Source organism: Enterobacter sp. SCRI0065 (assembly GCF_059766475.1).
The window spans coordinates 1-45,782 of the sequence record NZ_JCBAJB010000014.1; the positions used below are offsets into that span (position 1 = coordinate 1).

General features: G+C 45.5%; 60 protein-coding genes and 2 pseudogenes. 36 read left to right on the forward strand and 26 right to left on the reverse strand.

Annotation, left to right across the window (positions count from 1 at the left end):
- Positions 1–89 precede the first annotated feature (89 nt).
- From AC6EMZ_RS21795 to AC6EMZ_RS21890, 20 genes are all read right to left on the reverse strand, one after another.
- On the reverse strand, positions 90–971 hold the full coding sequence (locus AC6EMZ_RS21795; RefSeq protein WP_498404925.1) for a conjugal transfer protein TraH: 882 nt from the start codon (positions 969–971) through the stop codon (positions 90–92).
- A gap of 15 nt (positions 972–986) precedes the next feature.
- A complete protein-coding gene (gene traF / locus AC6EMZ_RS21800) occupies positions 987–1,466 on the reverse strand; it encodes a conjugal transfer protein TraF (protein ID WP_498404926.1) in 480 nt (159 codons plus the stop codon).
- Positions 1,463–2,290: a conjugal transfer protein TraF gene (locus AC6EMZ_RS21805; protein WP_498404927.1), complete on the reverse strand. Its 828-nt coding sequence runs from the start codon at positions 2,288–2,290 to the stop codon at positions 1,463–1,465. Before AC6EMZ_RS21805 ends, traF begins: the two co-directional genes overlap by 4 nt.
- Positions 2,291–2,332: 42 nt before the next feature.
- A complete protein-coding gene (locus AC6EMZ_RS21810; protein ID WP_498404928.1) occupies positions 2,333–2,830 on the reverse strand; it encodes a S26 family signal peptidase in 498 nt (165 codons plus the stop codon).
- Complete coding sequence (locus AC6EMZ_RS21815; RefSeq protein ID WP_498404929.1) at positions 2,830–3,579, reverse strand: type-F conjugative transfer system pilin assembly protein TrbC; 750 nt, start codon at positions 3,577–3,579, stop codon at positions 2,830–2,832. The genes AC6EMZ_RS21810 and AC6EMZ_RS21815 overlap by 1 nt, the downstream gene beginning before the upstream one ends.
- On the reverse strand, positions 3,579–3,968 hold the full coding sequence (locus tag AC6EMZ_RS21820; protein WP_498404930.1) for a hypothetical protein: 390 nt from the start codon (positions 3,966–3,968) through the stop codon (positions 3,579–3,581). The genes AC6EMZ_RS21815 and AC6EMZ_RS21820 overlap by 1 nt, the downstream gene beginning before the upstream one ends.
- 36 nt (positions 3,969–4,004) lie before the next feature.
- A complete protein-coding gene (locus AC6EMZ_RS21825) occupies positions 4,005–5,603 on the reverse strand; it encodes a TraU family protein (protein ID WP_498404931.1) in 1,599 nt (532 codons plus the stop codon).
- A gap of 157 nt (positions 5,604–5,760) precedes the next feature.
- Positions 5,761–7,656, reverse strand: coding sequence for a conjugal transfer protein TraN (gene traN, locus AC6EMZ_RS21830; RefSeq protein WP_498404933.1), 1,896 nt, complete (start codon positions 7,654–7,656; stop codon positions 5,761–5,763).
- 9 nt (positions 7,657–7,665) lie between these two features.
- Entirely contained in the window at positions 7,666–9,660 is a 1,995-nt protein-coding gene (locus AC6EMZ_RS21835; RefSeq protein ID WP_498404934.1) for a conjugal transfer protein TraN, read from the reverse strand.
- Between the two features lie 29 nt (positions 9,661–9,689).
- Positions 9,690–12,236, reverse strand: a complete 2,547-nt coding sequence (locus tag AC6EMZ_RS21840; protein WP_498404935.1) for a TraC family protein — start codon at positions 12,234–12,236, stop codon at positions 9,690–9,692.
- Positions 12,237–12,755, reverse strand: a complete 519-nt coding sequence (locus AC6EMZ_RS21845; protein ID WP_498404936.1) for a TraV family lipoprotein — start codon at positions 12,753–12,755, stop codon at positions 12,237–12,239.
- Positions 12,755–14,002: a TraB/VirB10 family protein gene (locus AC6EMZ_RS21850; RefSeq protein ID WP_498404937.1), complete on the reverse strand. Its 1,248-nt coding sequence runs from the start codon at positions 14,000–14,002 to the stop codon at positions 12,755–12,757. The genes AC6EMZ_RS21845 and AC6EMZ_RS21850 overlap by 1 nt, the downstream gene beginning before the upstream one ends.
- Positions 14,002–14,793 carry a TraK domain-containing protein gene (locus AC6EMZ_RS21855; protein ID WP_498404938.1) on the reverse strand — a complete coding sequence of 264 codons (792 nt, stop codon included), beginning with the start codon at positions 14,791–14,793 and terminating at the stop codon, positions 14,002–14,004. The genes AC6EMZ_RS21850 and AC6EMZ_RS21855 overlap by 1 nt, the downstream gene beginning before the upstream one ends.
- Before the next feature lie 3 nt (positions 14,794–14,796).
- Positions 14,797–15,432, reverse strand: coding sequence for a TraE/TraK family type IV conjugative transfer system protein (locus AC6EMZ_RS21860; RefSeq protein ID WP_498404939.1), 636 nt, complete (start codon positions 15,430–15,432; stop codon positions 14,797–14,799).
- Between the two features lie 3 nt (positions 15,433–15,435).
- Positions 15,436–15,717: a type IV conjugative transfer system protein TraL gene (locus AC6EMZ_RS21865; protein ID WP_498404940.1), complete on the reverse strand. Its 282-nt coding sequence runs from the start codon at positions 15,715–15,717 to the stop codon at positions 15,436–15,438.
- An 11-nt stretch (positions 15,718–15,728) separates the two neighbouring features.
- Entirely contained in the window at positions 15,729–16,133 is a 405-nt protein-coding gene (locus AC6EMZ_RS21870) for a conjugative transfer protein TraE (RefSeq protein WP_498404941.1), read from the reverse strand.
- Between the two features lie 13 nt (positions 16,134–16,146).
- Entirely contained in the window at positions 16,147–17,013 is an 867-nt protein-coding gene (locus AC6EMZ_RS21875; protein ID WP_498404942.1) for a DsbC family protein, read from the reverse strand.
- Positions 17,013–17,378, reverse strand: coding sequence for a hypothetical protein (locus AC6EMZ_RS21880; protein WP_498404943.1), 366 nt, complete (start codon positions 17,376–17,378; stop codon positions 17,013–17,015). The genes AC6EMZ_RS21875 and AC6EMZ_RS21880 overlap by 1 nt, the downstream gene beginning before the upstream one ends.
- 345 nt (positions 17,379–17,723) lie before the next feature.
- Positions 17,724–18,047, reverse strand: coding sequence for a hypothetical protein (locus AC6EMZ_RS21885; RefSeq protein WP_498404944.1), 324 nt, complete (start codon positions 18,045–18,047; stop codon positions 17,724–17,726).
- A 76-nt stretch (positions 18,048–18,123) separates the two neighbouring features.
- Positions 18,124–18,471 carry a hypothetical protein gene (locus AC6EMZ_RS21890; RefSeq protein WP_498404945.1) on the reverse strand — a complete coding sequence of 116 codons (348 nt, stop codon included), beginning with the start codon at positions 18,469–18,471 and terminating at the stop codon, positions 18,124–18,126.
- A gap of 116 nt (positions 18,472–18,587) precedes the next feature.
- Between AC6EMZ_RS21890 and AC6EMZ_RS21895 the strand changes: the two genes are divergently transcribed.
- From AC6EMZ_RS21895 to AC6EMZ_RS21910, 4 genes and pseudogenes are all read left to right on the forward strand, one after another.
- Positions 18,588–18,869 carry a hypothetical protein gene (locus AC6EMZ_RS21895; RefSeq protein ID WP_498404946.1) on the forward strand — a complete coding sequence of 94 codons (282 nt, stop codon included), beginning with the start codon at positions 18,588–18,590 and terminating at the stop codon, positions 18,867–18,869.
- A gap of 209 nt (positions 18,870–19,078) precedes the next feature.
- Positions 19,079–20,137: a hypothetical protein gene (locus AC6EMZ_RS21900; RefSeq protein WP_498404947.1), complete on the forward strand. Its 1,059-nt coding sequence runs from the start codon at positions 19,079–19,081 to the stop codon at positions 20,135–20,137.
- A gap of 760 nt (positions 20,138–20,897) precedes the next feature.
- Positions 20,898–20,999: pseudogene (locus AC6EMZ_RS21905) on the forward strand (type II toxin-antitoxin system RelE family toxin); the annotation flags it as partial.
- 44 nt (positions 21,000–21,043) lie between these two features.
- Entirely contained in the window at positions 21,044–21,274 is a 231-nt protein-coding gene (locus tag AC6EMZ_RS21910; RefSeq protein WP_498404948.1) for an antirestriction protein ArdR, read from the forward strand.
- 121 nt (positions 21,275–21,395) lie between these two features.
- Here the strand turns inward: AC6EMZ_RS21910 and AC6EMZ_RS21915 are convergent, their stop codons facing one another.
- Positions 21,396–21,698, reverse strand: a complete 303-nt coding sequence (locus AC6EMZ_RS21915) for a hypothetical protein (protein WP_498404949.1) — start codon at positions 21,696–21,698, stop codon at positions 21,396–21,398.
- 393 nt (positions 21,699–22,091) lie between these two features.
- Here AC6EMZ_RS21915 and AC6EMZ_RS21920 point away from each other — a divergent pair, with 393 nt between their 5' ends.
- Genes AC6EMZ_RS21920 through AC6EMZ_RS21930 form a run of 3 tightly spaced genes read left to right on the forward strand, consistent with a single transcriptional unit; the run spans position 22,092 to position 25,041 of the window.
- Complete coding sequence (locus AC6EMZ_RS21920) at positions 22,092–22,949, forward strand: ParA family protein (RefSeq protein WP_498404950.1); 858 nt, start codon at positions 22,092–22,094, stop codon at positions 22,947–22,949.
- The gene (locus tag AC6EMZ_RS21925) at positions 22,946–24,334 is read left to right on the forward strand and encodes a KorB domain-containing protein (RefSeq protein ID WP_498404951.1); all 1,389 of its coding nucleotides are present in this window, start codon (positions 22,946–22,948) and stop codon (positions 24,332–24,334) included. The genes AC6EMZ_RS21920 and AC6EMZ_RS21925 overlap by 4 nt, the downstream gene beginning before the upstream one ends.
- A gap of 2 nt (positions 24,335–24,336) precedes the next feature.
- Positions 24,337–25,041, forward strand: a complete 705-nt coding sequence (locus tag AC6EMZ_RS21930; protein WP_498404952.1) for a hypothetical protein — start codon at positions 24,337–24,339, stop codon at positions 25,039–25,041.
- A gap of 12 nt (positions 25,042–25,053) precedes the next feature.
- Here AC6EMZ_RS21930 and AC6EMZ_RS21935 read toward each other — a convergent pair whose 3' ends face one another.
- A complete protein-coding gene (locus AC6EMZ_RS21935) occupies positions 25,054–25,344 on the reverse strand; it encodes a hypothetical protein (protein ID WP_498404953.1) in 291 nt (96 codons plus the stop codon).
- Positions 25,345–25,392: 48 nt separating this feature from the next.
- Here AC6EMZ_RS21935 and AC6EMZ_RS21940 point away from each other — a divergent pair, with 48 nt between their 5' ends.
- Positions 25,393–25,908: a hypothetical protein gene (locus AC6EMZ_RS21940; protein WP_498404954.1), complete on the forward strand. Its 516-nt coding sequence runs from the start codon at positions 25,393–25,395 to the stop codon at positions 25,906–25,908.
- Between the two features lie 686 nt (positions 25,909–26,594).
- On the forward strand, positions 26,595–26,873 hold the full coding sequence (locus AC6EMZ_RS21945) for a hypothetical protein (protein WP_498404955.1): 279 nt from the start codon (positions 26,595–26,597) through the stop codon (positions 26,871–26,873).
- Positions 26,874–27,168: 295 nt separating this feature from the next.
- Here AC6EMZ_RS21945 and AC6EMZ_RS21950 read toward each other — a convergent pair whose 3' ends face one another.
- Positions 27,169–27,585: a helix-turn-helix domain-containing protein gene (locus tag AC6EMZ_RS21950; RefSeq protein ID WP_498404956.1), complete on the reverse strand. Its 417-nt coding sequence runs from the start codon at positions 27,583–27,585 to the stop codon at positions 27,169–27,171.
- Positions 27,578–27,877, reverse strand: a complete 300-nt coding sequence (locus AC6EMZ_RS21955) for a hypothetical protein (RefSeq protein WP_498404957.1) — start codon at positions 27,875–27,877, stop codon at positions 27,578–27,580. The genes AC6EMZ_RS21950 and AC6EMZ_RS21955 overlap by 8 nt, the downstream gene beginning before the upstream one ends.
- 272 nt (positions 27,878–28,149) lie before the next feature.
- On the opposite strand from AC6EMZ_RS21955, the gene AC6EMZ_RS21960 reads away from it, so the two are divergent.
- The 27 genes from AC6EMZ_RS21960 to AC6EMZ_RS22090 all read left to right on the forward strand — a co-directional run bounded on the left by AC6EMZ_RS21960 (position 28,150) and on the right by AC6EMZ_RS22090 (position 44,924).
- Positions 28,150–28,359: a hypothetical protein gene (locus AC6EMZ_RS21960; RefSeq protein WP_498404958.1), complete on the forward strand. Its 210-nt coding sequence runs from the start codon at positions 28,150–28,152 to the stop codon at positions 28,357–28,359.
- Positions 28,360–28,500: 141 nt separating this feature from the next.
- Positions 28,501–29,598: a DNA sulfur modification protein DndB gene (locus tag AC6EMZ_RS21965; protein WP_498404959.1), complete on the forward strand. Its 1,098-nt coding sequence runs from the start codon at positions 28,501–28,503 to the stop codon at positions 29,596–29,598.
- A gap of 44 nt (positions 29,599–29,642) precedes the next feature.
- A complete protein-coding gene (locus tag AC6EMZ_RS21970) occupies positions 29,643–29,948 on the forward strand; it encodes a hypothetical protein (protein ID WP_498404960.1) in 306 nt (101 codons plus the stop codon).
- Positions 29,949–30,607: 659 nt separating this feature from the next.
- Positions 30,608–30,955 carry a hypothetical protein gene (locus AC6EMZ_RS21975; RefSeq protein ID WP_498404963.1) on the forward strand — a complete coding sequence of 116 codons (348 nt, stop codon included), beginning with the start codon at positions 30,608–30,610 and terminating at the stop codon, positions 30,953–30,955.
- Positions 30,956–31,073: 118 nt separating this feature from the next.
- Positions 31,074–31,565, forward strand: coding sequence for a JAB domain-containing protein (locus tag AC6EMZ_RS21980; protein ID WP_498404989.1), 492 nt, complete (start codon positions 31,074–31,076; stop codon positions 31,563–31,565).
- Positions 31,566–31,613: 48 nt separating this feature from the next.
- Positions 31,614–31,886 carry a hypothetical protein gene (locus tag AC6EMZ_RS21985; RefSeq protein ID WP_498404965.1) on the forward strand — a complete coding sequence of 91 codons (273 nt, stop codon included), beginning with the start codon at positions 31,614–31,616 and terminating at the stop codon, positions 31,884–31,886.
- A gap of 48 nt (positions 31,887–31,934) precedes the next feature.
- Entirely contained in the window at positions 31,935–32,378 is a 444-nt protein-coding gene (locus AC6EMZ_RS21990) for a hypothetical protein (RefSeq protein ID WP_498404966.1), read from the forward strand.
- A 97-nt stretch (positions 32,379–32,475) separates the two neighbouring features.
- Positions 32,476–33,177, forward strand: a complete 702-nt coding sequence (locus AC6EMZ_RS21995) for an N-6 DNA methylase (protein ID WP_498404967.1) — start codon at positions 32,476–32,478, stop codon at positions 33,175–33,177.
- 332 nt (positions 33,178–33,509) lie between these two features.
- A complete protein-coding gene (locus AC6EMZ_RS22000) occupies positions 33,510–34,004 on the forward strand; it encodes a hypothetical protein (protein WP_498404968.1) in 495 nt (164 codons plus the stop codon).
- 554 nt (positions 34,005–34,558) lie between these two features.
- The gene (locus AC6EMZ_RS22005) at positions 34,559–34,990 is read left to right on the forward strand and encodes an antirestriction protein (RefSeq protein ID WP_498404969.1); all 432 of its coding nucleotides are present in this window, start codon (positions 34,559–34,561) and stop codon (positions 34,988–34,990) included.
- 95 nt (positions 34,991–35,085) lie between these two features.
- Positions 35,086–35,355: a hypothetical protein gene (locus AC6EMZ_RS22010; RefSeq protein ID WP_498404970.1), complete on the forward strand. Its 270-nt coding sequence runs from the start codon at positions 35,086–35,088 to the stop codon at positions 35,353–35,355.
- Positions 35,356–35,368: 13 nt separating this feature from the next.
- On the forward strand, positions 35,369–35,698 hold the full coding sequence (locus AC6EMZ_RS22015) for a hypothetical protein (protein ID WP_498404971.1): 330 nt from the start codon (positions 35,369–35,371) through the stop codon (positions 35,696–35,698).
- A 9-nt stretch (positions 35,699–35,707) separates the two neighbouring features.
- Positions 35,708–36,082, forward strand: coding sequence for a hypothetical protein (locus AC6EMZ_RS22020; RefSeq protein WP_498404972.1), 375 nt, complete (start codon positions 35,708–35,710; stop codon positions 36,080–36,082).
- Positions 36,072–36,590 (forward strand): hypothetical protein, encoded by a 519-nt coding sequence (locus tag AC6EMZ_RS22025; RefSeq protein ID WP_498404973.1) that lies wholly within the window; start codon positions 36,072–36,074, stop codon positions 36,588–36,590. The genes AC6EMZ_RS22020 and AC6EMZ_RS22025 overlap by 11 nt, the downstream gene beginning before the upstream one ends.
- Before the next feature lie 617 nt (positions 36,591–37,207).
- Complete coding sequence (locus tag AC6EMZ_RS22030; RefSeq protein ID WP_498404974.1) at positions 37,208–37,489, forward strand: hypothetical protein; 282 nt, start codon at positions 37,208–37,210, stop codon at positions 37,487–37,489.
- 106 nt (positions 37,490–37,595) lie between these two features.
- Entirely contained in the window at positions 37,596–37,856 is a 261-nt protein-coding gene (locus AC6EMZ_RS22035; RefSeq protein WP_498404975.1) for a hypothetical protein, read from the forward strand.
- Complete coding sequence (locus AC6EMZ_RS22040) at positions 37,850–38,077, forward strand: hypothetical protein (RefSeq protein WP_498404976.1); 228 nt, start codon at positions 37,850–37,852, stop codon at positions 38,075–38,077. Before AC6EMZ_RS22035 ends, AC6EMZ_RS22040 begins: the two co-directional genes overlap by 7 nt.
- A 250-nt stretch (positions 38,078–38,327) precedes the next feature.
- A complete protein-coding gene (locus tag AC6EMZ_RS22045; RefSeq protein WP_498404977.1) occupies positions 38,328–38,606 on the forward strand; it encodes a type II toxin-antitoxin system RelE/ParE family toxin in 279 nt (92 codons plus the stop codon).
- Entirely contained in the window at positions 38,606–38,917 is a 312-nt protein-coding gene (locus tag AC6EMZ_RS22050) for a HigA family addiction module antitoxin (protein ID WP_498404978.1), read from the forward strand. Before AC6EMZ_RS22045 ends, AC6EMZ_RS22050 begins: the two co-directional genes overlap by 1 nt.
- A 46-nt stretch (positions 38,918–38,963) precedes the next feature.
- The gene (gene vapB, locus AC6EMZ_RS22055; protein WP_498404979.1) at positions 38,964–39,182 is read left to right on the forward strand and encodes a type II toxin-antitoxin system VapB family antitoxin; all 219 of its coding nucleotides are present in this window, start codon (positions 38,964–38,966) and stop codon (positions 39,180–39,182) included.
- A gap of 542 nt (positions 39,183–39,724) precedes the next feature.
- The gene (locus AC6EMZ_RS22060) at positions 39,725–40,573 is read left to right on the forward strand and encodes a DUF4942 domain-containing protein (protein ID WP_498404981.1); all 849 of its coding nucleotides are present in this window, start codon (positions 39,725–39,727) and stop codon (positions 40,571–40,573) included.
- A gap of 162 nt (positions 40,574–40,735) precedes the next feature.
- On the forward strand, positions 40,736–41,494 hold the full coding sequence (locus AC6EMZ_RS22065; protein ID WP_498404982.1) for a hypothetical protein: 759 nt from the start codon (positions 40,736–40,738) through the stop codon (positions 41,492–41,494).
- A 15-nt stretch (positions 41,495–41,509) separates the two neighbouring features.
- Entirely contained in the window at positions 41,510–41,650 is a 141-nt protein-coding gene (locus AC6EMZ_RS22070) for a hypothetical protein (protein ID WP_498404983.1), read from the forward strand.
- An 823-nt stretch (positions 41,651–42,473) separates the two neighbouring features.
- A complete protein-coding gene (locus AC6EMZ_RS22075) occupies positions 42,474–43,340 on the forward strand; it encodes an LPD29 domain-containing protein (protein ID WP_498404984.1) in 867 nt (288 codons plus the stop codon).
- A gap of 519 nt (positions 43,341–43,859) precedes the next feature.
- Positions 43,860–44,063 carry a hypothetical protein gene (locus AC6EMZ_RS22080; RefSeq protein ID WP_498404985.1) on the forward strand — a complete coding sequence of 68 codons (204 nt, stop codon included), beginning with the start codon at positions 43,860–43,862 and terminating at the stop codon, positions 44,061–44,063.
- 124 nt (positions 44,064–44,187) lie between these two features.
- Positions 44,188–44,646 (forward strand): hypothetical protein, encoded by a 459-nt coding sequence (locus AC6EMZ_RS22085; protein WP_498404986.1) that lies wholly within the window; start codon positions 44,188–44,190, stop codon positions 44,644–44,646.
- An 80-nt stretch (positions 44,647–44,726) separates the two neighbouring features.
- Positions 44,727–44,924 (forward strand): hypothetical protein, encoded by a 198-nt coding sequence (locus AC6EMZ_RS22090; RefSeq protein ID WP_498404987.1) that lies wholly within the window; start codon positions 44,727–44,729, stop codon positions 44,922–44,924.
- A gap of 28 nt (positions 44,925–44,952) precedes the next feature.
- Here AC6EMZ_RS22090 and AC6EMZ_RS22095 read toward each other — a convergent pair whose 3' ends face one another.
- Together AC6EMZ_RS22095 and AC6EMZ_RS22100 are read right to left on the reverse strand one after the other, a co-directional pair.
- A complete protein-coding gene (locus tag AC6EMZ_RS22095) occupies positions 44,953–45,204 on the reverse strand; it encodes a hypothetical protein (RefSeq protein WP_498404988.1) in 252 nt (83 codons plus the stop codon).
- Positions 45,205–45,424: 220 nt separating this feature from the next.
- Positions 45,425–45,782: pseudogene (locus AC6EMZ_RS22100) on the reverse strand (hypothetical protein); the annotation flags it as partial.

Sequence of the window (45,782 nt, forward strand, 5' to 3'; positions counted from 1 at the left end):
AGAACCATTGAGCCGCTTAAGCAAAAAGGAGTCCCTGTTAATGAACTGCTGGTCTCTCATCCTTCTCCACTGCTGTACAAAATATATTCTTAGCGTGGGATAATTTCCGTTTTCCAAGCGGACCCCTTAACGTAAGAACGACCGTTCAACATGTCATCCAGGGAAAACTTCTTATTCTGAGGGCAACTTGTCCAGGATTTAGCCACTGGAATTTTGTCATTGGTTTTCGCTTCAATCCAGACATCACCCATGTATCCGCGAATAGTATCTGCATAGTCACCCATTCCTACTTTTGCTGCTGCACGTTGCACAATTGAGCCGTGCTGCATCAGATCACGAAAGTCTTTTGGGCATCCAGCAATCATTGATTTCAGGTCAGCAATGGGTTTGTCGTCTGCTGCTTTAATTTTTGACGTAGTATCACTCCACATACGATCCGTTGCTTCTTCCAGATTTTTTGTACCCGTAATTTCAGTCCAAAGACCACTTAGTGCAGCTGGGTCCCGCTCAACCATTGCAGTCGCTATAGGCTTCGCCATAGCACATTCATTGAGCTGGATACCATTCAGAAAGTTAGTGATTTGCTCAATCTTACCGAGCGTGTCAGCGCATTCCTTACACATGGTTTTGAGAGCCATATCAAAGGCCACATACGGAGCTGCCTGCATAGCACGTTGAGCTTTTTCTACTAAAAAATCAGGATCGAGGAAGGAGAAGCCCCCAAGGAAACCATCTATGCCCCCGCAGCCAACAGAGAGCCGTGGAGGTGAAATTGTGATGGGGTAGTCCGTACTGGTAGTGGTTCGCGCAGTGAATCCCCCCATTGTGTAATAGCCTCTTTTTTGACTATCGAAACTACTGGGTGAGTCATAAACCGCATTATCGAACCATTTATCGGCCCAGTTTCCGGCGAACGCGTTCAGAGGAGACAGCGCACTGGCTGCAAGAAGTATAAAATGTCTGAGTTTCATTAAGATGCTTCCCTGTTAACGAATTGGGGTGGATTCATTTCGTTGAGTACGAACTGAATATTTGCTTTGTGGTTCCTGACCGTTAAACAGGCGAACCAGCTTAAATACATCCGCGCGTAAGGTATTAAGAGGGGAGTACCCTATAGATACCGATTGCCAATTATTTGCTCCTGCATTTTTCTTAATAATAACTATTACGGGTGTGCCATTGATATTGAATTTAGACCGTACCTCCGGGTTCTGAATAATATCTATGGTTTTTACGTACCAGTTTGTTTCTTTCTGAAATTCTTCCATGACAGGGAGTTGATGCTGGCAATATACACAGCCAGGCTGGACGAAATAGAGCAGGGCAAAGTTCTTTCTGTTCTTGAATAACAGATCAGTAACCTGGACATTTTCAGCTTGCGCCTGGTCTTGCAACGGCTGTATTTCAGCCTGAACACTGCCAAAAAAACACAAATAAAGTAATGGCATATACAGAAATAGTTTCATTTATCAGCTCCTTTTAATGGGTCGAAGAATCCACCCTGCTGTTTCTCATTAGTAAAGAACTGGCGCGGATCAAGTTCGCCATTCAGGACGCGAGTCATGTTGTAAATACTAGTTCTTAGGTTGTCGAGAGAATCGACACCTACTGAAACAGGCATCCATTTATCGGTTTCTGAGTTTCGCTTAATCAGAATGGTGACGGGCGCGCGATCTACGTTAAATTTCTTTCTGGCAGCAGGCTCACGCTTAATATCAATTTCTTTGATATACCAACTAGTCTCACGCTGGAAATTTTCCAGGATACGAGATTGTTGTACACAAAATCCACAATTAGGCTCACTAAAAAACAGGAGTGCATATTCGTTACGGTTCTTTATCAGGCTTTTTCTTTTAAGCTCCTGACGCTCTCGCTGTTTCTCAGCATTTCCAGGGTTAGTGATTGGATAATCCGAAGCTGCATTGAGTTCAGGATTTTCAAGCATTACGTAACCCGTCAGGCTGGTAAAAGCAGCAGATTTTCGACGTGCGGCATCCTGAACTTTATAATAATCAAGAACAACGTCAGGAGATAATTTGAACAAAGCAAAATCTCTTGTCTTATCCAGTAAAACCTGTACATCCTTTGGATGCATTTTAAATAATTCTTCAGCTGAGGGGATCACCGGTCGTGGGTAATTGTTTTCAGCTTTCCTATCTTCCTCTTTTTTAGGAGTTTCATACCAGAACAACCCGTGCCTTGGATTTTTTGCAGGTGCAGCTGCATCACTGGTAGCCAATACAGAAAATGAAAGTAATGTTGCTATGACAAGTATCATTTCTTTGAACATACAAGCCTCAATAAAAGATAGCATTTGCGCATGCGCAAATTTTTAGATAAGGGGGGTTAGCTTTTCTGTCGTTGCGATATTAATAAAACCCCAATATCGGCTGTCGTAGCTGTTAATGGTGTCACCTACAGCAAAAGCTTTGCCTTCTGGAATAACGCCGGTGAAGCGAAATACTGGAAGGATATTTCCCTTTTGATCACGGGTCATTGCTTGCGCAATTTCGATGCCGTCACAATAAAACTGGTTGCCCTGCCGCTGAAGGTATTGCCCTGAAATACAACCCAAACGCTTAACCAGGTTCGCTTCGCCGTTCGGCAAATAACTGTCTTTCAGATAGAAACGAACATACTGGTCCTGTTCAGCAGCTACCTGGCCGGTTCGAAAAAGAACAACAGGATAAACGCTGTGAGTTGCCGGGATTAATATGCGTGTGAACATGCTGTATGCGATCATCAGCGAAAGGGCTATGGTGACTGTATTAAGATAAACGCGCGAATCATGAGATAACGGCATGCGCAATGATATTCGTTTCAGTAGCATTATGCTTTCTCCAGTGCAGTAATAAGGTTTTTGACCTTTTCGTCCGGGGAAATTATGTTCATACGTTCCAATAGAGCGCGTACTGAAGCATCACCATAAACAACCGCTGATGCCTTATTCACTTTTTCCAGGCCATCACAGTAGCTCTGGATATTCATATCAGGTTGGTAAATGAGAGCCGGTACTTTGTTGATACCATAAATGCGAAAAAGCATAGGATCGATGAGCATTTCAGTACCCCACATCTTACATTTAGCACCCTCGCAGGAGGGGTCAGCGTTAAGCACATTACGCGTCAATGTGATGGTATCGACCATTTTGCTGATCCCGCCGACTGTGCCGCGCATCACCATGACACCGCCGACTTTTGAAAGGTCATGTGCATACTTTCGTAGAGTTATAAGCGGCATACTGCTAGACACAAACATGACGAGCTGATTCCCGGCCAGCTTTGGCCCATCCTCATTCTTCTCATCAGCTTGCATCCCTGAAGTGGCAAAGACCTGTGACTTAACGGCGTCCTGCTTTTTCTTGAAGGCATCGCTTTTTGAAAATTCAGCAATAGATGTTGCAAATTGCTTCGCAACATTTTGTTCATCATCGGTAAGCGACAGCACCGCCTGTGTGCTGGCACTTTGAGCAGCGGCCATCATTTCAGGCGAGATTTTTACTGATAGTGGTTCGCTGCCGGTTGCACAAACGCCAAAAGTCGCAAGAGAAGCGAGAAGGAATAGAGTGCTGTTCTTCATTAGCTTTTCTCCTGTTCATCGTTGTTCTCTGAAGGCGTATACGCTTCAGCCTGTTCACGACTTTCTGGTGAGCTAACAGCTGGCTTTTCGCTTTTAGTGACGCGAGATGACTCGGGCGCGGTAGTTAATCCATCGTATATTTCGAAAACCATCTCGACGATCAGGAAAATCCAATAGCTCACCGCATACATTCCCGCCATAACTGCAATAGCAGGAAGCATCGAAAAATCGGCTCCACTGAATGTGTTTCCCAATTTGTTGGCTTCCAGCCACACGCTAAGATTAGTCTTGTCCATAATCCAGGCGGCTAGTTCGCCGCCTTTCACACACAATAAAAAAAAGAAGATTGCTGGTACTGATAAGTTCTTACTTAAAATTAGGTTTCTCATTGGTTTTCCTTAAAATTTGCGCATGCGCAAATGTGCTTACATCACTGAACCCTTATAACGGACGCAGCAATCTTTCTTTTCAAACATCATCCACATGAAATTGTCTTTACGCGGGTCGTGCTTTCCTCCCGTCCAAAGCAATCCTTCACGACCAATCGGAAGGCAAGTAGTACTGCGAGCAGGGCGCATCATCTGCAATTTGAAGCGGTCTTTACGCCATATAGGGGCGAGTTCGCGATAACAACCATCAGCTGAGGTATTCCAGAGAAGGCCGAGGCGACCCATCATGTAGATGGTTCTGGCAGCAATACCCGCATTTGCCTCTACATAGTCAGTTGAAGTAATCGAGCCGGAGAGCGGATAAGCATTACCCCAAGACCCCATACACCAGAACAGCGCATTAAGTGGCATGCCAAAGGAAGCAGCAGCAGCGTCTGCTGAGCAGGTGATTGTGGAAATCGGATTAGCGAATAACAGGGCTTCCGGGTTTATGATCAGACTCAAAATGTCGTTGTTCCACTGAGGAAGAATCTCCGTCATCATTGCTACGTCATATCCTTCGTCATCAAGACAAGGGATGTCGTAAAACATGTTGAGAATTTTCCACGCAGGGAAGATGTAATAGTGGGTTTGCTGGAAGGCTCTTTTAGACGTGGTATTTTCGTTGAGGCCTCCAGACAGAGTGCCTGGTTTTGGCGTACTCAATGTAGTACCGAGAGGCATCATGCAATACGGATCGGAGACTGTATCAATAATGCGTTTTGGTTCCCAAAAAGAAGTCTTAAGGCCGATAGTTGGTATAGCCCCACCTTTGCACACGCAAACGGGGCTATCGCTATGGCTTGCATTTTCTTCTCCACCCACGATTTGCACACCGGCAATGCGCATCGGGAAGATGCAGTTCCAGCCGATATCTGTGACGGGATTAAGGAACGAGGTTTTGCACTCTGCGCGAGCAGCTGGTATTACCGCGTTAAAAGCGGTCGTAAGGACATCAGAGGTAGCGCTGAGCATGTCATTAGACATGGATCTAAGCAGGGCTGTGGAGGTTTTCTTTTCGGGATTCCATGCAAATTCGTTAATCACCAGGTGCGCACCTTCCTGATTTACGATGCTGGGTGTGACTTTTACGTCAAGACGCTGTTGCAGGTTCGAATCAAGAATGAACGCAGGGCGACCAATAGACTCTCCCTTTGTTATTACATCGCCGTGTGTGTACAGCACCATGTCCGTGTCATTGACATGTGATTTGAGCCATTCCTCCTGACCCGGCGAGATCACAACAATACGTTGGGGCAGATGTACGTGTTGCAGTGGATTAAACGTATAACCTTTCGGGTAAAGGATGCGGCCATTTTTATCTGGTACATCGATCAGGGATGTATAAAAGGGTACAAAGGTACGAGTACGTGTTTCTTTTGCGACCGGTAATGGAACGCCGCGAAACGCATGCCATGATTCGCGGTTCTTATTCATTTCCTTCGACCAGTCAACAGCCCGGACGCGGCTCTCAATTTCACTGAGCGCATCTGGTTCTGCGATGTCATAGATCTGACCAATAGTATTCCCGACAGTGGCAGCACTGGCGGCACAGGACAGGGTGGCACTAATTAGCAGGGTCATTAATTTTTGCATAGCAAATCTTCGCTCATGATACGTGTTTGTATCATAAACCATAATTAATTAATTGGCATGCCCAATTTTTAATTAGTTAGATTTGATTATTGATATGGATTCAAGGTGTTGATTTTGCGTGTTTTTATGGCCTTCTTCCTTGAAGGCCAAAGACTAATTAATTTGTCTTGTTATAAAAGTCCTCTGTTATTTGATTAACATCTTTTTGGATTTCGTCAGTCGCTTTTTTCACCATGTCTTCTACATACTCACTAAGGTCGATCTCCGCAAAGTTGATGGCGGCAAATTCATCTGGTGAGAAGCCCCGGCACTGTGGAGAACCTGCATTCCCCCATCCATTGAAGTTCTTCAGCTGTGGCCGTCCCTGCTCATGGATGATTCGCGCAAGCTTAGAGTTAAAGCAACAGTAGCCAGTAGCTTTCTGAACACAGCCCAGCAACGGGATTTTTTTCTTACAGTACGTACCGACTTCATGACAATAACCGCTACCCGCAGCCATAGCCGTTTCCATCGATGTCTGATCACACGCTTTCATGAGGTATTCCATAGCGAAATACATTACTACGGCAATGGCTATTGTCGCGGGGTTAAACATGGCTACCATTGCCTGGCTGAAGCCCTGTGCGGCCATTGAGGATGCCACTGCAACATCGCTGGTTGCCTGCATAGCAACTGTGTAATAGGTATATGCCTCCTGAGCAGCAGTGTAGAGTTTGGATACTGTACTCGCAGCGGTGGAGATATTGCCTATCGCACCGGCAGAATCAGTGAATACCTTGCCCTCACTCTTGCAGCAGTTTTTATAGGCAGTATCGATACCGGCTAATTTACAGTCCTGAGCACGGCCACTGAAAATGAAGATTTGGTCCATACATACACCTTCTTCACTTTTCTTACCGTCATCGACAAGCATTGAACCATCAATATTGCCTTCATCAACCGGCTTGTTAACACCAGTATCAATACATTTATTCGGTGAGCAAGACGCGCCCCCGTTATTACTCAGGCATGATTGATTTACACCGATAGGGCAATAATTTTCGGAAGTGTTCCATATACAGCTTGTACCACTTAACTCACCCTGTGAGCATGAATATTGAGTGGATGAAGGGGTTGACTTAACACACTGGTCGTTTTGAATAATGTAACCGCTCTGGCAAACAGCCTGAACCGGCCCAGCGTCGGAAACCACTTTACACTGGTTCCCATTCACCAACGTTCCCGTATTACAAAGATAGTTAAGATTTGTTGTCGTTGTGCGCTTACACCGACCCCCTTCAAGCACAGTGCCGGATGGACAAGTTAACTGTACTGCTCCAGCATCAGCGTTAACAACGCATGAGCCATTTACCAATGAACCAGCGGCACAGATGTATTTCGCATACACAACAGTACGCCAGAACCGCGCCGGACCCTGCATGATGACAAGGCAATCAGACATTTGATATCCATCCGGGACGTTCCAGCACCGACCCCTGTTAGTATCTTCCTGGATCGCGCCAGGCATAATACATTTCCCGGACCCGTCATATGTCCACTGAACTCCCGAAACATTCGGACAACTAAGTGTAGGTGCAAGCTGCTGTTGCCTCACGCACCGGCCATTTTGTATGAAGGAGCCAGCAGGGCAGTATTGAGTGGCGGCAGTGTAGGAATAGGACTGACAGCCATTCCCTACTATTACATAACCGCTAGGGCAGTAACCCTGGGCCTGTAATATGTTTTCTTTAACGCAGCGACCGTTCTGTATGAAATAGCCATTTTGACACTGACTACCTTTTGGCGCGTATTCATACTTCATACAGGCCCCGTTTGCCTGCATCGTGTAACCTGGTAAACAATAGGGGTTAGCAGATGTTGAGTGTTTAATCGTGGCTGTTTGACAGGCCTGATATTCACCCTCATCACCAAGATAACCATTATTATTCAAATCCTGACCGCACACGAAATTTGTCGCAATAGGGTCTGCTGCCTGCGCAGGTAAAACACCTACCACCATCACGAATTGACACAAGATTAAAATAGAACTTATCAACTTCTTCAAGATTTCCATTTATTATCCTTATTTGCTTGTGCCATCAGGCTTCTTAGTTGCACCAGAACTACAAATCATGTCCTGACCAGCCTGTCGAACAACCTGCATAATTGCAGAGGCTTCGGCAAACTCATTAAGACACTGACATGCTTTAATTACTTCCTCTCCCGCTTCCGCAGGGCATTTATTTGATGAGTCACACTCATAATAGAAATTATCGTATTTAGTAACGCCTGATTTGTTATTTTTATCAACCTGACCGGAAACCGCCATATCAGGGGTTTGTTTTGGTTTTCGGGTTTTACACATGTTTATACATTCGCCTACTTTAGGCATGTCAGGCCAGAACAGTTCTCCTGCCCCATAGCTAACATTTCCGTTATTGAACATTTTATCTTTGTAGTCGCCGGGCGTTACGGTCTTGTCTACATATGCCTTGCGTTCGATAATTTTATCAAAGTTGAAAGTTGTTCTTTTGTTGCAGCGATAGGTACGGTTCTTCTTGAACCAATCTCGTTTCACTGGCACAGAGCAGAAATTTCCTTGAAGCACCTGAGTTTGAGCGAGTGGAATTAAACCGGTGTTAATACTACCTGTGAATGTTTTTACTCCATCCACAGATTCTTCTACCAGTTGACACTCTTTATCCTGTTCATAAGCGGTGCAGGTATTAGAGATATAATCCTTGCCTTCCTTACAGGATAAATCAGCTTTCAAATTAACCCGTGCATATCCCTCGCCTCCATCATATACCTCGACGCGTAGTTTGAATGTTACCGGTCCTTCTTTATTTAAGTACTTTTTGAAGTCGAGATTTGGGTTTTCTTTCCAGCTTGTATTTAGCTGACAATTACCAGGAACTGGCCCCATATCTGTCCAGTTTCCATAAGGACCATTCCAGACAACCTTGTCACTGACCCACATCTGCATCCAGTCATCGTACTGAACTTCGACTAATGTTGCACTTTTGATGCGGTCTGGTTTTTTAACAAAAAATTTGCTTTCAATTTCATAATATTTGCAGTATCCATCCCAATAGTTATTCCCGATTTTTCCCATTACTAACTGAAGGCAATCAGTACCACATTGCTGAACAGTGCCTTCACCACCGTCAAAAGCTATTATTTCATTTAGCTTAACTTCATCGAGTGGGACGTTTCTGGAAACAGAACATGATTTTAAATCATATTGTTCGTTTGGATTTAGTGACCCTGTTGTAATTGATTTATAAGCGCTGCTGGTATTTTTATCCGCTGCCGCATCATTTTTCATGGCATTGTAATTATCCTTATAATTAAGGATTTTTTTGCCATCAGCTGTGCCGAAGAAACCTTCTGAATCTCCGATGGAACATGATGCGGTATCACCGCCTACAAAAGATGCTGATACACCATCAACTTTGATCTGGCTGAGTGTGAACCACGGATTTGCCCTTGATAAAGCCTGTGATGCCCCCCCTCCCAGATCGTTAAGTATTTGTCCCAAATTATTCCAGGCAAGATTACTGCCACAACTATTATTTATACAGTAGCAACCACCCAGATCAGTCATAGCTACATTTTTACGGCCAAGCTGATAGCTATTTGCATCTGCCACCCAAGCCCATGAGGTACATGTGGCTGCATTATTAGCATCGACGCATGTCTGAAAACCGTTGCTGCACACTACCGAAATATCCCATCCCGGAGAGGTCGTAATGTCCAGAGTGCCATTCATATCGGTATCCTGCATGATATTCAGGAGTTTCAGATTTCCGTTACTGGTTGGCTGTACAAGCATACGCATGAATTCAGACGTTCCCTTGCAAACGGCTTTGCCATCAAACGCGGTTTTCCCGTCATACGTTCGCATCGTATTTTCACCCGACACAGGACGAATCTGTGATTCATTTAAACGTGAGGCGTTGCTGGTTTTTCCTTTAACAGTTGAAGAAATGGAATTTGCAACATCTTTACTTGCGGTGATTTTGGTCGCATCTGGAGTTGCCTGAATTTGCGCATGCGCAAATGAAACAGGGAGCATAAATGCTCCCATAGCCAGAAGGATATACCTCATCTTAAGCCAGCCCTCGTTGCGTTCGGATTCACCCCGGAAAGCTGGATAAGAGCCTCTACCGGTTCCATACCGCTAGCCATTAGCTGGTCGAAGGCTGCGACATCTTTACCATCAGAGGTGTTTACCCAATATCGCCATTGATCAACACAAAGACGCGCAACGCCCATACCCAACGGACAGTCGATAAAGACTTCGCCATAGCGTGGTCGTGCATTACGAACGCTGCTCAGTAATTTCAGCGGGAATCCTTCCGTGATGTTAGGAAGCAAGCCTTTCTTAACGGCTTCGTCGTACATACGGGATTCCAGGTAATACCGCCACTGTGCGTTGGCTTTAACTACCGGTCCGAGTCCGGGTAGCACTTCATAGTCCAGTGGCGACTGAAGAACGATTCCCATTGCGCCTCGGTACTTACGAGCGCGGCGGTAGCCTTCGTTAATCATTTGCGTAAGACCATCCATCGAAACGAAACCGGTCTTTTGCAACATTGAGGCTACTTCCTCAACTAGGATAATGCTGGGGCGAGAACGGTCGGAGAGATACAGATCCATTGTTATCGCGTTCATCAGATTCATGACCATAGGGAAGAACAACTGCTTAACTGAACGGAGCTTCTCAAGGTCAGTACAGACAAAATCATCATCTTTTATGTTGAAGGTAGTCGCGCCGCAAAAGAATTTGCCAAATGCGCCATCGGACTTAAAAGCAGTCAGCAAGTAGGCGATATGGAACGCAGTATTTTTAATCTCCTCGATGCTCTTTTTGTGTTCTTCGCTGTATTCCGACTCCAGGAACTTAGCAGTTATCAGAAAATCAGTGACAGCATCTGTACCCCGGATACCGTCACCTTTGTTGTAGGCATAGCGACAAGCCTGGTCAATAAGGTTGGCTTGAAGTTCATTGACCGGTTGGCCCGTGAATGCATAGGCGGCAGAACTGAAGACAATCTGGGCTGCTGATATGTTCTGAGCGAGGTCTTCATCATCATTTGCAATAAAATCCAGCGGATTTATACAAATCGGATTTCGAAGGTTAAAGTCTATGTAGCGCCCTTTACGAATACGCGTGAGCTTTTCATAACTTTTACCCAAATCCATGATTCGCGTTTTTGCACCAATGCTGGCGTAATCATCAACCATGCTATTCAGGAAAAACGATTTCCCGCCCCCCGTCTCAGCGATAACAACGAAGTTGTGTGCGTTAGCCCTCGGATCGTACATGTCCAGCGATATGAGTTGCCCCTTGCGACCAATCAAAGATTGAACCGGGCGACCGCCGCCTCGAAAATCTGACTGAACCGGCAGGAAGCGGGTAATATTTTCATTATCGAGATAAAAATGACGGTCGATATTGTCGATATTGCTTTCAATGTTATAGAAGCCAAAGGGCAGGGCGGTGTAGAACATTACGTTCTTGATAGATGACTCATACATGATCTGGAAGTCAAAACCTTCCCACATGTTTTTGGCCTGCGCTGCCGCTTCATAAGCTTCTTTCTCCGTTTTACCGAAGACCCACAGCTGAGGAATGACATAATGGAACTTGCTGTCTTTAGCCATCATGCTTTGCATAATGGAAAATTCGTCTATACGTTGCCGAAGTGAGTGCGCCAGACCAGACCCAACGCGCTGGAACATCGTTTGTGTCGCCTTGTCGGTGATATTTTTACGTAGGTCGTCATAAACGATGGTCAGTGTATAGAGGAAAGGAGACTTGATCTGTCGCATGTCGTCCTCAACACCCATATAACCCCCAAACAATTCATTCGTATTTAATGGGTTATTTTTTTGCTGAGGAACGACATTCGGATAAAGACATACGCCGTAGCGATGACCGGCGAAAATTAATGAGCCTGGATCTGAAAAGTCGATGTTAGAAGCATTCATTTGCTTGCGCAGCTGACGCTCGGGATCATACTGCCCGTTATTAGGCTCGCCACTGAAGAATTCTCCGGCCCATTTAATCAGGTCTGAGGCTTCCCATCGGCGGGGTTCCATCCCCGCAATACCGAATGATTCATGGATAGCTACTAAAAGTTCTTCCGAGATGCGTTGCTCATTCTTGATGGTGAAAAACAAACGAAAATTACGAAGGGGAATATTGAAAAGTTTGCCAACACCTTCTGCACCTTCGCGCAGAAATTTTTCCATCTGCGCCATGTTCATAGCAGTAACAGGGTCGCTTGCGTCGCGTACTTCGCAGTATTCTTCGATATGACTGGATAGATTATGGTCAGGATACAAAATCCACTGACATACTGTTCCTTTCGGGAACTGCGAGCGCACGATGCCATGCAGCTTGTCGAGCTTGTCATTGCCCATGAAAGCCAGCGGTTTCAACTCCCAAATCCAGCCAAGAGTGTTGTCAAAATTTAGAAAAACATTGGTATCGGAATCTTCCCCAGGCAAGCGCTTTTTAAAGCCCAAATATGGTAGATATTCGCTAGGTTGATCGCGTATGGCCATGTTGAGAATATCTGTTTTGGTAACTTCATTACGCAGGAACAGATGTCGCTCAGCAAATGTCTTTAGAGTATTCAGCATTTAGCCTTTCCCCCCCATCAGAAATGATGGTGCTGAGTCGTCAGTAGAGAGTTTGTAATCCGTCAGAACGAACTTAGGTCCGTTTAACATTGTAAAGACGTAGCGCGGCATGTATGCCGTCTGATCATCCAGCCCTGGTGAGTACGAAAGGATTAGAGTACGTACAACAGTCGGCTGACGTACAACTGGTGTCTGTGGAGCTTCAACGAGTTGAGCCATTTGTTTGTAAACACGGTCACGATACTGCTGATAAGAAGGGTCATTCTTAGATACAGCAGTTTGGTTCGTGGCCGCAGTCTTAGCGGCAGATCCCTTTGGGTCATCAGATACGCCATCTTCGGTGATTGCATGCCCCATATCCACGCCGGTTGTAGCTTCTGTATAGGCATCATCTGAGGAAATGCATTTACCGTAACCATCTTCGAGCTTACACGCGAAATCACTGTGGTAGGGCAGTACGTTGCAGCCTGCAAGAATCGTAGAACCCAATAGCAGCAGAGAGATTTTTGCGAGTTTCATTATTTGATCCTTACTTGTTTGATTTCGAGTGAAGCTGTTTTCTGAACAAAGAGAGTTACATCTTTGCCGGGGCCGGTTTCCAGTGCTGGAGAAGTTTGCTGTGCGAGATTGAGTAGATATTTAGAGACTTCTGTGAAGCCCCCAGCTACGCCGGTTGCAGCTGCGTTTTTGGATGCTTCGTCAGGCTTGATGGTATTGATGCTACCAAGTGGAGATACATTCTGCTGGATGCTTTGGTTTCCGATAACGTTAGCAAAGCCCTCAATAGATTTAGCAAACACTGTAGCGGCTAATAGACGACCAGCACGGGAAACAACACGCGCAGACATATCACGTTTACCGTCACGGTCGGAGACAAAACCGGTAACATCACCTTCAACGATATAACCGCCATCCATAGTCATGCAGTGCATCGATACCGGCAGTACGATGATTCGTTCTGAACTGAGATTGCCGGTTGCATTTGCAATTACAAAGCAGCCACGAAGATTCATTTTAATGAAATTAGGTAACTGTGCCGGAGCCTGAACCCTGAACATTAACGTCTGCGGATTATCAGAGCCGTACTGCCCTGTAAGCGCGTTAACGCCGACCAGGAGCTTTGCTTTCATAAATCCAACCGGCAACTGGATCTCGCTCTTTTTTGCTGTAGAGTCCTCAGGAACAGAAGGCATAGCAATATCGCCATTACTATCTGAGATTCCACCTACCCACATCACAGCTGGTTCTTCAGCATTCCCTGATTCTTGCGCCCCCTCCTGCGATGAGGTGTCGTTGTAACCAGAGGGTGCAGGATAGCTAGCCATGCCATGAGCATCGGCTAAACCATTGGAGGATGTTGAAGAACCTGGAGAGTTCTGGGCCGCTTGCGAATCGCCAGGTGCAGCTGTGGTATTCCCTGAAGACGGGGGAGGCGTAAGGTTAAACTGACCGTTCAGAACAGCATCAGCAACAGCATCCTTAACTTGTGTATTGATGCCCGATTTTAGGTCTTTAATCTGACCACCAAGAGTGGAGACAATATCGTCTTGCACGTAAGAGCTGGTTTTAGATTCTGTAACCTCAGTTTGCTTAGGCGGTTCAACAACCTTTTTCTTGTCCTGACCGGTCGAATAATAAATACCCAGAGCAATTAGAACGAAAGTCGCAATAGTGCCGTATTTCTTAATATTTTTTTGCTGAGCTGAAGGTTGACGATGGAACCATGCTCGCGCTTTTTCAATAAGAGGGAATTTATTGTCAACCATTACATTGTCTCCCTATGAACAATGACGAGTGAAGAAAGTTGGCCTGTACTGATGGCAAGATTTTCAGCTGTAATGGCGAAAATATTTGTTCCGAACTTGGAGTTGAGAAACATGGTTTCAGTTAACGTGACGTTATTTAAGGCACGAATGGTATATTGAGAGGCACGCAATCCTGTGCCATCAACAAGTACATCACGCTCTTTACGGATTTCGATGGGAATGTGACGACCACGACTGTCATAGATGTTTTGCATCCAGTTGCCCCGATCGTTTACAACCTCAAAACTCTCAGGCAACCCTTTGCCACCAGTTCCGTCAGAAATAATCTTTGTAGTGAGGGCTACAGCAGCTTCTTCCAAAGCCAAAGAACCGAATAACGCCTGGTTATCCTTAATGCGATCTTTGGTATCAGAGCCTAACAATATTTTGTGAGGGTTTTCATACTTTGGTAATGCAATAAGTTCAAAGGTGGAAGTTCCACAGGTTAAATACAATTCTGTAGGTTCAGAGTAATAATGATTTACACCACCTTGTGCTAGGTATTTGAATTTAACCCAGAAAGAGCGGCGATCCGAGCTAACTCCGACTTCAACAGGCTTTTCTTTACTGTATACAGGCTTAGAGGCTTCACCTGATTCGCAGACAAGACGGTTAACATCACGGTTAGAAAGAACCACCTGAGTCGATACTTCAGGCAAAACACGTTGAGTATTTTGTGGGAAACTCTTTTTTTCGGCAGAAATAGCCTGTGCTGACATTACTGTCAGCAATATTAATATTGCTTTTTTCATATGTTAACCTTGAATGTCAAGAATCCAGAATCTACCTTCTGATACCGTGTAATCAATATGCATCTTTTGCGTTTCGGTGGGTTTGGCTTCTTCACCAATTATCTTTCGAACCTCTACGCTAAACTGAATTCGATACTTTTTCTTTGCAGATGTCTTATATTGTATGTCGTCAGGGTTCTCTGTGATTGTAATTGCCTGCTCAGGCAAAAGTTCCATGAGTTGGGAAACGGTATTGAACTGTTTAAAGTATTTAGAACGTTCATTAAGCTTCACCCTAACAGATTCACTCCGGTCAGGGTAAACAAGACCCAGAAGTGCAGAGAATTTACTGTCAATTGTAGATTTCGATACCGAACCGTAATCAGCGATTATAAGGCGTAGCAACATCCTCATGTATTCAGCCGAAGCACTTTCCCCTGAAATCAACAAGTCGCTTGATTTAGCACCGTAAGGGACAATAATGGTTGTCTGCCGTTCTTCCAACTTATCGACTTTTTGATAAGTTAATGCATTTAAAATTACTGCTGCAATTAACGCCGCGCGAAAGAATTTAGTATCTGATGTTTGTCTTTGCTGATCATTGATTGCTTCAGTGATTATTTTCTTTGCCGGGAGTTGTTTATTCGGCTTTTTAAACATCAATTATTCCTCCAGCTTTTTAGCTGATGAATTTGGATAGCCATAAATTTCAACTAAACCAAGTTTGTAGAGAGTGTGACGAAAAAAACCCCGACCCTTAGTTCGTTTGATCTTAATAATGACGATGGATACAGGGAAAAGAATCGCCCAGGTAAAACCTCCCAACTGCATACTCGCGAGATAACACGCAATGAGAATCATCCATTCATCCCTATCAAACCAGAAAATCTGGATAGGTTGATGGGGGTAACGGAAAAATCGGCCTTCTTTAAACCCGTAATCCATCGTCAATTCCCTTAGAAAATGGTAGCGCCTAAAGACTGAGTGATTTCGTCAAGTTTGATCAGGCAGGAACCGGCCAGAATAAATGGCAGGGCACGAGTCCAGCCTTCATTCATTTTCGTTGAACCCATAGCAATCAACCATGCACCACCGACGAAACCAATAGGACCACTTGCGATCTTATTAATTGCGATGTCGTATACGTTATAACCAAATGACCCAGTTGATGGCGTTGAGAAGGCAAAGACACCCTGACTAATGACTAACAGAGCCAGCACCATAAAAAATCCAGTAATGAATTTTGACAGGCGAGACTGCATTGCTTTACGCAGCTTCGCGAGGATCGGATTTTCCTGCGACGGCGATTTCAGTAAATTTAACGACAATGCAGATAAATTGTTTTTGCAAATAGTTTGCATATTAAAACTCCAGTTACTTAGCGGTTTTTACGGAAGGTTTTTCCAGCTTAGATACAGCTGGCTTTTCTAGTGCAGTAATAGCAGCAGCAATTTTTTGCTGGCTAAAACCGACAATAAGATTTGGCTTGGTTTCAACGTTAAACAAGAATGACGGAGTGCCATTTACGCCCACAGCCTGAAGAATTTTCGCATGTTGCTCGATGACGGCATCTGCCTCCTTACATGTTTTTAGGGCTTTTTGCTTAGCCATCTGCATAGCATCAGCACCATCTGGGTTATGAGGAAGTTCTGAAGAATAGACGTAGCGAACTGCTTCATCTTTATCTTCAGAACAAATTACATGTTCTATTTTTGCACGGGCCAGAGGATGTGATGGATTAACCATAAAGATCAACTTACGTTGAACTGGATGATCCTTCGAATATGTTTTCATCCATTCATCGTAGGCATGGCAGTAAGGGCAGTCAGGGTCAGTAAACTCGTAAAACACTGGCGCGTCTTTAGGGCCGATAGTAATTGCCGTATCTAGAGGTAAACCCTTCAGGGTGTCTGAAAGGCCATTCATTTTGCTTTGTTCAGTAAGGTTCACGCCTGACGAGTCAAACATTTCACCGAAGATAAGAACCCCTTTATTTCCATCTTCGCCGGGATGAAAATACAGAATGTTGCTACCGGTTTTTACCTCGTAAATACCTTTAACCGGCGACTCACTAAAACCGGAAATGCTCATGCCATTAAAGGAAGCCGCTAACTGGTCTTGTGCGGATTTCATGCTTGATGAATCAGCCCCTCCTTTCTCAGATGGAGTTTGCGCATGCGCAAATTGTGAAGACATACCCAGCACCATTGCGATGGCAACTACAGCTTTCTTAAAATTCATTATTTCTGTTTCTCCAGACGTAGGAATATTGCTTCTGCGGATTCAACTGTTGTGACAGGTTTAACAGGTGTTACTAGGCAATTAACCGGAGCGCATTGCACAGACGGTTTCATCGTTTTACTTTTCTTAACTCGCTTTTTAGTGGCTCCCTTTCCTGAGCTGTTATGTGTTGGATAATTGACTGAAGGCGACAGAGAAAAAAATCCGAAGTTGTTCCGGTCAAATGCTTGTGAAGCCTCAATGTTGCTAACGATGTAAAATGCACCAGAGGGGCGCTGGATAATACGATCTGCAAACACTGGCTGTGCCAGCATTTGTGAGGCCACCACGGTGATTAGTGACGCTGTAATTCGGTTAAGTTTCATCGCCTGTTATCCGTGATTTGATATGAATTTGTATCATAAGGCGATTATAAACGTAATTTGGAATCAATCAACAGATTGCATGATAAAAATAAATATCATGTGGCGGTTTGAGGTTTTGTGTGCTTTAAACTTTAAATTTCAATAGTTTAAATCAAGATTATCAGTTCGATTACGGAATTTGATTAGGCTTGGGAAATGAAATCAATTAAAGGCTTGCGCGTTGATTCGATGAGTGTATTTAGAAGTGAAAAGAAAACTGACGCGCCAGGGGCTTGTCCAACCGACATTAGGCCAGGAAAGAATTTCCTGGCCTAAAGACGGTTATTGGGGGCAGAGGGGAGTAGACTAATTTTTATCTTTATCGATAAATCGGCAAATTGCGGTGTAGATAACCCTATTAGGATTTTGGTTGTCTGCTTTTGACAGCATTTCGATGGTTCGTATAGTATCCGGCTTAAGCCATAGCCCCTTATAGGGTGCATTGTCCGGGCTGGAGAAATACCTTGGGGAAACAGTGCCTTCGCTGCGATTTTTAACAAGCCATTCAACTGTTTCAGCGATTATATCTGCTTTTTGTTCCCCACGCGTCTCAGCCAGATTGTCTATTGTCTGAATGAGATCGTCTTCAATCTTGAAGCGTTTAAAAGTCCAGTCATTAGGATGTGACATGTTTCTAACCCATTTATAGTTGTTGTGGTGACTTGTAGAATCTCAGTACTATTACTGCAATAGGACAAGCCTGATTCTAGCCGACCTTATCAAGTGGCTTGCTCAACTTATACCTGTCGGCAAATGTGAATAAAGCAGAGTAAAAAATTTCAGATTCAGGTATCTTAAGTTTTGCTGACAGAGCTGCGGCTCGCTCCTGAGCTGCCGGGCCAATGAAAACGTTATAACCACAAAGATCGTTTACCGGCGGTTGTTGGATCATCTCAGCGTCTGCAATGAAATCTGTTATGATCTTGTCATGTAACTCGTACAGAGGCAGGTCGCGAGAGAGCGCCAGCAAGCGCAAGTTGTGCGATATGGTCTTGCTGAACTTTTTCAGATGAATTTGCTTGTAGCCTTTTACACCTTCTCGTTTTCCGCTCATGATCTTTAACCCCCGGATTTAGATCCAAATCTTACCATTTTTTAATCCTGCTGCTACCCTATTAGTAGTTAATATAGTATGCTGAAAAGAGTTGTAAAAGTGTAAGTGGAGGATCTATGTACAACTGGAAACTGGATACGGCAGTGAAGCTGGCGAAAGAGAACTTTCTTTCGGGCATTCAGATCGCATTCGACAACGGTTCTACGCGCCCGTACCACTTACATTTTATGACTCGTTGCGGTGATACCGCGCAATTAGTCACTACTCATACGCAAAAAGAAAAGCGTAAAGTTCGAGACTTCAGCACTAAAGGTTCAGTGATCCGTTTTCTCGACGCTCGATTTCCGGGTTATGACAATCTGCTGAAAGATGAAGTCAAAGTGACAAGGGCAGTATAGTAAAAACCCCGGCATCTTTCGATTACCGGGGCTTTAAAGAAGGCGGCAGTGCCAGACACCGACCGCTATGTGAACCACAAGACACCAGTAAAGTAGCTAGTTTGGCGACGTGACTACTTTGATGGCTTCATGGTTAGTATAGCAAACTATTGGCTAAAATAAAGCCCTGGCGCTGCTTTCAATTCACATGTGGATTGTGGGCAGTTTCGATGAAAGTTAATGAAAATCAACCTGATACAAACTTGTATCATGAGCTGATACCTAATGCGATACGGTATAGAGCTTCCAAGCGTGGGGAATTCAACACGTTACGGAAAGGGCTATCCAAAATCCACCGCAGATACACCCCCGCTTACGAAATTAAGAAGCAACCCAAAGGGATTGAGGCTCAGCTATTTGCTTGCATTTGCAATCATGACTGGAACCGCAACCAATCTATGATTGAACTTCGCAAGAAGGGTTACACCCCTTTTTCCAGGCAGTTTGATCCAGAATTTAAGCCCACTCCGCTTCGATTAGGTGTGCGTTCTGAGAGTCGGGAAGCCCTTACAGCACTTCATTTTGCTTTGGCGGCCAACTGTGACTATAGCCCCTCCAGCGACTATCCTTTTGAGGTCTGTGTTCCGTTTGAAGAAATTGCGCGTCAGATGGGAGTATTACATCGATATGAGAACGGCAGGATCGCTTGTGATGTTGCTTACCATGCCTTGCGAGTCACAGAAGAAATGGGGCAGGCAATTGTTGTTAGAGAATTTGATAAAGACAGTCGTCAATACAAGGCATTGCGTATTTTTTTGACCGTAGAGTTTTTTACCAGTAAAGGCATCGGTATTGAACATTTGAAAACCATGCTTACTCGTTTCCAGGCATGGACGCGAAAAAATGGACTAAGTGAGACTCTCAAGCTGCGTAATGAGCGTCACCTACTTCGTATGGAGCGTCTCGATCTGAGCATTGAGAAGCGTCATTCACTTAAAAAGCTACTAAAGCGTATCAAATGGCAAATCACTAGCCCGGAGTTGATCAAAGAAAAGGAAAAAGTTGTCTCTACTTTGCAGGATGCGATAAAAGGTAAAGAGCCGGTGAAACTGCATGCAGCTGCTGAAGCTAAAGTTAAGTGGCTCCAATATGTGAACAGTGGCCGGTCAATGCCGATTATTACGACGCGTCTTGAAGCTGAGTTATCGAAAGAACAGCCTGCATTACGCCAGGCTGATGAAGAACAGTTCTACAGGCTCTTATTGGAACGAGCTGGGGTAGGGCTGTGAGTTGCCTCAATGTTGAATCTCCAATGCTTAAACCGCCACTGGCGGGTTTTTTGCTAGGTGAAATGCTCAAATAGTATGTTTCTTATGCATCCCCCTCTAGTACTTTCCTTATAGTTCTCGCCTTCTACCCCTAGAGTTTCGCTTTTTACTGTTGCCATAAACATAAAGATTAGTTTTCATACAGTTAACTTCGAACAGATATGCTAATTTCGAACGTAATTTCTGAACATAACAAGCCCTTTAAAAAGGGATTATATTGGCTTCCTTCGGATAGCCGAATATACCTCCCCTCGCTTTGCTCAGGGCAAAACCCTCGAATTTTAATTTCCGAGCAATTATCCAAAGAAATAAAAAGTAGCACCTGCCGTAAACGGCAGGCATAACTGGCTCCCAGTAAGTAGAAGCACTCAATTCAGCATATTTCTGTATCTGCCACCGCCCCCGTAGCTTGCCTACGGCTTCGCACTCGCAGTACAGCGCCCCAGCCCTCTGGGCTGGCGTCCCTTCAGGCCCGGTCGCAAGCGACCGGCGCTAACTGCGCACCCCCGTGGGGGCTATATTAAATAGAAAAACGATGTAAGCGGGTTAAGGCTTAGCAGGGCGGGGGGTTGATAGGTGGCTCCTAACAAAACGCACCGGCTTTGCCGGGCATCGTCGGATAAGATTTAGGAGAATATAAACCTACAGTGCTGCCGACTCCCATGCGCTAAAGCGCATTAAAAAATAAAACCTCTTTACAGGTCTGAAGGCCAATGGAACTGGAATAAAAAAAATAAAAATACACGCGTCTGGCTTTCGACTAATCTATCAGGTAATTGACGACCAATTAATTATTGCTGTCGTGGTCGTGGGAAAGCGTTAGCGTAGCAATGTTTATAATCTTGCCAGCGAGAGAATGAGATAAATATGTCGAAGATATTGGGAGCTGCCGTAAAGTGGCGAAAAGAACACCCTGAACATGTCTGTGGCGTGGTTTTGGTGTGGGAAAATGAAGCCTACGGTTGGAAAGATAAACTCCGAAACCCTGAGCAAGAACAGCCTAGTGCGTATGCGGTGGATAATGAAAATAATGTTTTTATCGCCACAGGTGGGAATGATTACGACGGTGCTAAGTGTTGGGTAGTCTCAACAGCATAACAACTTTTTTGACGGGTAAGGTGCTTCTGCCCGTTCTCCCGCCAATTCTCGCGCCCAATCCCTCCCGCATAAACGCTTCTGATTACGGTGTAGATAAAATGCTCTCTATCCAAGCCGGATATTACGGGCGTTTTACTATATCGATCGTCGCAGTTACATTCTGACCATTTATGAAGTAACTCCCCCCGCCAATGATGCAGATCATAGCTTTAATGACTTCGCTGCGGCTTGTTTTCAAAGGCAGATTGATTTTTTGTTTAAAGCTCTCAAGCTGAGCCAGTTCGTGCGCATCCAGGTTAACTGTTACGGACGCACCGCCAGTTGCCTTGAGATTCTGCCTGAATTTTGTAACGCGAGAAGCTGCACTTGCTGGAGCATTCGCACCTTTCGGCTTGCCACGACGCTTAGAGTGATGAGATATCATTAAATTTTCCCGTAACGCTTAACTGTTACCAATGATTCATATATGTATCATGTTTAGGCAGGATATCAAGTAAATTCAACGTTTACTATCGTGTGACGAGGTTTGCGCATGCGCAAAGAGTGCATCTCAAAAAGCCATGAATGACGGTATCTACTGTATTCAATACTTAATGGTTAAAGTCAGGAAAACGATGCTTTTTGTGAAGTAACGCTTTACTGTTACAAGCGTATGATATAAAATTATATCAATTCGAAAGAGCGATATGGAACAATAAATTTGCGCATGCGCAAAAAAGCGGTCCAACCGTTGAGACAGTAACGCTTAACTGTTATATTGTAAGCGCCACACATTGAGTGGCATGGGATATTGAATCCATAACCGGAGATTTGTCAGATGACAAAGAAACCATCCAGTTTCAGCAGAAATCTGCTTTCAAAAGAGATTATTCAAGCAATCAAGCGAGTCCGTCCGGTTATTTGTACGGGAAATGGCAAAGGCGGTGTGGGTAAAAGCACAAATGCAATGCATCTGGCCTCGGCGGCGGCGGAAGCTGGTTTAAAAGCCCTCCTGATAGATAATGACGAACATACTACTTTCGCAGCCTTTGGCTCGACTTCGCCGGATATGCCAGAGTATGCATTCTCAAGCGATCTATTTACGCCTGAAGGAATCACCAAACCAATTCTGCAACTAGAACAATTAGGCGGTTGCTGGTTCCTGCCTCGCGATAATCGCCTGGAAGAAATTAATAGTACACCGCTTGAATCTGGAATAGTGCTGCACCCGCATCAACATATTCAAAAGCTGCGTAGTGAATTCGATATCATCATTATCGATTCACCTCCAGGTAAAGGGAACTTGCAGCAAGCAACCTTCTTATGTGCCACAACAGCTGCGATGATCACAGAACTTAGCGAAATATCTGTAAATGGTGTCGTAACTGCTATTACGGTGACAGAAGAACTAGTTTCAATTCTGAATGAGGGAGAAACAGAAAATTTATATTCTGCTCCTAAGTTCGTAATTGTACCGAATAAATTCAATCCAATGCGTCCACAACAAAAAGAACATTATGAGACGCTAATAAGTTATGAGCTTTTAATGACTGCCCCTATTTATAGCCGCTCGACAATGGAGAAGGCAACGGATGCCCTAGTGCCAGTTTGGAAATACAAAGACGGCAACGCCAGACAGGCGGCAAAAGAAGTTAAAGCGGCAATTAAATTTATTATGAATGAGGCAGTCAAATGAACAACAAAGTAGATCGCTTAAAAGGTGGACTGAGCAAGCTGGCACAAGCTGCTTCTGCGCGCAAAGATAGTGTTTCTGGGACGATTGTCTGGGTTAAACCTTCTGACTGCTATGAAGAGGGAAACCCACGTACAGACTTTGATCAGGACTTGATTGACTCCTACGCTGAAGATTTCTTGAATCCTAATATCGGCCAGGAGGAAGCGATTCATCTATATCCCGCCGATAAAAATGGTAAGCATCGCGTTCAGCATGGTGCAACTCGTCTTCGTGCTGGACTAATTGCAGAACAGAAAAATCCTGCTTTTAGATTAAAAGGCATTATTGATGATGAGTTAAGCAAGAAAGATGAGCTTGAAAACTTCCTGAATCGGGGCATGAACAACATCAAGCGCGATAATATGTCGCTACGTGACCGAGCAAACTTCATTGGCGAATATATGGATAAGGCCAAAGAGAGCGGCAAACCTGTTACTCAAGCGGATATTGCTAAACGCCTAGGTTTGAAGGGTGGGGCGTCACATGTATCTCGACTACTCAAATTGCGTGATATGACACAAGAAATGATAGAAGTCTATCAGTCTGGGAATATTGACGATATTGAGGCTTTATCCACATTAGCCGAGATTCAGAAAGACAATCCTCAGTTATTTAAAAGCCTTATTGAACTGCCTGATTTGGACAGGGCTACAATACGTAATGCAAAAAAAAATGGCTCTATCGCTATCACGAAAGCAAAAACTGAAATGCCTATATCCTCGCACGAACCCGTTACAAATTCTGAAAGCAAATCAGACAAGGGTTCGTCGAATAAACAGCTAGGGACAGAAGATACCGTTGTTACCATTCCATTTGTTGATTACTTTTTTGAAACTGGTCGTGTCAATATATTGATTAAAACTGTCGATGAAGGTTTTCTTGCGACACTAGAAACCCAATTCGAACATGGAATCAATGAAGTAGGTAATTTTGATGGAAGTAAAGTCTGGGCAACTGAGGACCAAGCAATCCAGTATGGCAAAGACCTGGTAAAAGTCTGGGCCGAGTCAGTGCTTTCTGAAAAGGACTCAATCAGTCTAGAAGAATACCAGGATGTAACCCGCTATCTGCATACGCTGAAAAATGACAATAATGATTCTGAGGACTCCAAGAAAGGTCCGGCAGTAACGTCACGCAAGGTCAAAGCTGTACAGCTGAATGCTGTGGTTTTCGTAGATGTAAATGGCGAAGAAGGTGTGCTGCTGCTGAAAGTTCCAAGGGAATACACTGAAGCAAATAGCGGTAATGTTCATACTCAAGGGTTTGTATACGTACAGATTGGATCTGAAATCCGGCTAGTGAAGGAAGGCGAATACGTCATCAAAAGCGTATCTTACCGGGAGTGAGAATGTATTCACTCTTGATTAAAGACCGGAGTTATCCAATCTCCGTATATATGAATTACATGACGCGGGTAAAGGGGTTTACCCGCACTCAGGCCGTAGAAGTCCTGACCGGTGCAGCTGTTAAAATGGGATTGAGGGAAAGTGCAGCTGCGCCATCAAATAACACTGTATCTGAATGGGGTAAGGGTTTATATGCCCCTCAGTGGTCCGTCATAAGCGCTATGGTTATCCTGGAGCAACTTAATAAAATCCCATTCACGGAGCGTGAGTGGGCTTTCTGGGCATACTCAGTTGTTGAAAGGGGAGGGGACACTTCGGGTTACAAAGGGAAGCGACTAGAATGGATAAAGATGGCTCAGTCGTATAAAGAGCAAAACGACAAACGAGGGAAGATACGGAGAGAGCTTGCATTTGCGTCATCGCCTCATTTGGCAATGAAGGTTATTGTTACGTTAAAGGGGAATGATAAACAGAGCCTAAATGTTGCGCAGATATTTGCGAATATCGACAATTCAGTTGAAACAGTATCACGGTTGACAAACCGAATAGGTGAAGGGGAGATCTTCACTTCAGAAGACTTGTATGAAGTACTTCAGGAAAGTACACAATCAAAAGAGCTATATGAAAAATTAATGCTATCCATTCAAGAACTTGATGCTCACAAAGTAATCAACTACCTTTCAAGTGGTAATATCACATTGGTGTAAAGGCATGAATTATCAATGTGATTGATTGCCATTTTGAATAGAATCAACGATATTAAGCAAGAATGCATTAGCGGCTTTTCGGGCCACACCTTTTCGCTTTAGAACCGGGATGGTTCTGTCATGAAGTTTACGGAAGAAGATTACAGTATAAAGGTTTGCAACATCCTGCCGATAACGTTCAGGCAGCAGTTTAAGATTAGAACCAATCCAAAGATTGTCATCCGTAAAGCACATTATTGGTAAAGGAATATACTTCAAACTTTCTTGCAGTTTCTTTTTCTCGGAATAAGACAGTTTGCTCATGCGTATAACCCGGCAAGGATGACAGCCAATATATCTCTGAGGCTGAATATGTTGAATGACACAACTCAATTAGTTAAGTATAGCAAACCCAAAAGAACTATCGATAGTTATAATTATATAACTGACGAGTTAGTTAGCATTCTCTACAGTTCTCCAAAGGCTTTTGTACGTCTTTTGAAACTTGCGTGTGGTAACGCTTTTAACCTCAGTAACGAGGATGTTCATCAGATTATAAATGATGTTACTGCCAAGGTAGATCATTCTGAGCTGGAGCTAATGCTAAAAAACATCGATAACAAAACGCAGATTGAATTGAAACACCGTCCTTCTATAAGCGCTGATGTTTTAGCTGTGTTAGGGAATGACGGATTTCAGCTTGCAGCTTTGCTGGCTCGACACAATTACGGTGACATGAGTGAAACCTCCCATAAGCAGATACAGTTAAATGATGCTGCAATTAAAACAGGACAAGGCTTGTATGTGACTATGTTCAGGCAGGGCGATCTTAATTTTTGTGTTACTACAAAATTACCCTCATACCAAACAACCATCGAGTTAAATTAAAGGGTAGGGGGGGTTATAAATCCCCCCTGATGCCGCGTAATAGTTTCATTGGGTTACGACCTCCTGAGAGCAAACTAACCCAGGCGCAATGTTCGCTTATAGTATTGCTCAATCTACTATAATGGGTCGGATACTTATTGGCTAAATGGCAACATGTTGCTTTAGATAGACTTGGGTTTTTCAACATGGTTTTTATAAGAATTTTATTACTATCGACGCGAGTACGAGCGGGCATGAGAGAGAATAGTTTGTCTACTAACGAGTCGATTGTGAAACCAAAATATCCTAATAGCTTTTCACCTCCGATATGACCTGGGTACTCTGTATTGCTGGGTTTAATAGTGGTAATACCTAAGTACTCGTTTGCCCACGCTGCGTATATTGTTGCCTCCTGCATTGTCCTACAAACCAGTACTGTCATACAGTCTGATGTGTCATTCACATAAAAGGCCATTTTTATCTCCCTATAAGTGTGCAATTAAGATAGCCGAGAGAGATTATCGGCAATTTCCCTAAAAATCTTATAAAAGAACCCTTAATACACGCTGCGCAATATCCTGTCTGTGCATGAACTTGCGCATGCGCACAAGAAAAATTCACAAAATGTAAATTTTTCTTGTGGTAAATTTTCATCGATGCTAAGGTTGTATTTGAAAAGGGCATTGCGCTCATAACCGGAGAAAATCATGAAAGTGGTTGCTAAATATAAGCGTGTTGAAATTTCATTCAATCAAGACGTTGTATCCTTAACATTTGGTTGTGTTAAAGATGCACTACTTTACTGTGATTTTTATAAACAAGTTTCATTAATTCGTGAACGAGCCAACACTGATAAGTCCTATCCTTCAGAACTGTATAATTACCTTAAAAATAGAGGGGACATTAACAAGGATTTATTTCAATCTCGTCAACGTATGCTGCGTAAAGCCCATCTTCTTAACTCTCTGGGTTCTAACTGGATGTGATGTATGCGCACAGAAATTAAATATGCTTGCTATAACTCAAAGGGCAGGAAACTAGGTTATGTTTTTTTGAAATCAGAACACATAAACTTAAGGGATGTCTTCTTTGAACATAAAAAAATCATTAAGGCTTATTATCCTGGCACAGCTTTTATAAAACCAGTTAAAGCGAATTCTTTATAATAATTGATATATCTTTAAGTATATCTTCCTTATTGAATTTAAAAAATGCTGACGCACCTCCGGCTTGTCCAACCGGAAGGGAGTAATAAATAATATTATTACACCCTTCCGGTTATCAGATAAAGATTGAACGACTGACACCAAAGAATTCAGCTAGCTTACAAATATGTGGGATCGTTAAGGAGCGTTTACCGGTAAGGATAGATGACATCAGTGCTGGACTTAATTCCAGTATTTCGGCCATTTCCTTCCCTTTGATCTTGCGGTGTCGCATCAGCGTTATCAAGGCATCAGTACCTTGACTCATCTTACCACCAGGGCCTGATAACAGCTCAGGAACTCGCGAAGTTTCATATTCTGCGATGCAGTTTGCCATGATTTTAAGGAGAATGGCAGGAGTAGCCTCATCGCTACTTAGCTCATTGATTGCATTCAGGGCATCTTGATAGTCGGTATCATCCTTGATTTTCTCAAGCCAGGGTAATTCACACAACAGTAAGCCCACGCCTTCACTGATTTTTGTTTTATCCATGAATCCTTTCCTCATTAGTATTAGCAGGCTGAATACCTTCAGCCAATATGAACTGACCTGGATAGTTAAATTTGCCTCTAAATATCAAGTTCCCTCCAGCAAAACTTCCGGCAAAACAAAGATGAGTATGGCCACATTCATCACTCATCACGTCAGGGAACAACTCCTGTAATTCGTTTACCGATTTTATTTTACTCCGGCTTAGAAAGCTGAATAGCGCTGCTATGTCTGTCTTCTGGTCTGGGTATCGCTCAAGGGCCATCTCAAATACTTGGCTTTGCAGAATCCTCATACCTATCTCCCTCTGTTCTACAGGTATAAAAGTGCATTGATGAGTATACATAATTTAATTCACAATATGTAAATAGAGAATATATTATTTTTAACCGTATGATATGATTTAGTATCATGATGGTGGTGTATGAGTGAACTTCGGGATTTTTCCAGAGATTCAATTGTAAATTCGTTCGATGATTAAATCGTGGCACACCCGGAGTTTTGCTGGATGGAGGATGATGCATTTGCGAATTCCTTCGGTTAAGTACCTGTTAAAAGGTGAAATGCATGTACGATTACAGTGATGTTTATGATGAGTGTGAGAATGGTGGCCCGGATGGAGGACCTATTATTTTGTCCCGAACTAAGGTCATCAGGATTTTAAAACAGCACGGCCACCTGACACCTCATCAGTGGATGGTTTTTTTTCGTGAGTCTGGTCTTACCCTGGTGAATGTCTATCCAGCAGCTGCGGTATATCGATGGTTGAAATACTGATGCAATTTGCGCATGCGCAAAATTAAATTCACATATTGTAAATATTACTTGTTGGATTTGCGTGAAAGTGTATAATCAGGAATAGAAAAGTGGCGTTACGCCAAAACGGACACCCGCCGAAATCCGGGAAGGAAAATCAAAATGAGCGAAGCAGTTACTGCCTTTTCAGCAAAATCAAAATCCATTGGTTTTGACTATCCGTGTGTTGTCGGTTTTCAGGGTAATCAACGTATTATTACCGTGCAGGTGTCTTTTGGTGCGTTGAGTCGCTTCCTGACTCTCGATAATGAAGGGCATACGTTGGATCGGTCACAACGTGAGTTGAATCGCCGCCGAGCGACAGCTTTTGCAGACTATGTGGTTACTGCTGTTAAATCGGGAACAGATTACATCATCCCCCCTCTCATTGGTAATTGTGATGGTGAGCTTGATCTCCAGCTCATGAATGAGTCGTTTGTAGGATATGTGACTATCCCTATGGATGCCCAAATTCGTCTTTTTGACGGACAACACCGTCAAGCTGGCATTCGTGAAGTGCTCAATATCCTGCCAGATATTCGCCATCACAGTGTTACCGTTATGCTTACGGAAAACCTGCCCATTGAAACGCGCCAGCAGTTTTTTGCGGATATCAATGGAAATGCCTCAAAACCGAACGCTGCCATTAACATCGCTTATGATCATACGAACGCCATCGGTCAGGCAGTCAAACGTACCATTCTGAAAAATCCAGTTCTGACGGAAAAAGTGGATTTTGAACGGAATGCCGTCTCTACACGTAATAGTAATAAGTGGGTATCTTTTAAATCATTGCATGATGCTACAGAGCGGTTCAGCACCTATATGGTTAATGGAACACCAACAAAGCGTACCGAGCAGGAAATACAGTTGATCTGGGATGCATGGGTGAAGTTTACCGGCCTTTACGACACTTGCGGGTTTACATACGGCGAATATAGCCAGGAATGGCTGACTTTTACATCAGTTATGGTGAACGCTTTTGGCTTCGCTGTTAAGCAACTCCTTGAGGAATTTACAGTCAGTGAGTTGACTATACGACTGGAAACGATGGGCGATAATAAAAATATGGCCGCACGAGAGAGCTATTTTGTGTATGCAAACTGGGCCGACAGCTGCGTAAGCAGTGAGACGGGCAAAATTATCGCCTCAACTAAGGGGCAGCGAGCAGCAGCTGAGTACCTGGTTAAAGCCATTCGTTCTGTTAACTATAATTTCTGAAGAAAACGGCCAGCAGAAATGCTGGCCCAAAAAGGAGACTCGCTATGATGAACGCTTTAAAATCCCTACTTAAAACCATAAACGGATGTAAGCGTATGAAGACATTGTTTGAAGATATCGTGGTCAAAAATACAAAGCAGTTTATCTTTCGAGTTCTGGAACTAAATGACGGTTCATATGAGGTGATTCAGCAATCCTGCCGCGTATACCCAGATAAGCGTGTTGTAGTGCAATCTGAAAGGAAATGGCACTACGCTGACCTCACTACGCTTCGTGAAGGCGAGTATGCAAATAGTCGTCAAGGACGCATGTTCCTTGAGGATCAGTTCTGGATAGGCAAAATTGCCTGAACTTTTATATGAGGCAAAAAAGCAAAGGGAATAGCGCAGCAAGAGTGGTTATAGAATCCTTCCGGCGATTAGGTATCTAGTCGCAGCAGAGGGCAATTAACTCAAGCGCAAAACTTTGTCAGAGAGTTCGATTTTAGCTTGAACTATTTATCCTTATTTCTTAAGACGTTCCCCGGCTGCGCCGGTGAAACGGGCTGTCGTGCTTCGCATCGAGCCGCTTCGCGTCTCGCCCCATTCGGGCGTCCATCCCTCGCCCGGATTCAACGGCATCGCTTCAGGGGGCCTGACGGCCCCCGCGCTATCACCGTTCGCCGCTGGCGAACTTCAGGGGTGAGTTGCGGCCATGAGCGCCGGTGATTGTCTGCCAGTGGGTGAGAAGGTCAACGGCGGTCTTACATGGGGGATGGCTCCCTGCGGGAACCCTCCCCCATCCGGCAGGGTATTACCGGTAGTGCCGTCAAGGATAAAAATCGGAACCCTGAAGGGACCCCCGATTTTTTCCTGGACGGTGCAGCTGCTGCGCGGGAATGTGGCAGATAATAAATTCACATTATGTAAATATAGCTAGATGAATGCTGAGTATTTAGGTATAATTAGTATCAGAAACAGGGCGTTACCGCCCACACGGACACCCGCCGTAATCCGGGAAGGAAACAAAGATGATCACCCTATCCTATGTTTGCAATGACCCTGAAATTGTCTCACTACGAGAGAAAATGATCGCACTTATCAAGCAGTATGATTTTCCAGTTTTTGATTTTAATGTGAAAGCTGAGATCCCCGCGCGTAGCGTTCTTCTGAAAGCCTGCGAGAGTTTGAATACCATTCTCAGTGCATTTATCGACGGTTCAGACAAGACGGCCAGTAACGCCTATTGCGCAATGGTAAGCTCTTACGCCAACAAAATAGACTATTCACTATCCTACTATTATCGCATGTCGCCGCCCTGTTCCGTGTCATATCGGCCCCTGCAATATCGGATCGCCTGGTATGCTGAACAACTCTAAATCGCGGCTTTGATCTTGCGATTTATATTGCCCTGCTTAGGGCAATAATTATTTACATAATGTGAACTTTGCTTTTTTATGATACAAATATGTATTATAATGCTGATACGCAAAAGGCATTAAGCCGAACGGACACCCGCCGCAATCCGGGAGAGGTAAAACAGTAATGAATCATGAAGACTCAATAATTAACCTGGCAATGACGATCCTTGAATCGCGTCTTAAAAAAACATCTTTTTCATTTACAAGTCCCGAGGCCGTTAAACAATATTTGCGTCTGCACCTCCAGAACAAGGAAAGAGAGTTTTTTGGGGTGCTGTATCTGAACAATCAGTACCAGTTAATTTCTTTTGAAATCATTCATTCCGGGACAATCAACTCGTGCCAAATCAGCCCCCGTGAAGTCGCCAGGTTAGCGTTAACGCTGAATGCTCAGGCGGTCATTTTTGCGCATAACCATCCGTCAGGCACACCGGAACCAAGCCGCGCAGATATCAACATAACTGCTCGGCTTAAGAGTGCGCTGGAGCTATTTGAAATCAGCACCCTTGATCACTGTATCGTCGCCGGAAATGACGTCTTTTCGATGGCTGAAAGCGGCCACATTTAACCACGCACCCGGCCACCTGACGGTGGCCGGGTAACAGGAGACATCATTATGTCACAGCCAAAACCACGCTACAGCAACACCCCGGAAGTGGATATTCGACCAGAAACCCTGCGCAATGCCGCTAACTGGACGACGCCGACCGTCGATGAAATCTCGGAAGTCTTGAACCGGGCAGGCATCAACTGGGGCCAGTTAGCCGTGATCACCGGCAATGCCGAATCCATTGTTGCTGACTGGAAAGAAGGTAATGAACACATCAGTTACATGGCATGGCGCTACATCTGCGAGAGCGCAGGTTATGGGCGTATTGACCGGGTTTAGTTACTCATTTTTGCGAACAGGACACCCGCCAGCGGGAAAGGAACATACATGTATTTCTTCTATATTCCAGGCTCATATTCCGTGTTAGAGCCTGCACAGATGGACGGCAATCATAGCCGTGGAACGTATTCAGGGGAAACTCTTGAACAGCTTAAGCCTCAATACCCACAGATCGTATTGTTGCACATGGATGACTGTTTCGCGGCGATCCGTGATGCGGCAAGAATGCCCGTTGAAGTGATCAGCGAAAGTACATTCAATTTGTTCCACCGTTCGAAAATTATGGATGAGTGCTATTCGAATCAGGGATGCACGTTCAAATGCCGCGAGTTTAATGCCGCCGATATCGTCACCTGTTTTGCATCAGTAAACATGAACGATCAGCCGATGTTCGCCACGTTCAGAGACGTAGATTCACTGACTCACGATCAAATCCTTTCCCGCGCCCGTGATTTCATTGACGCCACGTTGACGGTAAATCCAAACGTTTAATTTGGACAGGCAGGCCCAGATAAATTTGCGCATGCGCAAAAAGGATAGCGGTCGGTTCGGACCGCCCTGCTCATTAAAATCAGAACAGGGAAACAATGTGACTTCGCTGGATACTGAATTTATGCAGACCATCAGAAAATTTACGGCACACCGTTCACCGCGTGATGTGCTTACAGTTTTATGCCGGATTGCTGCTGACCGCATCGACCCGGCATTAGCCGGGCGCACTGAGTGCCTGGAGAGCGCTAAAAAACTGACGGGCGACTATTCGCCAGCAGAAAAAGAAATGCAGGAAGCGTTGATCAGGCTGTTACCGCAAATTTTACAGAGAAACCCCCGGGATTTTTTGGGGGAATGCGTGATGAGTTTAGAGCTTGGCAATACATCGATGGGCCAGTACTTCACGCCCGGTTCGCTCGCCAGGCTGAAGTTTGAACTGCTTAAACATGACTATGCCAGTGAAATCCGAAAGCACGGATTCATCATCCTTCAGGAACCGGCGGTCGGTTCTGGAGGATTGGTCATAGAAATAGCTAATGGCCTTGCCGGTGAAGGTTTTAATCCATCGGCTGAGCTGTTCGTATCCTGCACAGATAACGACTCAATGGCGGCAGACATGGCATTTATCCAGCTCTCACTATTGGGAATTGCCGCAGAGGTGAGTACAGGCGATACGCTGCGAATGGAGTCCAGAAAGACGCGATATACGCTGGCATATCTTATGAACAATTTTAAAGACCGACTCAAAGTGAGGCACATGTTTGAAATGCTGGCTGCTACTGGTCGCTGTATGTACTGAGAATTTACAATTAAACGTTTAGGAGCATATATGAAACCATTCGGTTTGTTTTTCAGCCACTAAGGATGTACTTGTACATTATGTCGTAGCCGTGGATATAGAAAAGGAAATGCGTATGATTCGGTTATCCGAGCCTGTAAGCGAAAGGCCAGGCAACAGGCGAAAAAAAAGATTCTAGGTGAACTGGAGTGAATAGCTATGAAAGGATGAGCGGTTTACGTTCATCGACTGACTAGCTCATATTGAGTCGCAAATGAACTCGTATCAGTAACTGGATTTGGTTTTGTATAAAGTGGTTGAAAACCATCAATTTAGGATATTTGAGGGTGATAATGAATAAAAAATTTAACGTCATAGCCGAACTGTCTCTTGTGTTAATAGCACTTATAATATTTGCAATATTGCTGCCAGGGTTAGTTATCAGCATCGGGAGTCTCGGTAGTGTCTATCTTGACGGACTGAATGCGTTCTCTACATTAGGCCTTAAGGTCGTATGTGCATCTGTAGGGATGGTATTCGTATCATGCCTAATATGTCATGTCCTAAAAGCTGATAAACGATTTATTATCGGCCCATTTAAAGCAATAAGTATCTCCCTTATCATTCTGCCGTTATCACAAGGTTCACTTAATTTTTATAGTAACCTGATTCCTGATGATCGTCCTGATGCCTTGCAACAGGGAGGGTTTTTAGGAAATATTAACTTATTGAATGAAGATTTAATTAAATTTATTATGCAGGTTGTGCCAGCAATAGCATGTTTAATCTCTATTATCGTTCTGGTAGTAAACTTAATCAGGATTTTTAAAGAAAGATATTGTAGATAGCGGTATTTGTTTGTAGTTATTTTTTCTCGTTACATGTAACGGTTTTTATTTCACACGGGGGCGTTCCCCGGCTGCGCCGGTGAAACGGGCTGTCGTGCTTCGCATCGAGCCGCTTCGCGTCTCGCCCCATTCGGGCGTCCATCCCTCGCCCGGATTCAACGGCATCGCTTCAGGTGGCCTGACGGCCCCCGCGCTATCACCGTTCGCCGCTGGCGAACCTCAGGGGTGAGTTGCGGCCATGAGCGCCGGTGACTGTCTGCCAGTGGGTGAGAAGGTCAACGGCGGTCTTACATGGGGGATGACTCCCTGCGGGAACCCTCCCCCATCCGGCAGGGTATTACCGGTAGTGCCGTCAAGGATAAAAATCGGAACCCTGAAGGGACCCCCGATTTTTTCCTGGACGGTGCAGCTGCTGCGCGGGAATGTGGCAGATAATAAATTCACATTATGTAAATATAGCTAGATGAATGCTGAGTATTTAGGTATAATTAGTATCAGAAACAGGGCGTTACCGCCCACACGGACACCCGCCGTAATCCGGGATGGAATATGTTATGAGCGATTCACCAGAAGTTTTAATCAAAGAAGAAACCACCGAAATTGGCCGTCTGATTTTTCATACCCTGTTATTCAGAAGTTATTGCCAGTATGCAAACTCCGCATCCTTGATCTTTATGAAGCGCTTTTGTGACAAATATGAAGCTGGTTACTGGAGCTATTTTAAAGTTGGCCGTAACAGTGGTTTTATGTGTCCTGATGCGCATGAGTTCTATCATTTCGAAATGCCGAATTACTTCTCTGGAAATGTATCTGCTGAAGCTGCGGGTATTATCGTGACAATCTTTGTCCTGCAAGCCTGTTTTAATGCCGCATGGGAGCGTGAGGATAGCGGCCTTTGCGATCACTATCGCGAGGCGATGGATACCCTGAAAGACTACGCCGCCACGACTGACGAATCACAAAGCATTTTCAGGGCGATTGACTGACGGCTGCGCCCCCTGCAATGGGGGCAATCAGAACTAAAACCGGGCATTACGCCCACACGGACACCCGCCGTTATCCGGGATGGAGTGCTCTAAGTATGAATATCTCCCCTCAGACTGTTACCAATCCTGATCCTGCGGCTACTCCGCTCACCAATGAGCAAATCGACGATCTGTATTACTACGTTTGCCAGCACGGAAAAATGACTGACAACGATAACCGCTTTTTCCTGGCTGTCGCACAGGCTGAAGAAGAAACCGCCATTTCCGACGATGCACCCGATTACTACAGCGTGTTTATCAACGAGGAACGCTGGCCTGTCGCGGCGGCGGCTCCTATGGACAATCTCTTTCATCTGCTGGGTTAACGGAGTCAACACCATGAAAACATTCAAGACCGCTTCCAGAGCATTACTGTCCGACCTCAAAGCAGGCCGCGACCCGGTGATGGCTTATCATGACGCACTGAAAGATTTAAACAGGTATGACCGCGATTGCCTGATGCTTTGTCGTAGCGAAATAGACGGAAGTATTTCCCCCCGGTTTATTGAAATGCAGGTCAGAGAACGGATGGAGTATGTCGTTACGTTGCATGCAGGGAACGGTGAGGATGTTGTCTCGCGCTACCCTTCCCGATTCCAGAGTGAAGCGTTCTTACTGCTCGAAAACTACTGCATTAACGGCAAGTCAGCCACGCTGACCATAGAATAGGGCTACCCAGTGAACGTTAAAGCAAAAAAAGGCGGTCAGACCGGGATTAACGGGCAGGAATATAAAGGCGGTCAGTTTTTACCTGCCAGCAAACACACGGTAAAAGGGCAGCTTCGCGCCCGGAAAGCCAGCACCAGACCGCGCTCAACTCTTACTGAACCCGGCAAGGTCGAACAGCTTCCACCAGGACAAAAAGCTATCTTCGGGACAATCAGGGCATTCGTTCAGATTGAAAACGGAACGATGTCGATCACCGCCAGTGACCACTCGCTTAGTGCTTACGGGTACACCCGCGACTCAATGCAGGCACTTGTAGACCAGTACAACAACGGAGAGCGGCTAATCGCCGCCCCTGACCATAACGAGGCTGATAATGTTTACTAAATTTTCCCCCCTGGCATTTCCCGAATCTGTTCTTGAGCAGGCACGGCAACGGCTGGCGATTGCCGATAAGCAGGTGGTTGATGAAACAATTACCCTGTTTATTTATGCAATGCAGGCCGTAGGTTATACCGCGTCATTGCACCCGTCAGGTTGCCTGTTGCTGTCCGAATGCCAGAACTGCAAAAGCTCATACGCAACGCGTCATGAACTGAAGCGACACTTCTATTTTGCCTGCCCTCATTGCCAGACCATCACCGCAGGCTTTTTTATGGCCGCGATCTGGAACCAGCGCGACGAAAACAGGCTGACCACCACAAAGGGAGAGGAATTCTGGCACTCCGAGGGGCGCACGGTCTATGACCGAAAATACAGACAATCCTATGTTGTGGATGATCGGGGAAACCTGACGCAGGATGACATTCCTGACTATGTGCTGGGGCGAATTGATATGGCGCAACTGGAGGAAGCAGAACGTCTCCGGTTAGCCTGGATAGATAGCGCCGACTGATTGGTTGGGAAAAGCCAGAGTTTATTGTATATAATGTGAATACAGGCTCTGGCATGTTCCTATAGCTCAGAATATATTAAAATAAAACAAGCAGCTTACAAAAATATAAAGGCGAATATATGAGTGAAATTATCCAGTACGTAACTATTGTTTTAGTATTGTACTGCGGGGCATTGTTATTCTCATTTTCGGAACGTTACGAGATCGCTGCTTGCATGACGCTAATCCTTATGCCTGTTTCAATGCTAACGGGACTAATTTATTGCCTGAATAAATCTCAGTATTTATCTGAAATTCCGGCTTTTGTGTGGGGAGGGTTAGCTATTTCTACAGCGATCTGTTCGGTAACGCGTATCTGGTTCATGAACCGAATTAAAATGGAGTGTTGAGTTTTATAAAAATTCATATTCCATTGGGTATAGCTCTAACCGAAAGTTCAGACAATGCTAAGTGAGAATGCTCAGGAGAGTTTGAATCCACGAAAATGCCAGAAATAATATTTACTTAATGTGAATATTAACTGGCATTTTTTTATGGCATTCATTATAATTACTTTTAGAAACATGGCGTTACCGCCAATACGGACACCCGCCGTAATCCGGGATGGAGTAGCAATCATGGTTGAAGCCCGTAATAGTGTTGCAGTATCCGTTTTTTCCAAAAATGGCGTCAAAGCCCTTCATTTTTCCGGTATTCCCAAACTCTCCGGTCACAAAGGTACGCTCAATTTTCCTTTTGATGATAACGCCAGCCTGTTTGAACAGGTCGAAAAAATCATGCTGGCAAACGGTATGTGTCACAACGTCACCCGCGTAGAGCCTTTGCGCCAAAACGAAACGGAAAGTGTCTATTCCGTCACCTATAACCGCCGTCTGCTGAAAAGCGCCGTCAGGAAATAATGTACCACCTGCCGGGCAGATGCCCGGCACTATGCAGCACCATTCACCATAACCGGGTATTACACCCAAACGGACACCCGCCGTCATCCGGGAATGAGCAACAACAATGGTTGGCACACCTGAAGAAATTCTGGCATATCTGCAACAGGTTTACCCTGACACCGTGATTTCAGTTATCGTCTGGACGCGCAGTGAAGTACGCGACGTGGCAGAACGTCACGGTTTCACGCTGACGGATGAGGAAGCGGATTCTGTTCTGTACGATCTGGCGCACAATGAAAGTCATGAATATGGCGAAAGTAACCAGTCGGTCTACGGCTACATTTGCGACCTGAAAAACGTTGAACCGGAGAACTACGTATGCTGACCTACATTACGGATCTCAAAGCAGGCGAACCCGATATCCTAACGCCACTGAAATACTATCCGCTTGTGATCCGCACGCTTGATGGGGAAAAACTGCATATGCAGGCTGCGCCAGTTCAGGGATGGACTCACGACACCCTGACGGCGGTACAGCCACAGGGCGTGAATGAGGGCGCGGAAGCGTATCTGAATGCACACTGGATAGGCTCGACTGAAGTTTGATGATAACCCCGCGCTGCGGGGTTATCTTTGCACGGGGCGATGAAGACCGGGTTTTTCCCGGTCTGCTGTATGGCATGCCCCTGACGGGTACGGCCTGCGCTTTGCGTGATTTTGCGCATGCGCAAAATCATCCTTCGGACGGACGGCCTCATGCAAAACCTAAGACCGGCATCTGTGGTCGCATAGTGAGTGTTGCACGTCGTGTAATACCGCGTATAATGTTACATGACGTGTAACACGGATTGATACAATGATAAAATCATTTAAGCACAAAGGGTTGAAACAACTTTTTGAAAAGGGTGTGACGTCAGGTTTACCTGCACAGGACGCTGACAGGATAAACGACCGCTTGCAGGCCATTGACACCGCAACGGACATTGCCGAACTGAATCGACCGATTTACAAGCTGCACCCACTAAAAGGGGATCGAGAAGGGTACTGGTCTATAACAGTCAGAGCAAACTGGCGCATCACCTTTCAGTTTATCAATGGCGATGCTTACATTCTTAATTATGAGGATTACCACTGATGAGACAATTCAATATCTCCCATCCTGGTCAGATTATTGCGCGAGACTTAGCCGATATGGGGATTAGCGGTCGCAGATTCGCGTTGAATATCGGCGTTACGCCTGCGACTGTCTCACGCCTGCTTACTGGTAAAACCGCCCTGACTGCACCGCTGGCAATTCGTGTTGCTGCTGCGTTGGGAAGCACCCCAGAATTCTGGTTACGGCTTCAGAGCACCTATGATTTGCGGCAGCTTGAAAGTCAGATCGATACGTCAGGTATTGCCGAGTATAGCGGTGAAGAAGCCCCTGAATATACGACCAATAAGTGAATGGGGTGGCTCAGAACAAGCCAGAAACAGAGAAGGAGTTACGAACATGCGAAAAGTGTCTGTATTCAGAAATGGCGGCAACCGTGCGGTACGAATTCCGCGCGATATGGATTTCGAGGGGGTCAGTGAGTTAGAGATAATCAGAGAAGGTGATGTGATTATCCTCAAACCGATACGTAAAAGCTGGTCTAGTTTCTTTGAGGAACGTCAACCGGAAGATAAGGATTTTATGCCTGACCGTAAGGATATCATCGAAGAACGCTAAGCCCCGCCATCCTAAATCTGCAACTCACTCATCGCGAACTATCGGGGGCGTTTTCCGGCGCTGCCGGAAAAACCGGCTGTCGTGCTTCGCATCGAGCCGCTGCGCGTCTCGCCCCATTCGGGCGTCCATCCCTCGCCCGGATTCAAAGGCATCGCTTCAGGTGGCCTGACGGCCCCCGCGCTATCACCGTTCGCCGCTGGCGAACTTCAGGGGTGAGTTGCGGCCATGAGCGCCGGTGATTGTCTGCCAGTGGGTGAGAAGGTCAACGGCGGTCTTACATGGGGGATGGCTCCCTGCGGGAACCCTCCCCCATCCGGCAGGGTATTACCGGTAGTGCCGTCAAGGATAAAAATCGGAACCCTGAAGGGACCCCCGATTTTTTCCTGGACGGTGCAGCTGCTGCGCGGGAATGTGGCAGATAATAAATTCACATTATGTAAATATAGCTAGATGAATGCTGAGTATTTAGGTATAATTAGTATCAGAAACAGGGCGTTACCGCCCAGACGGACACCCGCCGTAATCCGGGATGGAGTGACATTATGACTACCGCTATTAATCCAGAAGTGATCTGCGAATTTGCCTCATCCAGTGAAGTTGTTCCTTCCATTTCAATCGAGAATATTCTTGCTCGCGCAGCCTATGCAATGACCACCTTTGCGGATGGTCTGGCAAAGATTCGCGAAGCGCAGAAATTAATGAAAGAAGTAACAGACGAGAAAATGTATGGGTTTCACGAAATTGTCCGTAACGGCCTGGGGGCTTCAAGCGATGAGGCCGCAATTAAGCGCATGAAGCGCAATCTTGATTCGGGGATCTGGACACGCCTGATGAATGAAACCGGCATGAAAACTCTGATGAGCCATCAACAGATTAGCGACTGGGAAAAGCAGCTCGATACGCCCAGCATGCCTGAAGCAACACTTGATAACATTCATGCCTCATTCCGTGCATTACACCAGGACAAAGGGCAGATTTTTGAGCAAGGCGTGACGGATGTATTCAAAAAATTATCCTGGGATTATAAAACCAATTGCCCGTGCAAAATCGGCAAAAAAATCATTGTGAACAGTATGGTCGGTTCTGCACACAGCAAAAACTGTTACTACGTGACGGATGAGGGCCGGAATAAGCTTAATGATCTGGAAAAAATGATGAGTATTCTCGATGGTCGTAATGTTCCCGATCACCGCATAGCAGCTGGCGCACAATTTTATGAATTTACCCGTGAAAACATGTGGAACGGTGAAAATTACGAACATGAATACTTCACGGTTAAATATTTCAAAGCTCGAACCGGTCACATCATTTTCAAACGTCTGGATTTGGTTGATAAGCTGAATGACATAATCAGCCGTCAGTATGGTACGGTGCTGCCGTCGCGCGTATAACCCCGTATGCCGCCTGTATCAGGCGGCGCTTTCCCGTGCAGTTATTATTTACATATTGTGTAGTTTAGATGGATAAAATTTCTCAATAAACTACAATAATACTATTAAACAAGGCATTACGCCTAAACGGACACCCGCCGTCATTCGGGATGGAAAGCGCTCATGAACCTGATTTCCCGCCTTGCTGATGCTCTTAACAAGAAAATTGCTGAACTGATTGAAATCCGTCATAAGCAGCAGGTGCGGATTCTGAAAGCTTTTTCAGACCTGAATAATGGAATTGAACCTAATGAAGATCGTAACGGTCGCCTGCATGCCCCCTGCGACGGTTACGAACACTTTGAAACCGGCGAACTGTATGGCAAAGGCCAGTTTATCGTAATGCCTGAATATGATGACTGGTATTCACCGGCAAGCTACCCGGCCAAAAATTTTGACCCGAACACGCGTTTTAAAGGCAAAACGGCAGACTACCAGGAAACCGTCAAACTGATGAAGTCCTTCAGTTTGCGTGTAAAAACCGGACGCCGCTGGTTAGAAAGCAACAAGGAATTTTGCTATTTCACCGTCACAGGACATAAACCACTAATCGACACGATAACCAGAACAGTCGAGGCAATGCTGGCTGAACAGCGCGAGCACGAAAAGCAATTTAAAGGCGCAGCACCAACCGGCAAAGTCACCGTGAATGCAACGATCAAAGGGGTGAAGATGGTCGAGTCCGGTTTTGGCCATAGTATTCGCCTTGTTCCCAAGATGACTATCACACTCGATAACGGGGCCACTGCATACGGAACGATGCCAAAAGCCCTGGCCGACCAGGACGCGAAAGCCGGTCATGCGTTTGTGCTGAAAGCCACCTTTGAGCAGGATAAGAACGACAGCACACACGCGTATTTTATCCGCCCTGCCGTATGCTGAGTGAAGGTGGAAAACATGATTAAACGTGCATTTGATCGGGCTGCTATGAGCGTTTCGTCCGGGATTGAAGCCGCAGAACACTACGGCGAACCCTACCCATTAATTCAGGAGGTCAAAGACTGGCTTCAGGGATTTTGTGAAGCGCTATTCCGATGACGATAATTTATGGCCTGCAAACGCAGGCTTTATATCTGCCCGGCTGATGAAGACCGGCTTCGCCCGGTCTGCTGTATGGCATGCCCCTGCGGGGACGGCCTGCGCTATGCGTGATTTTGCGCATGCGCAAAATCATCCTTCGGACGGACGGCCTCATGCGAACGGCAACACACAGCGCCGGTTGCCTGCGGCAACCTCCGTCATTTCACCCAGTTACTGACTTTGCCATTTCGTAATCAGGGTTGTAGTGCTGCGTTTAATCATCCTGCTCCTGCTCCTGCTCGTTTTCTTCATCGTTACGTGTAACTGCTTTTATTTCACACGGGGTCGTTCCCCGGCTGCGCCGGTGAAACGGGCTGTCGTGCTTCGCATCGAGCCGCTTCGCGTCTCGCCCCATTCGGGCGTCCATCCCTCGCCCGGATTCAACGGCATCGCTTCAGGTGGCCTGACGGCCCCCGCGCTATCACCGTTCGCCGCTGGCGAACTTCAGGGGTGAGTTGCGGCCATGAGCGCCGGTGATTGTCTGCCAGTGGGTGAGAAGGTCAACGGCGGTCTTACATGGGGGATGGCTCCCTGCGGGAACCCTCCCCCATCCGGCAGGGTATTACCGGTAGTGCCGTCAAGGATAAAAATCGGAACCCTGAAGGGACCCCCGATTTTTTCCTGGACGGTGCAGCTGCTGCGCGGGAATGTGGCAGATAATAAATTCACATTATGTAAATATAGCTAGATGAATGCTGAGTATTTAGGTATAATTAGTATCAGAAACAGGGCGTTACCGCCCACACGGACACCCGCCGTAATCCGGGATGAGGTTTTAAAAATGAGCACAATCCACAAAGGCGCTCTCGTTGTTGGACAGATTCTGGAAACCGGACGTTATGGCCGCGCGGTCATTACCCGAGTTCATGATCGCAGCAATAAAGACTCTATTATTGAACTGGTCGGGGATGGCGCAATAGTCAGAGCGGGAAATGCAGCTTTTGACCTGGTGTACTTCTCCGGCGCACGTTCCAGGTTTGTCTCTGAGTGCATTATTCGCGGCGGTTTACCGTGGGTCGTGCATACAGAAGTGGTGACTGAGAAGGTATTGGAAAACCTTAAAAAAGCCGCAGACGACAAGGAACGCCAGGACGCTGAGGATAAAGCCCGTTCAGATGCCGCCTTTGCGCTTGAAAAAAGTCGCCTCCAGGAAGCACCGGAATATAAGCACCTCAAAAAGCGTGAAGATAATAAAGGCAAATGCGAAGCGGCCACGGTCAGCAGCAACATCCGGGCCGAATTAAAAAAGGCATTCCCCAGCATTAAGTTTTCCGTCAAAAAACTCAGTTATGACTGTGTGCAAATTTCCTGGACAGATGGCCCGACCAAAAGAGAAGTAGAAACAATTTCTGATAAGTATGAAGACGGGCACTTTAACGGGATGGAGGATATTTATGAATACAACACCAGTCCGTTTAATGTTGTGTTTGGTGGCGTTAAGTATGTCACGACCCGCCGTGAATACAGCGACGTATTAGTAGATAAGGGCATTGTGGAAGCCCGTAAACAGTTTGGCGTCGAATTAGTCCCCGAAACCTGCAACGCCGAAATGTACAAAAGCGGCGCATTATCAAAGCAGTCACGCGAATTTTTTATGTACGGTTTAGAAACTGAAGTAAGAAAAATTATCGCAGAGATTAAGGCGTAAGCCTTGAAAGGGGCCGGGCTGCGCTAACAGCCCGGAAAGCAACACAATTAACGGGTAAGAAAATTATGTCACAATATCATATTAGCCAATTGGCGGAGAGAATGGCAAGCGGTAAAAGCGTCACTGTACCAGCAATGAACGGATACGATTTTTCTCAATTGCTATGGTGGCTAAACCATCTACAGGGCAGATCCATTTAAACTAAAAGGGCCATATGGCCCTTTTAGTTAGCGCAGGGCGAGGAAGACCGTGCTTCACCCGGTCTGCTGTATGGCATGTCCCTGGCGGGTACGGCCTGCGCTTTGCGTGATTTTGCTCAAGGCAAAATCATCCTTCGGACTGACGGCCTCATGCAACGTCAAAAGCTTGAGTATTGAGCCTTCAGCTCAATACTGCTGGTTTGAAATATAGGGTTTATACGATTATTTAATCGTTACATGTAACGTCAAATAAAAATCTTAACCAATTGCTAATGTATAGCCTTGAGTCTTCCTGGTTGCGTGAAGATCGTAATTCTAATTGCTACGGCCCCCTTCGGCTCCTGACCAGCTGGCGCTGTTCAGTCGTCAACCCAACTACGACAGGCAGGAGCCTGTCTACGCCGAACCCGCAAGCGGTTTCGGGCCTCCCGGCTATGGTCTGATGGCAAAGGTCAACAGACCGGCGGTCATCGACCGTTTCGGTCGCGCCGCCTTCACCGCGACGGCCACCCCGTCGCTTTAATGTCGCCCCGTCGTTCCGACGTGTCGGGTGTGTGCATTCTAATTGTCCGGTAGCGCCATCACCCTTGCTGCCCTCGCGCGGAGGGCTTTTTGTAGCACCGGCAGTTCAACGGTCAAGGGGTGAAATGAACGCTGCCGAAAACTTTTTGCAAACAAAAACTTTGCGTCATCGCCCCCAGACCGTTGCCCTTCGCCGTTGCTACTTTGCCCTTGCCGCGAGAGTACCAGCAAGGGAGATGGATCAACCATCACCGAAGGAGAAAAGTAGAATGCACACACAGAACGTCAACGTCAAAACCGCCGCTCAAGAAACCGCTGGAAGATGGGGGGAAGTGGCTTTTGAGCAAGCTTATGCTGAGGCGCAGATTATTGATAAGGAAATTAACAGTCTTGTATCTGAGCGTCAGCATATTGATTTATGCAGTTATGAAGGTTGGGACGAAGTACGCCGCCTACATAGTTGGAAGGCATTTTCTATGAACCCTAACCGTATGGAAATTTATGGAGCGGATTTATTGAAGTGGATGCGTCGTACAGCTCTGACTTTATGGGAAAACGGCTATGACCCTCATGAGGAAGAATAAAACCGACAGAATTGTGTTGGTACAGGGATACGAAACCGTATGGGTGGCTGTTCATGTTTGTAAGTTAATCAGGATTTAATATGAAAGATGAAACTAAGAAAGTTATTGCTCGTTTTTCAAATTTGAAAGAGGGTATTACAGTTAGTGTGGATGTGGAAAGTAACAATGGAGATCGGGTAGAAATTCGCGATAAGGGTTTATTATGTTGGCGAGCTTTTGAATTCGAGCCAGGATTTTATTATGACCTTGAGAAAAATTTAAAGTGGGCAACAAAATAAAAAAAGCAGGCATTACGCCTGCTTTTTTTTATGGTTTAGAGTGGGTATTACTTCCAACAGTAGATGTGGTTCCTTTATCTTCTATCGATTCCGAAAGTTTTTTATCCATCTGCTTAATTGTATCTTTAATGACTTTCACGAAGTCCTCAGTCATGTCAACGATTAGCCCCAAAGCATCTAGTGCATCTTTTTTCTCCGCAAATTCTTCTAACAGTTCTGATGGCGCATTGAACTGAAAACGTTTGTTTTGGGTTTTACCTTTCGGGTGAATTTGAGCCATGTTTTCCTCTGATAGTCATGATATACAAATGTATCATATTGTTTTGAACCAAGAGTTACAAGCAGACCTGAAAAGACCATTCTTAACTCGCACTTCTCCTCATAATTTTGCGCATGCGCAAACTCAACTTTAGCTCCATAAATGAGTTTATATTGACTCAAGTTGTTAGTCATAAAGGCCTCAGAATGCAGCCCGGATCTTAATGGCATTTTCAGAGCAACTAATACGCTGGCGCGTGATCGCTTGCCCTTCGTGCAGGATGCCGCCGCCGTGGTGATGGCGGGGCGCACTGCTGCGCAGATGCCCCCTGATTTCCGGTGCAGCCTGAGCGCTGCGCCAGCGTTCGGGCAGTGAGCAGGTCGTGATAGCCGGTGACACGCTGGCGCGTGATCGCTTGCCCTTCGTGCAGGATACCGCCGCCGTGGTGATGGCGGGGCGCACTGCTGCGCAGATGCCCCCTGATTTCCGGTGCAGCCTGAGCGTTCGGGCAGTGTGCAGATCGTGATGGCCGGTGACACGCTGGCGCGTGACCGTTTGCCCTTCGCGCAGGATGCCGCTGCCGTGGTGATGGCGGGGCG

Excerpts from the sequence above, each read along its gene's own strand:
- AC6EMZ_RS22030 (WP_498404974.1), top strand. The coding sequence starts at position 37,208 with ATGGTTGAAGCCCGTAATAGTGTTGCAGTATCCGTTTTTTCCAAAAAT.
- AC6EMZ_RS21850 (WP_498404937.1), bottom strand. The coding sequence starts at position 14,002 with ATGGTTGACAATAAATTCCCTCTTATTGAAAAAGCGCGAGCATGGTTC.
- AC6EMZ_RS21825 (WP_498404931.1), bottom strand. The coding sequence starts at position 5,603 with ATGCAAAAATTAATGACCCTGCTAATTAGTGCCACCCTGTCCTGTGCC.
- AC6EMZ_RS22010 (WP_498404970.1), top strand. The coding sequence starts at position 35,086 with ATGAATATCTCCCCTCAGACTGTTACCAATCCTGATCCTGCGGCTACT.
- AC6EMZ_RS21870 (WP_498404941.1), bottom strand. The coding sequence starts at position 16,133 with ATGCAAACTATTTGCAAAAACAATTTATCTGCATTGTCGTTAAATTTA.
- AC6EMZ_RS21890 (WP_498404945.1), bottom strand. The coding sequence starts at position 18,471 with ATGAGCGGAAAACGAGAAGGTGTAAAAGGCTACAAGCAAATTCATCTG.
- AC6EMZ_RS21925 (WP_498404951.1), top strand. The coding sequence starts at position 22,946 with ATGAACAACAAAGTAGATCGCTTAAAAGGTGGACTGAGCAAGCTGGCA.
- AC6EMZ_RS21940 (WP_498404954.1), top strand. The coding sequence starts at position 25,393 with ATGTTGAATGACACAACTCAATTAGTTAAGTATAGCAAACCCAAAAGA.
- AC6EMZ_RS21860 (WP_498404939.1), bottom strand. The coding sequence starts at position 15,432 with ATGTTTAAAAAGCCGAATAAACAACTCCCGGCAAAGAAAATAATCACT.
- AC6EMZ_RS21930 (WP_498404952.1), top strand. The coding sequence starts at position 24,337 with ATGTATTCACTCTTGATTAAAGACCGGAGTTATCCAATCTCCGTATAT.
- AC6EMZ_RS21865 (WP_498404940.1), bottom strand. The coding sequence starts at position 15,717 with ATGGATTACGGGTTTAAAGAAGGCCGATTTTTCCGTTACCCCCATCAA.
- AC6EMZ_RS21960 (WP_498404958.1), top strand. The coding sequence starts at position 28,150 with ATGTACGATTACAGTGATGTTTATGATGAGTGTGAGAATGGTGGCCCG.
- AC6EMZ_RS22085 (WP_498404986.1), top strand. The coding sequence starts at position 44,188 with ATGAACGCTGCCGAAAACTTTTTGCAAACAAAAACTTTGCGTCATCGC.
- vapB (WP_498404979.1), top strand. The coding sequence starts at position 38,964 with ATGCGAAAAGTGTCTGTATTCAGAAATGGCGGCAACCGTGCGGTACGA.
- AC6EMZ_RS21910 (WP_498404948.1), top strand. The coding sequence starts at position 21,044 with ATGTCGAAGATATTGGGAGCTGCCGTAAAGTGGCGAAAAGAACACCCT.
- AC6EMZ_RS22070 (WP_498404983.1), top strand. The coding sequence starts at position 41,510 with ATGATTAAACGTGCATTTGATCGGGCTGCTATGAGCGTTTCGTCCGGG.
- traF (WP_498404926.1), bottom strand. The coding sequence starts at position 1,466 with ATGAAACTATTTCTGTATATGCCATTACTTTATTTGTGTTTTTTTGGC.
- AC6EMZ_RS21895 (WP_498404946.1), top strand. The coding sequence starts at position 18,588 with ATGTACAACTGGAAACTGGATACGGCAGTGAAGCTGGCGAAAGAGAAC.
- AC6EMZ_RS21990 (WP_498404966.1), top strand. The coding sequence starts at position 31,935 with ATGTATTTCTTCTATATTCCAGGCTCATATTCCGTGTTAGAGCCTGCA.
- AC6EMZ_RS22050 (WP_498404978.1), top strand. The coding sequence starts at position 38,606 with ATGAGACAATTCAATATCTCCCATCCTGGTCAGATTATTGCGCGAGAC.
- AC6EMZ_RS21975 (WP_498404963.1), top strand. The coding sequence starts at position 30,608 with ATGATCACCCTATCCTATGTTTGCAATGACCCTGAAATTGTCTCACTA.
- AC6EMZ_RS22040 (WP_498404976.1), top strand. The coding sequence starts at position 37,850 with ATGCTGACCTACATTACGGATCTCAAAGCAGGCGAACCCGATATCCTA.
- traN (WP_498404933.1), bottom strand. The coding sequence starts at position 7,656 with ATGGAAATCTTGAAGAAGTTGATAAGTTCTATTTTAATCTTGTGTCAA.
- AC6EMZ_RS21855 (WP_498404938.1), bottom strand. The coding sequence starts at position 14,793 with ATGAAAAAAGCAATATTAATATTGCTGACAGTAATGTCAGCACAGGCT.
- AC6EMZ_RS21935 (WP_498404953.1), bottom strand. The coding sequence starts at position 25,344 with ATGAGCAAACTGTCTTATTCCGAGAAAAAGAAACTGCAAGAAAGTTTG.
- AC6EMZ_RS22000 (WP_498404968.1), top strand. The coding sequence starts at position 33,510 with ATGAATAAAAAATTTAACGTCATAGCCGAACTGTCTCTTGTGTTAATA.
- AC6EMZ_RS21805 (WP_498404927.1), bottom strand. The coding sequence starts at position 2,290 with ATGTTCAAAGAAATGATACTTGTCATAGCAACATTACTTTCATTTTCT.
- AC6EMZ_RS21965 (WP_498404959.1), top strand. The coding sequence starts at position 28,501 with ATGAGCGAAGCAGTTACTGCCTTTTCAGCAAAATCAAAATCCATTGGT.
- AC6EMZ_RS22065 (WP_498404982.1), top strand. The coding sequence starts at position 40,736 with ATGAACCTGATTTCCCGCCTTGCTGATGCTCTTAACAAGAAAATTGCT.
- AC6EMZ_RS21820 (WP_498404930.1), bottom strand. The coding sequence starts at position 3,968 with ATGAGAAACCTAATTTTAAGTAAGAACTTATCAGTACCAGCAATCTTC.
- AC6EMZ_RS21950 (WP_498404956.1), bottom strand. The coding sequence starts at position 27,585 with ATGGATAAAACAAAAATCAGTGAAGGCGTGGGCTTACTGTTGTGTGAA.
- AC6EMZ_RS21915 (WP_498404949.1), bottom strand. The coding sequence starts at position 21,698 with ATGATATCTCATCACTCTAAGCGTCGTGGCAAGCCGAAAGGTGCGAAT.
- AC6EMZ_RS22095 (WP_498404988.1), bottom strand. The coding sequence starts at position 45,204 with ATGGCTCAAATTCACCCGAAAGGTAAAACCCAAAACAAACGTTTTCAG.
- AC6EMZ_RS21985 (WP_498404965.1), top strand. The coding sequence starts at position 31,614 with ATGTCACAGCCAAAACCACGCTACAGCAACACCCCGGAAGTGGATATT.
- AC6EMZ_RS21920 (WP_498404950.1), top strand. The coding sequence starts at position 22,092 with ATGACAAAGAAACCATCCAGTTTCAGCAGAAATCTGCTTTCAAAAGAG.
- AC6EMZ_RS21970 (WP_498404960.1), top strand. The coding sequence starts at position 29,643 with ATGATGAACGCTTTAAAATCCCTACTTAAAACCATAAACGGATGTAAG.
- AC6EMZ_RS22035 (WP_498404975.1), top strand. The coding sequence starts at position 37,596 with ATGGTTGGCACACCTGAAGAAATTCTGGCATATCTGCAACAGGTTTAC.
- AC6EMZ_RS21840 (WP_498404935.1), bottom strand. The coding sequence starts at position 12,236 with ATGCTGAATACTCTAAAGACATTTGCTGAGCGACATCTGTTCCTGCGT.
- AC6EMZ_RS22025 (WP_498404973.1), top strand. The coding sequence starts at position 36,072 with ATGTTTACTAAATTTTCCCCCCTGGCATTTCCCGAATCTGTTCTTGAG.
- AC6EMZ_RS21795 (WP_498404925.1), bottom strand. The coding sequence starts at position 971 with ATGAAACTCAGACATTTTATACTTCTTGCAGCCAGTGCGCTGTCTCCT.
- AC6EMZ_RS22090 (WP_498404987.1), top strand. The coding sequence starts at position 44,727 with ATGAAAGATGAAACTAAGAAAGTTATTGCTCGTTTTTCAAATTTGAAA.
- AC6EMZ_RS21875 (WP_498404942.1), bottom strand. The coding sequence starts at position 17,013 with ATGAATTTTAAGAAAGCTGTAGTTGCCATCGCAATGGTGCTGGGTATG.
- AC6EMZ_RS22045 (WP_498404977.1), top strand. The coding sequence starts at position 38,328 with ATGATAAAATCATTTAAGCACAAAGGGTTGAAACAACTTTTTGAAAAG.
- AC6EMZ_RS21885 (WP_498404944.1), bottom strand. The coding sequence starts at position 18,047 with ATGTCACATCCTAATGACTGGACTTTTAAACGCTTCAAGATTGAAGAC.
- AC6EMZ_RS22015 (WP_498404971.1), top strand. The coding sequence starts at position 35,369 with ATGAAAACATTCAAGACCGCTTCCAGAGCATTACTGTCCGACCTCAAA.
- AC6EMZ_RS21945 (WP_498404955.1), top strand. The coding sequence starts at position 26,595 with ATGAAAGTGGTTGCTAAATATAAGCGTGTTGAAATTTCATTCAATCAA.
- AC6EMZ_RS21900 (WP_498404947.1), top strand. The coding sequence starts at position 19,079 with ATGAAAGTTAATGAAAATCAACCTGATACAAACTTGTATCATGAGCTG.
- AC6EMZ_RS22005 (WP_498404969.1), top strand. The coding sequence starts at position 34,559 with ATGAGCGATTCACCAGAAGTTTTAATCAAAGAAGAAACCACCGAAATT.
- AC6EMZ_RS21815 (WP_498404929.1), bottom strand. The coding sequence starts at position 3,579 with ATGAAGAACAGCACTCTATTCCTTCTCGCTTCTCTTGCGACTTTTGGC.
- AC6EMZ_RS22075 (WP_498404984.1), top strand. The coding sequence starts at position 42,474 with ATGAGCACAATCCACAAAGGCGCTCTCGTTGTTGGACAGATTCTGGAA.
- AC6EMZ_RS21835 (WP_498404934.1), bottom strand. The coding sequence starts at position 9,660 with ATGCTCCCTGTTTCATTTGCGCATGCGCAAATTCAGGCAACTCCAGAT.
- AC6EMZ_RS21880 (WP_498404943.1), bottom strand. The coding sequence starts at position 17,378 with ATGAAACTTAACCGAATTACAGCGTCACTAATCACCGTGGTGGCCTCA.
- AC6EMZ_RS22060 (WP_498404981.1), top strand. The coding sequence starts at position 39,725 with ATGACTACCGCTATTAATCCAGAAGTGATCTGCGAATTTGCCTCATCC.
- AC6EMZ_RS21845 (WP_498404936.1), bottom strand. The coding sequence starts at position 12,755 with ATGAAACTCGCAAAAATCTCTCTGCTGCTATTGGGTTCTACGATTCTT.
- AC6EMZ_RS21810 (WP_498404928.1), bottom strand. The coding sequence starts at position 2,830 with ATGCTACTGAAACGAATATCATTGCGCATGCCGTTATCTCATGATTCG.
- AC6EMZ_RS21955 (WP_498404957.1), bottom strand. The coding sequence starts at position 27,877 with ATGAGGATTCTGCAAAGCCAAGTATTTGAGATGGCCCTTGAGCGATAC.